At 65.2% G+C, this 56,724-nt stretch carries 53 protein-coding genes, 1 pseudogene and 1 riboswitch (2 of these 55 running past the window's edge); of the genes and pseudogenes, 37 read left to right on the top strand and 17 right to left on the bottom strand.

Annotated features, from left to right (window positions below):
- From ACPUER_RS04820 to ACPUER_RS04795, 6 genes are all read left to right on the top strand, one after another.
- A protein-coding gene (locus ACPUER_RS04820) for a glutathione S-transferase C-terminal domain-containing protein (RefSeq protein WP_425130496.1) crosses the window boundary here: on the top strand, positions 1-437 show its 3' portion. 196 nt of this gene lie to the left of the window's left edge; the window shows 437 of its 633 coding nt (coding positions 197-633); its start codon lies beyond the left edge, outside the window; its stop codon occupies positions 435-437.
- A 123-nt stretch (positions 438-560) separates the two neighbouring features.
- Positions 561-947, top strand: coding sequence for a hypothetical protein (locus tag ACPUER_RS04815; RefSeq protein WP_425130495.1), 387 nt, complete (start codon positions 561-563; stop codon positions 945-947).
- Positions 948-1,038: 91 nt separating this feature from the next.
- Entirely contained in the window at positions 1,039-2,331 is a 1,293-nt protein-coding gene (locus ACPUER_RS04810) for a TolC family protein (protein ID WP_425130494.1), read from the top strand.
- Between the two features lie 11 nt (positions 2,332-2,342).
- The gene (locus ACPUER_RS04805) at positions 2,343-3,863 is read left to right on the top strand and encodes an efflux RND transporter periplasmic adaptor subunit (protein WP_425130493.1); all 1,521 of its coding nucleotides are present in this window, start codon (positions 2,343-2,345) and stop codon (positions 3,861-3,863) included.
- Positions 3,860-7,066, top strand: coding sequence for an efflux RND transporter permease subunit (locus tag ACPUER_RS04800; protein WP_425130492.1), 3,207 nt, complete (start codon positions 3,860-3,862; stop codon positions 7,064-7,066). Before ACPUER_RS04805 ends, ACPUER_RS04800 begins: the two co-directional genes overlap by 4 nt.
- Complete coding sequence (locus ACPUER_RS04795) at positions 7,057-7,425, top strand: copper-binding protein (RefSeq protein WP_425130541.1); 369 nt, start codon at positions 7,057-7,059, stop codon at positions 7,423-7,425. The genes ACPUER_RS04800 and ACPUER_RS04795 overlap by 10 nt, the downstream gene beginning before the upstream one ends.
- Positions 7,426-7,546: 121 nt before the next feature.
- Here the strand turns inward: ACPUER_RS04795 and ACPUER_RS04790 are convergent, their stop codons facing one another.
- Both ACPUER_RS04790 and ACPUER_RS04785 read right to left on the bottom strand, forming a co-directional pair.
- A complete protein-coding gene (locus ACPUER_RS04790) occupies positions 7,547-8,557 on the bottom strand; it encodes a sodium:calcium antiporter (RefSeq protein WP_175960393.1) in 1,011 nt (336 codons plus the stop codon).
- Between the two features lie 73 nt (positions 8,558-8,630).
- Positions 8,631-8,807: riboswitch (yybP-ykoY riboswitch) on the bottom strand.
- Between the two features lie 112 nt (positions 8,808-8,919).
- The gene (locus tag ACPUER_RS04785) at positions 8,920-9,213 is read right to left on the bottom strand and encodes a DUF1330 domain-containing protein (protein WP_175960396.1); all 294 of its coding nucleotides are present in this window, start codon (positions 9,211-9,213) and stop codon (positions 8,920-8,922) included.
- A gap of 63 nt (positions 9,214-9,276) precedes the next feature.
- On the opposite strand from ACPUER_RS04785, the gene ACPUER_RS04780 reads away from it, so the two are divergent.
- Positions 9,277-9,735, top strand: coding sequence for a MarR family winged helix-turn-helix transcriptional regulator (locus ACPUER_RS04780; RefSeq protein ID WP_310130691.1), 459 nt, complete (start codon positions 9,277-9,279; stop codon positions 9,733-9,735).
- Between the two features lie 299 nt (positions 9,736-10,034).
- On the opposite strand, the gene ACPUER_RS04775 is transcribed toward ACPUER_RS04780, so the two are convergent.
- Positions 10,035-10,436 carry a hypothetical protein gene (locus tag ACPUER_RS04775; protein ID WP_244137281.1) on the bottom strand — a complete coding sequence of 134 codons (402 nt, stop codon included), beginning with the start codon at positions 10,434-10,436 and terminating at the stop codon, positions 10,035-10,037.
- Positions 10,437-10,448: 12 nt separating this feature from the next.
- Positions 10,449-10,583: a hypothetical protein gene (locus tag ACPUER_RS04770; protein WP_279610699.1), complete on the bottom strand. Its 135-nt coding sequence runs from the start codon at positions 10,581-10,583 to the stop codon at positions 10,449-10,451.
- Positions 10,584-10,603: 20 nt separating this feature from the next.
- Between ACPUER_RS04770 and ACPUER_RS04765 the strand changes: the two are divergent.
- The 4 genes and pseudogenes from ACPUER_RS04765 to ACPUER_RS04750 form a co-directional block, all read left to right on the top strand.
- A pseudogene (locus ACPUER_RS04765) lies at positions 10,604-10,820 on the top strand (IS5/IS1182 family transposase); the annotation flags it as partial.
- A gap of 145 nt (positions 10,821-10,965) precedes the next feature.
- Entirely contained in the window at positions 10,966-11,895 is a 930-nt protein-coding gene (locus tag ACPUER_RS04760; protein WP_425130491.1) for a hypothetical protein, read from the top strand.
- Positions 11,896-12,634: 739 nt separating this feature from the next.
- Positions 12,635-15,148: an EAL domain-containing protein gene (locus ACPUER_RS04755; protein ID WP_425130490.1), complete on the top strand. Its 2,514-nt coding sequence runs from the start codon at positions 12,635-12,637 to the stop codon at positions 15,146-15,148.
- Between the two features lie 235 nt (positions 15,149-15,383).
- Entirely contained in the window at positions 15,384-16,331 is a 948-nt protein-coding gene (locus ACPUER_RS04750; RefSeq protein ID WP_425130540.1) for a GlxA family transcriptional regulator, read from the top strand.
- Between the two features lie 55 nt (positions 16,332-16,386).
- Here ACPUER_RS04750 and ACPUER_RS04745 read toward each other — a convergent pair whose 3' ends face one another.
- From ACPUER_RS04745 to ACPUER_RS04720, 6 genes are all read right to left on the bottom strand, one after another.
- Positions 16,387-16,869 (bottom strand): YybH family protein, encoded by a 483-nt coding sequence (locus tag ACPUER_RS04745; RefSeq protein WP_175960404.1) that lies wholly within the window; start codon positions 16,867-16,869, stop codon positions 16,387-16,389.
- Positions 16,870-16,993: 124 nt separating this feature from the next.
- Positions 16,994-17,848 carry a DJ-1/PfpI family protein gene (locus tag ACPUER_RS04740; RefSeq protein ID WP_425130489.1) on the bottom strand — a complete coding sequence of 285 codons (855 nt, stop codon included), beginning with the start codon at positions 17,846-17,848 and terminating at the stop codon, positions 16,994-16,996.
- A 150-nt stretch (positions 17,849-17,998) separates the two neighbouring features.
- The gene (locus tag ACPUER_RS04735) at positions 17,999-18,745 is read right to left on the bottom strand and encodes an SDR family oxidoreductase (RefSeq protein ID WP_425130488.1); all 747 of its coding nucleotides are present in this window, start codon (positions 18,743-18,745) and stop codon (positions 17,999-18,001) included.
- Positions 18,746-18,879: 134 nt separating this feature from the next.
- On the bottom strand, positions 18,880-19,122 hold the full coding sequence (locus tag ACPUER_RS04730; RefSeq protein WP_425130487.1) for a hypothetical protein: 243 nt from the start codon (positions 19,120-19,122) through the stop codon (positions 18,880-18,882).
- 19 nt (positions 19,123-19,141) lie between these two features.
- Positions 19,142-19,513, bottom strand: a complete 372-nt coding sequence (locus ACPUER_RS04725) for a DoxX family protein (RefSeq protein WP_072438321.1) — start codon at positions 19,511-19,513, stop codon at positions 19,142-19,144.
- 80 nt (positions 19,514-19,593) lie between these two features.
- Positions 19,594-20,466: an NmrA family NAD(P)-binding protein gene (locus ACPUER_RS04720; RefSeq protein ID WP_425130486.1), complete on the bottom strand. Its 873-nt coding sequence runs from the start codon at positions 20,464-20,466 to the stop codon at positions 19,594-19,596.
- Positions 20,467-20,684: 218 nt separating this feature from the next.
- On the opposite strand from ACPUER_RS04720, the gene ACPUER_RS04715 reads away from it, so the two are divergent.
- Together ACPUER_RS04715 and ACPUER_RS04710 are read left to right on the top strand one after the other, a co-directional pair.
- The gene (locus ACPUER_RS04715; protein ID WP_310130721.1) at positions 20,685-21,104 is read left to right on the top strand and encodes a helix-turn-helix domain-containing protein; all 420 of its coding nucleotides are present in this window, start codon (positions 20,685-20,687) and stop codon (positions 21,102-21,104) included.
- 180 nt (positions 21,105-21,284) lie between these two features.
- Positions 21,285-22,493, top strand: coding sequence for an MFS transporter (locus ACPUER_RS04710; RefSeq protein ID WP_425130485.1), 1,209 nt, complete (start codon positions 21,285-21,287; stop codon positions 22,491-22,493).
- 26 nt (positions 22,494-22,519) lie between these two features.
- Here the strand turns inward: ACPUER_RS04710 and ACPUER_RS04705 are convergent, their stop codons facing one another.
- Positions 22,520-23,938, bottom strand: coding sequence for a heavy metal sensor histidine kinase (locus ACPUER_RS04705; RefSeq protein ID WP_425130484.1), 1,419 nt, complete (start codon positions 23,936-23,938; stop codon positions 22,520-22,522).
- Entirely contained in the window at positions 23,935-24,606 is a 672-nt protein-coding gene (locus tag ACPUER_RS04700) for a heavy metal response regulator transcription factor (RefSeq protein WP_175960414.1), read from the bottom strand. Before ACPUER_RS04700 ends, ACPUER_RS04705 begins: the two co-directional genes overlap by 4 nt.
- 267 nt (positions 24,607-24,873) lie before the next feature.
- Here ACPUER_RS04700 and ACPUER_RS04695 point away from each other — a divergent pair, with 267 nt between their 5' ends.
- The 10 genes from ACPUER_RS04695 to ACPUER_RS04650 all read left to right on the top strand — a co-directional run bounded on the left by ACPUER_RS04695 (position 24,874) and on the right by ACPUER_RS04650 (position 35,217).
- A complete protein-coding gene (locus tag ACPUER_RS04695) occupies positions 24,874-25,230 on the top strand; it encodes a hypothetical protein (protein ID WP_425130483.1) in 357 nt (118 codons plus the stop codon).
- Between the two features lie 88 nt (positions 25,231-25,318).
- A complete protein-coding gene (locus tag ACPUER_RS04690; protein ID WP_425130482.1) occupies positions 25,319-25,615 on the top strand; it encodes a hypothetical protein in 297 nt (98 codons plus the stop codon).
- On the top strand, positions 25,612-27,096 hold the full coding sequence (locus ACPUER_RS04685; RefSeq protein ID WP_425130481.1) for a TolC family protein: 1,485 nt from the start codon (positions 25,612-25,614) through the stop codon (positions 27,094-27,096). Before ACPUER_RS04690 ends, ACPUER_RS04685 begins: the two co-directional genes overlap by 4 nt.
- Position 27,097: 1 nt before the next feature.
- Positions 27,098-28,393, top strand: coding sequence for a multicopper oxidase family protein (locus tag ACPUER_RS04680; RefSeq protein ID WP_425130480.1), 1,296 nt, complete (start codon positions 27,098-27,100; stop codon positions 28,391-28,393).
- A gap of 74 nt (positions 28,394-28,467) precedes the next feature.
- Positions 28,468-28,815 carry a copper-binding protein gene (locus ACPUER_RS04675; RefSeq protein ID WP_425130539.1) on the top strand — a complete coding sequence of 116 codons (348 nt, stop codon included), beginning with the start codon at positions 28,468-28,470 and terminating at the stop codon, positions 28,813-28,815.
- Between the two features lie 14 nt (positions 28,816-28,829).
- Positions 28,830-29,210, top strand: coding sequence for a copper homeostasis periplasmic binding protein CopC (gene copC / locus ACPUER_RS04670; protein ID WP_175960423.1), 381 nt, complete (start codon positions 28,830-28,832; stop codon positions 29,208-29,210).
- The gene (locus ACPUER_RS04665) at positions 29,207-30,148 is read left to right on the top strand and encodes a copper resistance D family protein (RefSeq protein ID WP_425130479.1); all 942 of its coding nucleotides are present in this window, start codon (positions 29,207-29,209) and stop codon (positions 30,146-30,148) included. Before copC ends, ACPUER_RS04665 begins: the two co-directional genes overlap by 4 nt.
- Positions 30,149-30,359: 211 nt before the next feature.
- A complete protein-coding gene (locus ACPUER_RS04660; protein ID WP_425130478.1) occupies positions 30,360-32,171 on the top strand; it encodes an ExeM/NucH family extracellular endonuclease in 1,812 nt (603 codons plus the stop codon).
- A gap of 702 nt (positions 32,172-32,873) precedes the next feature.
- Positions 32,874-34,742 carry a S10 family serine carboxypeptidase-like protein gene (locus ACPUER_RS04655; RefSeq protein WP_425130477.1) on the top strand — a complete coding sequence of 623 codons (1,869 nt, stop codon included), beginning with the start codon at positions 32,874-32,876 and terminating at the stop codon, positions 34,740-34,742.
- 43 nt (positions 34,743-34,785) lie between these two features.
- Positions 34,786-35,217 carry a 2-oxoglutarate dehydrogenase gene (locus ACPUER_RS04650; RefSeq protein WP_425130476.1) on the top strand — a complete coding sequence of 144 codons (432 nt, stop codon included), beginning with the start codon at positions 34,786-34,788 and terminating at the stop codon, positions 35,215-35,217.
- A 62-nt stretch (positions 35,218-35,279) separates the two neighbouring features.
- Here ACPUER_RS04650 and ACPUER_RS04645 read toward each other — a convergent pair whose 3' ends face one another.
- On the bottom strand, positions 35,280-36,242 hold the full coding sequence (locus ACPUER_RS04645; RefSeq protein ID WP_425130475.1) for a helix-turn-helix domain-containing protein: 963 nt from the start codon (positions 36,240-36,242) through the stop codon (positions 35,280-35,282).
- Between the two features lie 284 nt (positions 36,243-36,526).
- On the opposite strand from ACPUER_RS04645, the gene ACPUER_RS04640 reads away from it, so the two are divergent.
- Positions 36,527-37,774: a D-arabinono-1,4-lactone oxidase gene (locus tag ACPUER_RS04640; protein ID WP_425130474.1), complete on the top strand. Its 1,248-nt coding sequence runs from the start codon at positions 36,527-36,529 to the stop codon at positions 37,772-37,774.
- A 33-nt stretch (positions 37,775-37,807) separates the two neighbouring features.
- Positions 37,808-38,587 (top strand): SDR family NAD(P)-dependent oxidoreductase, encoded by a 780-nt coding sequence (locus ACPUER_RS04635; RefSeq protein WP_175960430.1) that lies wholly within the window; start codon positions 37,808-37,810, stop codon positions 38,585-38,587.
- A 382-nt stretch (positions 38,588-38,969) separates the two neighbouring features.
- Here ACPUER_RS04635 and ACPUER_RS04630 read toward each other — a convergent pair whose 3' ends face one another.
- The gene (locus tag ACPUER_RS04630) at positions 38,970-40,502 is read right to left on the bottom strand and encodes an amino acid permease (protein ID WP_425130473.1); all 1,533 of its coding nucleotides are present in this window, start codon (positions 40,500-40,502) and stop codon (positions 38,970-38,972) included.
- A gap of 365 nt (positions 40,503-40,867) precedes the next feature.
- Positions 40,868-41,878, bottom strand: coding sequence for a GlxA family transcriptional regulator (locus tag ACPUER_RS04625; protein WP_425130472.1), 1,011 nt, complete (start codon positions 41,876-41,878; stop codon positions 40,868-40,870).
- 88 nt (positions 41,879-41,966) lie between these two features.
- Here ACPUER_RS04625 and ACPUER_RS04620 point away from each other — a divergent pair, with 88 nt between their 5' ends.
- The gene (locus ACPUER_RS04620; protein WP_425130471.1) at positions 41,967-43,082 is read left to right on the top strand and encodes a DJ-1/PfpI family protein; all 1,116 of its coding nucleotides are present in this window, start codon (positions 41,967-41,969) and stop codon (positions 43,080-43,082) included.
- Between the two features lie 218 nt (positions 43,083-43,300).
- Here ACPUER_RS04620 and ACPUER_RS04615 read toward each other — a convergent pair whose 3' ends face one another.
- Entirely contained in the window at positions 43,301-44,380 is a 1,080-nt protein-coding gene (locus ACPUER_RS04615; protein ID WP_425130470.1) for an alcohol dehydrogenase catalytic domain-containing protein, read from the bottom strand.
- Positions 44,381-44,490: 110 nt separating this feature from the next.
- Between ACPUER_RS04615 and ACPUER_RS04610 the strand changes: the two genes are divergently transcribed.
- On the top strand, positions 44,491-45,288 hold the full coding sequence (locus ACPUER_RS04610) for a helix-turn-helix transcriptional regulator (protein WP_425130469.1): 798 nt from the start codon (positions 44,491-44,493) through the stop codon (positions 45,286-45,288).
- A gap of 167 nt (positions 45,289-45,455) precedes the next feature.
- On the opposite strand, the gene ACPUER_RS04605 is transcribed toward ACPUER_RS04610, so the two are convergent.
- Positions 45,456-46,934, bottom strand: coding sequence for an aminotransferase class V-fold PLP-dependent enzyme (locus ACPUER_RS04605; RefSeq protein ID WP_425130468.1), 1,479 nt, complete (start codon positions 46,932-46,934; stop codon positions 45,456-45,458).
- A 507-nt stretch (positions 46,935-47,441) separates the two neighbouring features.
- Between ACPUER_RS04605 and ACPUER_RS04600 the strand changes: the two genes are divergently transcribed.
- From ACPUER_RS04600 to ACPUER_RS04555, 10 genes are all read left to right on the top strand, one after another.
- Positions 47,442-48,695, top strand: a complete 1,254-nt coding sequence (locus tag ACPUER_RS04600) for an MFS transporter (RefSeq protein WP_425130467.1) — start codon at positions 47,442-47,444, stop codon at positions 48,693-48,695.
- A gap of 124 nt (positions 48,696-48,819) precedes the next feature.
- Positions 48,820-49,749, top strand: coding sequence for a LysR family transcriptional regulator (locus ACPUER_RS04595; protein ID WP_072438373.1), 930 nt, complete (start codon positions 48,820-48,822; stop codon positions 49,747-49,749).
- A gap of 114 nt (positions 49,750-49,863) precedes the next feature.
- The gene (locus tag ACPUER_RS04590) at positions 49,864-50,358 is read left to right on the top strand and encodes a hydroxyquinol 1,2-dioxygenase (RefSeq protein WP_425130466.1); all 495 of its coding nucleotides are present in this window, start codon (positions 49,864-49,866) and stop codon (positions 50,356-50,358) included.
- 42 nt (positions 50,359-50,400) lie between these two features.
- Positions 50,401-51,420 carry a hydroxyquinol 1,2-dioxygenase gene (locus ACPUER_RS04585; protein ID WP_310130790.1) on the top strand — a complete coding sequence of 340 codons (1,020 nt, stop codon included), beginning with the start codon at positions 50,401-50,403 and terminating at the stop codon, positions 51,418-51,420.
- A gap of 44 nt (positions 51,421-51,464) precedes the next feature.
- Entirely contained in the window at positions 51,465-52,931 is a 1,467-nt protein-coding gene (locus ACPUER_RS04580; RefSeq protein WP_425130465.1) for an aldehyde dehydrogenase family protein, read from the top strand.
- A 7-nt stretch (positions 52,932-52,938) separates the two neighbouring features.
- Positions 52,939-54,006: a maleylacetate reductase gene (locus ACPUER_RS04575; protein ID WP_425130464.1), complete on the top strand. Its 1,068-nt coding sequence runs from the start codon at positions 52,939-52,941 to the stop codon at positions 54,004-54,006.
- Between the two features lie 28 nt (positions 54,007-54,034).
- Positions 54,035-54,907: an intradiol ring-cleavage dioxygenase gene (locus ACPUER_RS04570; protein ID WP_425130463.1), complete on the top strand. Its 873-nt coding sequence runs from the start codon at positions 54,035-54,037 to the stop codon at positions 54,905-54,907.
- Positions 54,908-54,911: 4 nt separating this feature from the next.
- Positions 54,912-55,223, top strand: coding sequence for a YciI family protein (locus tag ACPUER_RS04565; protein WP_072438385.1), 312 nt, complete (start codon positions 54,912-54,914; stop codon positions 55,221-55,223).
- A 3-nt stretch (positions 55,224-55,226) separates the two neighbouring features.
- Positions 55,227-55,562: a Rieske (2Fe-2S) protein gene (locus ACPUER_RS04560; RefSeq protein ID WP_425130462.1), complete on the top strand. Its 336-nt coding sequence runs from the start codon at positions 55,227-55,229 to the stop codon at positions 55,560-55,562.
- A 199-nt stretch (positions 55,563-55,761) separates the two neighbouring features.
- Positions 55,762-56,724, top strand: the 5' portion of a protein-coding gene (locus ACPUER_RS04555; RefSeq protein WP_425130461.1) for a porin. It continues 126 nt past the right edge of the window; only the first 963 of its 1,089 coding nucleotides appear in the window; it begins with the start codon at positions 55,762-55,764; its stop codon lies beyond the right edge, outside the window.

The raw sequence follows: 56,724 nt of genomic DNA, 5'->3' as shown, positions 1-56,724 counted from the left end.
GGCCGGTGATCGCGCAGTATCTCGCGGATCTGCGCCCGGAAGCCGCGCTCGCGCCCGCGTACGGCACGCTCGCGCGCTACCGGCTGATGGAATGGCTCAACTTCCTCGGCACCGAGATCCACAAGGGTTTCATCCCGCTGCTATATGCGGTGCAGGCGGGGAAGTACGTAGAGCCGGCGCGGCAGAAGCTCGACAGCCGCTTTGCATGGATCGACCGTCAGCTCGACGGCAACGCGTTCGTCACGGGCGACACGTTCACAGTCGCGGATGCGTACCTGTTCGCGCTGACCGGCTGGGGCAAGGCCGACTGGATGCGCTCGGTGTACAACGCGGATATCGACCTGAGCCGGTATGCGCATCTGCGGGCGTGGTACGAGCGCGTGCGGGAACGGCCGGCGGTGCAGGCCGTGCTGGCGGCGGACGGCCTGTCGCGGTAGCGCGCGGCGACGGCGACGACGGCGGCACGGTCACGGATACGGCGCGTCATCCCGTTGCACCGCGACCGTTTCGCGCTATCGAGGCGCCGCCACGCAGCAAAATGCCGCGCTATAATCGCCGCCATGAAACTGCTTCGGACCTTCATCCTGCTGCTGCTTTGCGCGGTGCTGCCCATCAGCGGGCTGGCAGCCAGCGGCCTGACCGGTGAATGTCCGATGCAGCATACGATGTCGATGGAAGCGGATACAGGCATGAAGACGTCCGCCGACATGAGCTATTGCGATTCGATGAAGTCGCCCGCCACCGACAGCGCGAAAGCGAAGGCCAAAGCCAAGGGCATGGCCTGCAAGGTGACGGCCCAATGCCAGTTCGGCAGTCTCTATCACCCTGCCGCCCGCGCCGACGTGACCCGTCCCGCTGCATTCGCCAGCACGATCGTCTTCCACTACACGCAGTCCGTCCCGGTCCGCGACCCGAGCGGGTTGTGGCGCCCTCCACGCATTAGCTGATCCCATCCGACCGGTTCACCGCCCAGGCGGTGAGGTTCGTCCTGTGCTCAGGACGTGGAATCCCTTTGGGTTCCGACGTTGGGGTTAGACCATGTCATTCGATTTCGGCACGCCGCGCATGCGGCGTGCGTGTCGGCGCGCGCCCGTGCTGTGGGCCGCGCTGCTGGCGGCGGGCGCCGTTCACGCGCAGCAGTCGCCGTTCACGCTGGACGCCGCGCTGCAGTCCGCGACCGATCGTTCCGCGTCGATGCAGGCCGCGCAGGCTTCGGTGCGCGCGAGTTCGGAAGCAGCCGTCAAGGCCGGCCAGTTGCCGGACCCGATGCTCAAGGCCGGCATCGACAACCTGCCGGTCAACGGCGGGCAACGCTTCACCGTCGGCCAGGACTTCATGACGATGCGTCGCATCGGCATCGAGCAGGAATGGGTGTCCGGCGACAAGCGGCGGCTGCGCTCGGCGCTGGCCGACGAGCAGGTAGGCCGCGAACGTGCGGGGTATCTCGTGCAGCTCGCCGCCGTGCGACGGCAGACCGCGACGGCCTGGCTCGATGCCGTCTATGCAAAGCAGGCGCTCGCGCTTCAGCAGGCGCTGCTCGCGCACATGAACCATGAACTCGACGCGACGCAGGCGTCGTATCGCGGCGCGAAGGCGAGCGCGGGCGATGTCGTGCAGGCCCGCGCGATGCTCGCGCAAACGCAGGATCAGGTGCTCAAGGCGCAGCAGGCGTATCGCTCCGCACTCATCGCGCTTGCCCGCTGGACGGCCGCGCCGGTTGCGGACGTGACGGGCACGCCACCCGCGCCCGAATCCTTCGTGTCGTCGCTGCCGCCGGACGAACTGCGTCTGTCGCAACCGGCGCTCGTCGCCGCCGCAGGCGACATCGCGGTCGCCGAAGCCGACACCGCGGTCGCGAACAGCGAGCGCAGCCCGAACTGGACGTGGGAAATCGCGTACCAGCAGCGCGGCGGTGCGTATTCGAACATGGTGTCGGTCGGCGTCTCGATCCCGTTGCCGCTCAACCGCAAGAACCGCCAGAACCGCGACGTCGCCGAGAAGGCCGCGCTCGCGACGAAGGCGCGGCTGATGTACGAGGACACGCTGCGTCAGGTGCAGGCCGATATTCGCACGCAGTCCGAAACGCTGGCGAACGGCCGCGAACGCATCGCGAACCTGAGCGCGGCGCTGCTGCCCGTCGCCGATCAGCGCGTGCTGCTCGCCAATGCCGCCTACCGGGCCGGCACGGGTTCGCTTGCCGACACGTTCGCCGCGCGGCGTGCGCAACTGGAAGCGCAGTTGCAGGTGCTCGATCTCAGGCGCGACGTGTCGCAGACCTGGGCGCAGCTCGAATATCAGGTCGTGCCGGCGACGCTGGCCGCCGCGCAGTGAAGGAGAACCTCATGACGAAGCAATCACTGGCGCGCGCGGTGCTGATGACGTTCGCCGGCGCGGCGCTGCTCGGCGCCGGCTATTTCGCGGGCGTCCGCCATGCGGCGGGCGGCGCGGGGGCGGTCGCAGCGTCCGCTGTCGCACCAGCCGGCGAGACCGATCCAAAGGCGGGACGCAAGGTGCTGTACTGGCACGACCCGATGGTGCCGAACCAGCACTTCGACAAGCCGGGCAAATCGCCGTTCATGGACATGCAGTTGCAGCCCGTCTATGCGGATGAAGGCGGTGGTTCGTCAGGTATCCGGATCGATCCGGGCCTGCAGCAGAACCTCGGCATTCGCTACGCGACCGTACGCCGGCAGCAGACCGCGGCCGGATTCGATGCGGTGGGCACCACGCAGTTCGACGAATCGCGCGCTGATGTCGTTCAGTCGCGCGTCACCGGTTACATCGACCGTCTCTATGCGCGCGCGCCGATGCAGCGCATCGCGAAGGGCGCGCCGGTCGCGTCGCTGTTCGTGCCGGACTGGCTCGCGCCGCAGGAGGAATATCTCGCGCTCAAGCGCGGCGGGATGGACGGCAGCCTGCTCGATGCGTCGCGTGCGCGCATGCGGGCGCTGTCGATTCCCGACGGCATGATCGCGAATCTCGATCGCACCGGCCGCGCGCAGACGCACGTCGTGCTGACCGCGCCGGAAACCGGTGTCGTCAGCGAGTTGAACGTGCGCGACGGCGCGATGGTCGCGCCCGGGCAGACGCTCGCGAAGATCGCCGGGCTGTCGACGCTGTGGCTCGTCGTCGAGGTGCCGGAAGCGCTCGCGCTGAACGTGCAGCCGGGGATGTCGGTCGACGCGACGTTCGCGGGCGATCCGGCGCGGCACTTCACCGGGCGCATCCGCGAAGTGCTGCCCGGCATCAGCACGGGCAGCCGCACGCTGCAGGCGCGCGTGGAGATCGACAACGCAGCGCTGAAGCTCACGCCAGGCATGCTGATGCGCGTGCGCGTCGCCGCGAAGGAGTCGGTGTCGCGCCTGCTCGTGCCGGCCGAAGCGGTGATCGCGACCGGCAAGCGCACGATCGTCATCGTGAAGAACGGCGACGGCAGGCTTCAGCCGGTGTCGGTGACGGTCGGCAACGACGCGGGCGGCGACACGGAAGTGCTCGACGGGTTGAACGAAGGCGATACGGTCGTCGCATCGGGGCAGTTCCTGATCGATTCGGAAGCCAGCTTGAAAAGCGTGCTGCCGAAGCTGGAGCAGGCCGCGGGAGCAAGCACGCCGGCATCGTCCGCCGCCGCCGCGCCGATCTACGAAACCACCGGCAAGGTCGAGAAGATCACTGCCGACGACATCACGTTTTCGCATCAACCTGTTCCGGCGCTCGGCTGGGGCGCGATGACGATGGCGTTCGGCAAGCCGTCGGCACAGGCGTTCCCGGACGTGAAGCCGGGCCAGACGGTGCGTTTCGCGTTCACGCAGACCGACGACGGCTACCGGCTGACGAAGGTCGAGCCGCAAGGAGGTGGGCAATGATCGCGCGCATCATTCGCTGGTCCGTCCGCAACCGTTTTCTCGTGCTGCTGGCCACCGTGTTGATCGCCGCATGGGGCGTTCATTCGCTGCGGCAGACGCCGCTCGATGCGTTGCCCGACCTGTCGGACACGCAGGTGATCGTGAAGGCGTCGTATCCGGGCAAGGCGCCACGGGTCGTCGAGGATCAGGTGACCTATCCGCTGACGACGACGCTGCTCGGCGTGCCCGGCGCGAAAACCGTCCGCGCGTACTCGTCGTTCGGCGACGCGTTCGTCTATGTGCTGTTCGACGACCGCACCGATCCGTACTGGGCGCGTTCGCGCGTGCTCGAATACCTGAGCCAGGTACAGAGCCGGCTGCCGGCCGGCGCTGCCGTGTCGCTCGGGCCGGATGCGACCGGCGTCGGCTGGGTGTACGAGTACGCGCTCGTCGACCGCACCGGCCGTCACGATCTCGGGCAACTGCGCGCGCTCAACGACTGGTTCCTGAAGTTCGAGCTGAAGGCGGTGCTGGACGTATCCGAAGTCGCGAGCATCGGCGGCATGGTGCGCCAGTACCAGGTCGTGCTCGATCCCGACAAGCTGCGCGCGTACGGGATCACGCAGGCGGCGGTGGCGGACGCGCTTCGCCAGGCCAATCAGGAGTCCGGCGGATCGGTCGTCGAGCTGGCCGAGTCGGAGTACATGGTGCGTTCGTCCGGCTACCTGCGCACGCTCGACGATTTCCGGCGCGTCGTGCTGCGCACCGACGACGCGGGCACGCCGGTGCTGCTCGGCGACGTCGCGCGCATCCAGGTCGGTCCGGCGATGCGGCGCGGGATCGCGGAGCTGAACGGGCAGGGCGAGGTGACGGGCGGCGTCATCGTAATGCGCTCGGGCAAGAACGCGCTGACGACGATCGACGCGGTGAAGGCGAAGCTCGCCGACCTGAAGCGTTCGCTGCCGCCCGGCGTCGAGATCGTCACGACCTACGATCGTTCGCAACTGATCGAGCGCGCGGTGGGCAACCTGAAGGACAAGCTGATCGAGGAATTCGTGATCGTCGGCATCGTCTGCGCGGTGTTCCTGTTCCATCTGCGCAGCGCGTTCGTCGCGATCCTGTCGCTGCCGCTCGGCGTGCTGGCCGCGTTCATCGTGATGCGCTACCAGGGCGTGAACGCGAACCTGATGTCGCTCGGCGGGATCGCGATCGCGATCGGCGCGATGATCGATGCGGCGATCGTGATGATCGAGAACGCACACAAGCATCTGGAAGCATACGACCACGCGCATCCCGGCGAGTCGATCACGGCCGCGCGCCGCTGGGAACTCGTCGCGGCGTCGGCTGCGGAAGTCGGGCCGGCGCTGTTCTTCTCGCTGCTGATCATCACGCTGTCGTTCGTTCCGGTGTTTTCGCTGGAAGGGCAGGAGGGCAAGCTGTTCGCGCCGCTGGCGTTCACGAAGACCTACACGATCGCCGCGGCCGCCGGCTTGTCGGTCACGCTGGTGCCCGTGCTGATGGGCTATCTCGTGCGCGGCCGCATTCCGCACGAGCACGTGAACCCGATCAACCGCGTGCTGATCCGGCTCTACCGGCCGCTGCTCGAAGCGACGCTGCGGCGCCCGTGGTTAGCGATCGGCGTCGCCATCGTCGCGCTCGTGCTGACGGCCGTGCCGTTGTCGCGGCTCGGCGGCGAATTCATGCCGCCGCTCGACGAAGGCGACCTGCTGTACATGCCGACTGCGCTGCCCGGCATCTCGGCCGACAAGGCGAGCGAGCTGCTGCAGCAGACCGACCGGCTGATCAAGACCGTGCCCGAGGTCGACACCGTGTTCGGCAAATCGGGACGCGCGGATACCGCGACCGACCCGGCGCCGCTCGAGATGTTCGAGACGACGATCCGCTTCAAGCCGCGCAGCGCATGGCGGCCCGGCATGACGCCGGAGAAGCTCGTCGACGAACTCGATCGCACGGTGAAGGTGCCGGGCCTGTCGAACGTGTGGGTGCCGCCGATCCGCAACCGGCTCGACATGCTGTCCACCGGCATCAAGACGCCGGTCGGCGTGAAGATCTCCGGGCCGGACCTGAAGGAGATCGACGCGATCGCGACGCAGGTCGAGGCAGCTGTGAAGCACGTGCCGGGCGTCACGTCCGCGCTCGCGGAGCGGCTGAACGGCGGCCGCTACATCGACGTCGATATCGACCGGCTCGCCGCCGCGCGCTACGGGCTGTCGGTCGCCGATATCCAGTCGGTCGTGTCGTCGGCGGTCGGCGGCGACGATGTCGGCGAAGTGATCGCGGGGCGCGAGCGCTTTCCGATCAACATCCGCTATCCGCGCGAGATCCGCGATTCGCTCGAGAACTTGCGGCAACTGCCGGTCGTCACGGCACGCGGCGCGCAGATCCGCCTCGGCGATGTCGCGCGCATCGCGATCGCCGATGGTCCGCCGATGATCCGCAGCGAAAACGCGCGGCTGTCCGGCTACGTGTATGTCGACCTTCGCGGCACGGATCTGAGCACGGCGGTTCGCGCGATGCAGCAGGCCGTCGCGCAACAGGTCGCATTGCCGCCCGGCTATTCGATCGCGTGGTCGGGGCAGTTCGAGTATCTCGAACGCGCGGCGGCGACGCTGCGCACCGTCGTGCCGGTGACGCTCGTCGTGATCTTTCTGCTGCTGTTCCTCACGTTCGGCTCGGCGGCCGACGCGCTGCTGCTGATGTCGACGGTGCCGTTCGCACTGGTCGGCGGCTTCTGGCTCGTGTGGGCGCTCGGCCATGCGGTGTCCGTCGCGACGTCGGTGGGCTTTATCGCGCTGGCAGGCGTGGCCGCCGAGTTCGGCGTCGTGATGCTGCTTTACCTGAAGGGCGCGCTGGCGCGCCGGCTCGACGCCGGCGAACCGCTGACCGATGCGTTGCTGCTCGACTCGATTCGCGAAGGCGCGGTGCTGCGCGTGCGGCCGAAGGCGATGACGGTTGCCGTCGTGCTCGCCGGCCTCGTGCCGATCATGGTCGGGCACGGCGCAGGTTCCGAAGTCATGCAGCGCATCGCCGCGCCGATGGTCGGCGGCATGGTCACCGCGCCGCTGCTGTCGATGTTCGTCATTCCCGCCGCGTGGCTTCTGCTTCAGCGCCGTCGTGTGCGAAGCGCGAGCGATGCGCGGCATTCCGATGCAGTTCCTCACGGCATGAACGTGCCATCCACCCAAACCGGAGAATCACGATGAAGAAACTGATTGCTACCACCGCTGCCGTTCTCGCGATCGGCGCTCTTGCAACGCCGGCCTTTGCCGCCGGCGACATGTCGGGCATGGACATGTCCGGCATGAAGATGTCGTCCGTTGGCTCGGCCGAGTCGAATGCCGCGCTGACCGATGCCGAAGTGAAGAAGGTCGATGCCGCGACCGGCAAGGTCACGCTGAAGCACGGCGCGCTCGACAACGTCGGGATGCCGCCGATGACGATGGCGTTCAAGGCGAAGGACGCGGCCATGCTCGCGCAGGTGCATGTGGGCGACAAGGTCAAGGTCCGGATCGAGAACGTCAACGGCACGATGACGATCGTCAAGCTGGTGAAGGCATCCTGATCGTCCGGGTGCGGGTGTTGCTTTCGCCCGCGTCAATGCAGTGAAGCGCATCGCGCGGACGCGGCGGACGTTGCCGCGTCCGCGCGCGTGTGCGTATCGGGCAATGCGCCCGATTCCGGCGTCAGCGCGCCAGCGTCAGGAACAGATACACCACATAACCCGCGCCGTTCGCCAGCAACGCCCAGATCGCGAGCCCGCGCGGGCGGGCATTGACGCGCAGCCACGCCGCCGCCGCGAGCGTAATGATCACGCCGGTCAGCACTTCGAGGCGCGGTTCCCACGGCGTCAGCATGATGCCGATCGCCGGCAGCAACGTGCCCTGGAACACCATCGCGCCGGTGATGTTGCCGAACGCGAGCGTATCCTTCTTGCGGCGGATCCACAGCACGCTGTTGACCTTCTCCGGCAATTCCGTGGCAATCGGCACGATGATCAGCGACAGCAGCAGCGCCGATATGCCGAGCACGTGCGACACGCCCTCCACGCCATGAATGAAGCCCTTCGCACCGCCGACCAGCAGCGCGACGCCAAGCAGCAACTGCAGCGCGATGGTCGCCAGGTTGGTCGGCAGGCCCGTGCGCGCCAGGAACATCGTATGCGGCGCCTCGGTGCCGTGCCCGGCATCGACGAGCTGGTTCGACGCGCGGAACGTCATCACGACGTACATCACGTAGATGCCGACCAGCATCGCGGAAAGCAGCGCGCGCACGGCCCAGTCGTGATGCGGGACGAACATCGCCGCGGTCGCCAGCGAGAACGCGGCCAGGAAGTAGTTCATGTCGCGCACGAAACCCGTGCGTTCGGGCGCGATCGTGCCGCGCAGGCCGCGCGAGCGGATCACGGCGAGCGTCATCAGGAAGGTGGTGAGCGTCGCGAGCATCAGCGGCGCGCCGAGAATCGCGCCGACGCCGATTTCCTCGTTCACCGCCTGGTTCGCCGTGCCGCCGGCCAGCGCGAGCAGCGGCACCATCGTTTCGGGCAGCGCGGTGCCGACGGCCGCGAACAGCGAACCGGTCACGCCTTCGGAAATCTTCAGACGTTCGCCGAGATGTTCGAGCGCATTGGTGAAGAGTTCGGCGGCCACGAGGATCACGATCAGCATGAACGCCAGTTCGACGAACATGAAAGTCATGCGGCACCTCCGCAGGCTGGTGCGTAGCGGGCGATGGGGCGCGGGGGAACGGCTGGGAGGAACATGGGGACTCCGTGGTCGGACGCTGACGAACCATGGCACATCCGCCGACGTCCGACCAGGAACGACGCGATGCGCCCATGGTCTCGCCAGACCGAATCGGCCGAACGCGCCACGGCCGAAAGCCGAGTGTGTTGACGCGTTCGCTTTCCGCGGGGCGGAAAGCAGGCTACTCCCCAAAGACGAAGAGCAGTCTAGCGGAGCGGATTTCTTTCGACAAGCCTTCGTTTCGAAAGAATGGTTTTTCGCGGATGTCGCGGTTCGACCCAATCTGGACCGTCACGCCTTCCGAAAGCGGTCACTCACGAGTGCGTTTCGACTATGAACATCCGCGCTTGCTGGGCTTCCCGACGTTCGGCCTTGATCGGCGCATACCTCTCGGAATTGTAGAAGGCCAGCGCCTGGGCGAGAGTCGGAAACTCAAACACGCCGGCCATCGGCAGCGGCGCCTCATCCCCCTCTAGAATCTGCGCAACAGGACCGAAATGCAGGATCTTCCCGCCCGCCTCTGTTAGCGCCGCCTGAAAACGTGGAGCGAGCGCGGCCTGCTTGGCGGAGTCGATGACGCGTAGGTTGACGTGTACGTATGCTGGCATTGTGCCCTCACTAATAATGCATATACATTATTATGCAAGGATAGTGCTGTCAACGAGGTAGACGTGAACGGTTTTGATCCAGAATCTTTGAAAGACGTCGCAGCGGAGTGTCCGGGCTTCCAGGCTCGTGCAACGGCGCGTGCACTAACGCGCTACTACAATGCCTGCTTCAAGCCGCTCGGGCTGACGGCCGAGCAATTCAGCCTCTTGGTTGGGATCGGTGCGGCCGAAGGGGCGACGCTCGTCGAGCTTGCCGATAGTGCCGGGGTCGATCCGACTACCCTCAGCCGGAATGTTCAGAATCTGGAGAGCAGAGATTTGGTCAGCGCGACAGGCGGACGTGGTCGCGCTGGAAAGCGGCTGGTTCTGACGACATCGGGGCGTCAACTCATGGTCGACGCGTTCCCGGTGTGGAATTGGGCCAAGGCAGAACTCGCCCGTCGGATGGGCGATGAACAACTTCGTTCGGCAAGGAAGGCAATGGCGAAGCTGGCCAAGGCCGCAGAATCCTCGTCGACATAACATGACCCTCGAGCGACGAGGCTCGAGACAATATCGGAAAGGCTGATCAACGTGCGACGATCCCGGATTGTGCACTGCGTGGGGCACTGTTTTTGTCCGAAATAGACGCCACCCACGACCGCTATGGAGAACATTTTGCGCTTTACGGCTATGACCGCTCGTGGCCGCACCCTGACGCTGGGGCATGTAACGGCCGCGAACTCCCGTTGTCCATACGCAGTCGCCCAATCATGAAGCGTATCCACACCGGGGAGCCTCTTTCCGCTCGGCCAGGAGGGTTCAGAAAGTCACCGGATAAGCTATCCGAAAACTCGGGCCCATACCGCCCGAAGGCGTCGCGCGCGGTCTTCGAAAAGATATGAGGCCACCAGCGTCAAGAGACCTGAAATTGCACCCGTCAAGATGTGCTCGACATAGGGGATACGGTAGTGACTCGTATGCGAGTAGGCGTCGCCTAGCGTTGTCAGGAAGCCAACGACCAGCGCATTGCCGTATCGATGCTCGTAGAGTTTCGCCGCAGGCGTGAAAGTCAAAAGTACAGCCAGGAGCCCGGTAAGCAGACCTGTATGAAATGCAATCGTCCAGTGGGCAACGCTCGTAATACTGCCCCAGCTCCCCGGCATGCAGGTCATGCATGCACTGGTCGGCTGCCAGAAACGCTGGATAAATAGCCTGGCACGGTGCTTCCAATCAGCTGACATGATGCATTCCCATCAATCAATGCCGTTGTCACGGCCGACGCCACCACACGTATCGTTGAAGCGGTTTCCAAACCCTTTAACGAGCTTGCCGCCCTCGTCACGGATGGTTGGCGGTGCGCCGCAGAGGCCGAGCAATGACTTGGACATGGGGGAATACTACTCCACGATTGCGCGGCCACCCGCTGCACGGAACCGCGTTTGGCCTACGCCGATCGCGGCTAAGACTTCGAGCGACATCGACGAGCGTTGCTCAATCGCGGTATCGAGCCGGTGATCGCGAGGTACCGTACCGGCATTCACGGCGCGTTCCTCGAACTCGGCTGCGGCCTGATCTGCTGGAATACCGTTCACCGGGCCGGCCGATCTTTACGGGACCGTCTCTAAGGACACAAATACCTATCGTGCCCAACTGTCGTAAATGACAGTTACCCACTTTAGTGATTGGGAATAACGTCCGTTCATCCATTAAATGCTGGCGTATGGATACGACGAACATAAAGAGCCAGTGCTTAGTAGGTGGAGGAGATAGATGAGAAAGATGCTGTATCGGTTTGCCTTCGTCGCGACATTTATCTGGTCCGCTTCGGTCAACGCCGCCGAGGTGCTAAGCGCCGCAACCGCCCACACGGCGCGCGACATGTGGCATCAATACATGGATACGCACGGAGACTGCGGCAGCAATACCGCTCCCGTATTTTTATGCACCGGTATCATCATTCGCGAAACCGTACCGGGGCCAGGCTATTATTCGTGGCAACCTTCTCCTGAAGACGTGGCAACCGGTCGCGTCTCGTTTTCCTATCTTCGCAAAGACGCAAAATTCGGCGGATTCAAGAACGGCGGCTCGAACGGCTTCACGCTGTTTCCGGTTCTCGGCCCGTACAAGGGGCCGGCGGATAAAACGAAGCTCGAGGTACTGTGCGCTTTTCCCATGGACGGCTGGACCGACCGCCGATCGACGGACCATGGGTGCGGACCGACGCAGACGTTTCCTGCGCAGAGCGTCCTTTGTCAGCAGCAAGGAATCGTTACCGCTGAAGCATGGTTGAACGATTGGAACGCGGCGCCTGCAGGAAGTAATAGAAACCTTTATCAATGCGGTTTCGATGTGCGGCACGGTTCACCCTTTGGTGATACAACTGGCGCATTTAACCAGTTGATCAGGGCAATGCAACTACTGGGCGAGACCGAGTTCCGCGACCACAATGAGCTCGTGATCGCCGCGTGGCCGGCAAACCTCAATCCCGCAGAGCTACCGATTCAATCGTTCTTCTATGTGGCGAACGGTTCGGAGCCCGGTGGCCAAGCGCTCGCGAATGCGCAAAAGGATCAGAAAGACTATTACAACGTCACCAACGGCGGCTTCGTCCCGATCGTCCGTATCACCCCGCCGCAGTCGATGAGTGACGACTACGATTTTCATTTCAAACCGGAAGATCAAGCCGTTCCGATTCCGTAAGTCGGCTCACGGGCAGGCGAGGTAACCATGCGTGGGGCCCGCCCGCCGCAGCGCGATTCGAAACAGGCATGCGGCGTGGGTTCTTCTCGCGCTGCGGCCTGGTGACGGTAGTAACGACTCGATCAGTGTCGGCAATTCATCGTCGATGACGAGCTTGCCCATCTCCACGATCCCGGTTGCTCCAATGCCTGGGGCGAACCGCTCGCCGCGAAAGTTGACAGCTTCACTGGGCCTTTTTGAAACCGTCTCTGAACTGGCCGGCAAGCGCTCTCCCGCCCGATCTATATTCTCGCCTCGATCGCCCAGACTTCCCGGCAGTCGCCGACGGCGTCGATCCCGCCGCGAGCGGGATCGGCGGAGCATGCGATGTCGATCCGAACACGATGGCACGTGTCACCCTGCCCGCAGCCGCTCGACTTGCCGCCGCGCAACCCGGATGTCGTCCTGGCACTCAACTCTTGTCCGAATCTGCCGTTAACTCAGGGCGGCTGCCCCTGAGAGGGCGGTGCGCCGGCGTGTGGATTCGCCGGACAAGGGGGCGTCGGCCGTGGTCTCGGGGTCAAAGTGCCGCGCGCGTCGCCACGACGCCTCAAGCGATGGGTCGATTCCCCGTTTGCGAGTTCGATGAGTACGCAACCATTCGGGGCAAGTGAGATCGTATCTTGCCTGCCGCCGCGGGCGAGCCCGAAGGTTGCCGGATCGACGTGCGCCGGCGAGGATTTTTCGTCTTGGTTAGAGAATGTATCCGAACAGCTACGATGTTCCGATTGCGCGCCTCGTTGCGCGTCAGATTCTGTCCTGCGCGCCCGCCACGCCGGTGCGGGAGGTCGCGCGACGCATGTTCGCCGAACGTTGCAGCTCGATCGTCGTGATGCAGGATGAAGAGGTCGTCGGGATCTGGACCGAGCATGATGCACTGTCGGCCGGCGACGATCCGCGCGAACTCGATAGGCCGGTCAGCGAGGTGATGAGTCATCCGGTGCTGACGCTCGAGGCCGATACGCCGCTGGGCGAAGCCGCGATGAAGTTCAAGCAGTCGGGCGTGCGGCACTTCGTGGTGGTCCGGGATGGCGCCGCGATCGGCGTGCTGACGCAGACCGACGTCGTCGTGAACCAGGGGTCGGAATTTTTCCTGCACCTGAAGCCGATCGAATCGATCTGCGTCCATCCGCCCGTTGTGGTGCCCGAGCAGGTCGCACTGCACGAAGTCATCGCGCGGATGCGCGCGCAACGGCTCGATGCGATCCTCGTCAGCTACGACGACGGCGAGCATGGCATCCTGACCGAACGGGACATCGTCCGGCTCTTGGCGGACGGCGGGGCCCAAGGCGTGGTCGGGGCCTATGCGAGCAAGCCGCTGCAGATGCTGACCGCCAAGCAGAGCCTGTATGCGGCGCAGCGCTTCATGACCGAGCACAATATGCGGCATGTTGGCATCCAGGACGAGGATGGCAGGCTGACCGGGCTGCTCTGTTTCGCGGATGTGCTGCAGAGCATCGAGCACGAATACGCGAACGAGCTGCGCAGCGCCTTGCGCGAGCGCGACGAAGCGCTGGGTCTCGCGCGCTTCAACCTGCGCATGGCGGACCGGGTGTTCGAATCGGCACTCGAAGGCATCATGGTGACCGACCGGCACGCGAAGATCGAGCGCGTCAACCAGGCCTTCACGCGCCTGACCGGGTACACCGAGGACGAAGTGATCGGGCGCAACCCGGGCCTGCTGAGTTCCGGGCGCCAGACGCCCGATTTCTACAAGCAGCTGTGGCATTCGCTAACGACCGATGGCCACTGGCAAGGCGAAATCTGGAATCGCCGCAAGACCGGCGAGCTGTTTCTCGAATACCTGACGATCACCAGCATTCGCGACAGCGAAGGCGAGATCTCCCACTACGCGGCGATCTTTTCCGACATCACGCAGCGGCGCCAGGCGGAGGAGCGGCTGGGCTATCTCGCCACGCACGACGTGCTCACCAATCTCGCGAACCGGATGCTGTTCGAGGAGCGGCTCGCGCACGCGATCGTCCACGCGAAGCGGCTCGGTCGCAAGGTCGCGGTGATGTACCTCGATCTCGACCGCTTCAAGCTGGTCAACGATACGCTCGGCCACAACGCCGGCGACGAGGTGCTGAAGATGGTCGCGGAGCGCATCGTCGCGAAAGTGCGCGCGAACGACACGGTGGCGCGCATGGGCGGTGACGAATTCGCGCTCGTGCTCGAGGAGGTCGACGATGTCCGCGACGTCGGGCGAGTTGCGCGCAAGCTGCTGGACGAAGTGGGGCGGGCGATCGATATCGGTGATCGCGAGATCTTCGTGACGCCGAGCATCGGCATCAGCATCTATCCGGACGACGGCACCGAGGCGGAGGACTTGATCCTGCTCGCGGACCAGGCGATGTACGGCGCGAAGAGCCGCGGCAGGAACGTGTTCCAGTTCTTCGAGAGCAAGATGACGTCGTCGGCGATCGAGCAGCTGGAGACGCTCGGCGAGTTGCACCGCGCGCTCGAGCAGAATGAATTCCGCCTGTTCTACCAGCCGCAATACGATCTGGCCAGCGGCCGGATCGTCGGCGTGGAGGCGCTGCTGCGCTGGTTGCATCCACGCAGGGGCCTGGTGCCGCCGGGCGATTTCATCGGGCTGGCGGAGCGGTCCGCGCTGATCGTCCCGATCGGCAGGTGGGTGCTGCACGAAGCCTGCCGGCAGGCGCGTCGCTGGCTCGACGAGGGCTTCGAGTTCGGGCGTGTGTCGGTGAACGTGTCGGCACGGCAGTGCTTTACCGACCACTTCCTCAGCGACCTGACGACCATTCTCAGCGAAACCGCATTGCCGGCCGAATGCCTGCAGCTCGAGTTGCTCGAAAGCATGGCGATGAACACCCGCGAGGAAATGGGCATCCTGCTGCGCGAACTGGCGACGCGGGGGATCAGCCTGGCGATCGACGATTTCGGTACGGGCTATTCGTCGCTGGTGTATCTGAAGGATCTGCCCGTCGATACGCTGAAGATCGATCAGTCGTTCCTCGCGGACTGCGGTTCGGGCAGCACGGACGACGCGATCGTGCGAGCGATCGTCGCGATGGGGCGCGCGCTGGGGCTCGATGTCGTGATGGAGGGCGTCGAGACGGCAAAGCAGCTGGCCTTCCTGCAGGAGATCGGTTGCCACCAGGGACAGGGCTTCCTGTTCGCGCGGCCGCAGCCCGCCGACCAGCTGGCCGGCATCTCGTCGCGCCGCGGCGCTGAATTGCTGGCAGAGTGAGCCGGTCGCGGGGCGCGCCGCGGCGCGTTCACGCGCCGGCGGGTTGACTGACGCATGCGGTGCGGACCGGCTGCCGCACGGCGCGTAATCGGTCGAAGTCGTTACCGTTCCAATGACACTTCAACTGGTGGGTGAGGGGCATATGACGTTTTTCTGTCATTTCCGCCTGCATGGCACGATTTGAGGGATGTCCGTAAAATACGCCTTCTCAGGGTATTCGGCCAACGACTCCGTCATGCATCGAATCGGGTTTTTTGTTTGCAGTGGCTACGACGCTCTCGATCTTGGGGGGCCACTGTCGGCCTTTAATCAGGTGGCCACAGCCGCCGGCCATACTCCGTACGATCTTCATGTCATCTCGCAGTCTGGAGGCCCGGTACGTGGCAATACCGGCCTTTCGATCGAAACCAAGCCGGTCGGAAGGCGCATGTTTGACACCGTCGTTTTCGTGGGCGGTGATATCAGCCCGATGCAGACACCGGGGAACATCGCCGCTGCCAGGAAATTGTGCGCCAGGGCGTCGCGGGTGGCGAGCGTGTGTACCGGAGCGTTTCTGCTTGCGGAAACCGGCTTGCTGGACGGCTTGAGAGCAACCACGCACTGGCGGTACGCTGCGCTGTTGCAGTCCCGCTTCCCTCGCGCCCGGGTCGAGGGCGATAGCATCTATATCGTAGACGGCCGCATCTGGACGTCGGCGGGCATTGCCTCCGGAATTGACCTGGCGCTCGGCTTGATCGAAAGAGATATGGGTGCGGAAGTCGCGCGCGCTGTTTCCAGGCTTCTGGTTGTTCCGTACCGTCGACCGGGCGGGCAGTCCCAATTCTCCGCCATGTCGCAAATGGAGCCTGAATCGGATCGTATCCGCATCGCCCTGAACTTCGCGAGAGAACATCTGGCCGAAGCGCTACCCGTGGAACGACTCGCCGATGCGGCAAGATTGAGTCCGAGGCAGTTCGGACGAGCGTTTCGTCGGGAAACCGGGGAAACACCTGCCAAGGCGGTCGAACGTTTGCGCGTCGAAGCTGCGAGGCTGCGCCTGCAGGACGGTAGTGAACCCATCGAACAAATTGCTCTGGCCGTGGGATTCACTGATCCGGAACGCATGCGGAGGGCCTTTATCAAGCTGTATGGCCACCCTCCGCAGGCGATCCGGCGCGAGAGCAGATTGAACAGTGCGCGCTGATCGAGCGCCGGGCTATTGGCGCTCGCGGTACGTGACTACCTGGATCGCGGGGCGCTCAATGGCCGTCGGACTTCTGGGCAGCGTAATCATTCCAGATGTCGCGATGCAATTTCCACGCGCCGCCCTCCTTCAGAAAGAGGAGGATCTGCTTACCGCGGTATTTGAGGTTTCCAACATGGTCACGGATTTCCGCATCTGAAACCTCCGTCACGGTCCGGTCGTTACCGTAGAACTCGTAATTGCTGAACGATACGGTGTCGGGTTTTGCCCCGGCATACCCGTTGGCGAAGTGCGCGGCAATCGCGCTGCCCCCCGTCACCCTGTCGCCGCCGGGCGGCAGGAGTGCGCCGTCTTTCGTATACAGACGGCCTATCGCGTCGTAGTCCCCTCGCGCAAAGGCATCCGCCCATCGCGCGTTCTCGGCTTTGATGGCCGCTTCGGTTTGAGGCTGCGGGCCGCCGGCAATGGCTGGCACCGCAAACGCGAAAAAGGTAGAGCAGGCTGCAAGGGCTGCAGTAAAACGACGAATCTGTTGCATTTGAGGATTTCCGATCAGGGTTTGAATCGAAGGGCTGCGCCAGCTTGGGGAGGTGAGGCAAGCGATGTCGGCCGCGGCTTCATCGAAACGCGTGCAAGTCCCACCGACATTGGCCGCGGGCATCTCAGCGAACGCCAGGGATGCGTGCGAGCCCCCTGGATGCACCAGGCAGTTCCTTGTCGACCATCGCGATGATTTCCGGCCGTGCGTCTCTGGGATGACCGGAATGGAACGGCGGAGCGGGATCGTATTCGATCACGAGTTGCGTGAATTCGGCGGCCTGCCGACCGCGCAGCTTCTCTGCGACGCGAAGTGCGAAATCGATGCCCGCCGTCACGCCGCCGCCGCTCATGAAGCGGCCGTTGTCGTCTTCCACGAACCGATCCGGCACGGGGATCGCGCCATATTCGGACAGCTTGTTGACGAAGGCCCAATGGCAGGCGCTTCGCTTGCCCTTGAGAATGCCCGTCGCAGCGAGCACCAGCGATCCGTTGCAAACCGACGTTACATGTTTGGCGCTTTCCGCCAAACGCCGGATCTGCGCTTGATACTCGGGCCGCATCGGCGCCGTCAAATCGGACCCGCCGGGCACCAGAATCAGGTCCGTCTTTTCGATATCGGCCAGTCGTTCGGTCTTGCCATACACGACCCCGAATTCGAGGGTCACGTTGCCCCCATTGAGGCTCGCATAGCGAACGTTCGTATTCGGCAACCGGTGGAAAATTTCGCTGGGGCCGGCGAAGTCGAGAAGCGTCCCTCCGTCGTAATTGACAATCAAAATGTTGAGCGGGTCATCCGGAGCAAGTTCTCCGTTGCTGGCGGCCCGCGCGAGAGCAGGCGTGGTGTGGCCAAGCAGGGGTCCGCCACCCAGCACGGCGCCCAGCGTGGCGATGCTGCCGAGCTTGAGAATATCGCGGCGCGAGCGGCCTGCTCTGGTAAGTGCCTTTCCGTAGGCATTCTTTTCGCTGCTGTCGGTCAAGATCATTTCTCCTTGCGCTTCGGCCCCTCCGTGCGCAACAGGGTTGGGGCCGGATTGAAAACCACCACGACAAGCATGCGGGTGGACGTGTGATCAAGGTGTGGATGAGCCGGAAGAACGTGCAGGGCTCCTGAATCGGAACGCGCAGGCTTAAAGCTGCGAGGCGCCGCCATCGACAACCAGCTCGCTGCCGACAACGTAGGAGGATTCGTCGCTTGCGAGATAGAGCGCCGCGTAGGCAATGTCCTCTGCCTTTCCCAGATGGCCTACCGGGATGGTCTTCGCGAACTCGCTTTTGAAGTTGCGGACATCCTCGTCCGACATCCCCCACTTGCTGAGCAGGGGCGTGTCCGTGCCGCCAGGCGCGATCGCGTTGAACCGGATCTTGCGATCGAGAAACTCGTGGGACCAGCTACGGGCAAGCGATCGCACGGCGGCCTTCGCCGCCGCGGTCAACGAGATGCCATGCTTGCCGGTCTGGGCGACGAACGATGTGTTGAGGATGACTGAGGAACCCTCTCGCAAGTCCGGCAGCACCGCTTGAAGCGTGAACACCACGCCCTTGACGTTGATGTCCATGATCTCGTTGTAGAGGTGGTCGTCGATGTCGTTGACCGCGGACGGGAAAGCCCAGCCAGCGTTGGCGAACACGACATCCAGTCCGCCGAACTGCTCTTTTACCTCTGCGGCAATCGCTCGCATGTCCTCGATCGAACGTACATCGCCCTTGAGAACCAACGCATTCTCGCCAAGCTCGGCCTTCACGCGCTCGAACACTGCATCGTCGCGACCGGTAACCGCAACTCGGGCGCCTTCTGCAATGAAAAGCCTGGCGGTCGCGAGACCGATGCCGCTGGTACCGCCCGTAATCAAAGCTGACTTGTTCTTGAGCCTCATCGTCTGTTCCTTTCCTTGCTCGAGATTGATCACACCGGACGCACAAGGCGCAATCGCGTTCGTGCACGTGTTCCGGCTCGATTCCTGCGCAAATTATGGAACCTGGATTGAATGGCTCAAAGGTCGTATAACCCTCAAAATGCGTCATTAAATTTAACCTGATGACGACACGCGTTGGGGTCTATTGGCGGCTGCGCGCAACAATGCCGGGCAGCGCGTTCGATGTCGCCGCTGCGAAAAGTGGCGCGTTCAATGAAGCGCCTGAGGAAACCGGGCGCCTTGGCGGCGATGGCGTTGGACTTTGGCGCGACAATCATGTCGGCGCGTCGCCCGATACCCGCCACGATGTCGCGCACGACCTGCTCGCGCGGAATCATCTAGAAGGCCGCGCAAGGTTCAGGACCACGCCTTGGAACCGGCAGCGAGCCGCTGACGCCAGGCAATCCAGCCGACAGCAATCGATAGTGTCGCCACGACAAGTGGCGCCACTCCATGTCCGTATTCGCCGTTGACCGTGACGGTTGCCAGCGCAGCCAGCATCACGGTGCAGCCGAGCGCCGCGCCCCACAGCCGCGTCGGTGCTCGCGCCAGCAGAACGGCGGTCATGAGTTCCAGCGAACCAGTCACGAAATGGAACCAGTGCGGATATCCCCACTTCAAGTATTCCTCAACGATAGATCGCGGGGCGATGATGTTGCTGAGCGATCCCACGACGAAAAAGGCGGCAAGAACCCAAGGTAATACCTGGCGCCAGGAAATCTTGGACATTCGTTCTACCTTCCCTGATGAGGGCGCTGCCGAGGGCCAGTGTGGCCGCGTGGCCGGACGAGCCGGCCGATCTCCGCTGTTCATGCCGTAGCGGCGTTGCGGGCCGCCGCAAAGACATCGCGAGGGGACGTCGTGCCCACGACGTGCTCCGTACCCGCGACGCCGAGGTCCATCCAGCCTGCGTTGACGGCATCGAACATCGCTTCGGCCGATCCGGTCTGGCCCTTCGGGATGCCAAACTGTTCGAATGCCGCCGGCCACCCGGCCCGCGGGATGGCAAAGGCCTTGACGTCGCGCCGCAAGACTTCGCCCAGCTGGGCCGCGACTTCATCCGCGCTGACCATCGAGCCAAGCTCTACGACGCGATGCCCGGACCACGCGGGCCCGGTCAGCAGCGTCGCTACCTCGGCGCCGACATCGTCGGTCGCGACCATGGTCGACTTCCGACTCGTCGGGTTGTAGTAGACGGGTAGCGTGCCGCCCTGGGCGACGTGCAGGCCGTAAAGGAAGTTTTCGAAAAACCCGCCGGCTCGTACATGGGCGATCGGCAACGTCAGGTGGCGCAGTCCTTGTTCCAGAAGCGACAGGGCCGTGATCATTCCCAGCCCGCTGGTTCGGTTCGCCCCCATCGACGACAACACGACCACCCGCGGCGGTGCCACCCTGGTCAGCGCCTCGACATAGTTCGCGATCACGCTCTTTGCTTCGCTGAAATCAGGCGAGGGTGCCCAAACAGCCGGCAGCATGACGAATGCACCTTCGACCCCTTCGAGCGCCCTCTCTACGGCGGCCGCATCATTCCAGTCGCCGTCGATCAGTTCCACACCTTGATCCGCCCAATTCGTCGCCTTCTCGCGATTGCGGACCAGTGCCCGCACTTTCCTGCCTTGCGCCAGCAGATGTCGGGCTGTTGCGCCACCTACGCGTCCTGTAATTCCCATTACTAAGAACATGTGTTTCTCCTGAAATTGATATTGCCCTTGAACGCCAACATTTCTGCGGCTGGGGCTGCGGCTGGGGTGACTGGTACGGAAGGCCGGCGGGAACAGGGTTTGACATTGGAACTCCCTGATGGGCGGTCCTTGTGTGAGGGCAGGTCTATCATAGAGACCTATGCCTCGCGCCGGAAGGAGGCACTTTTTTGTTACCAGAAGAGTTAAAGGGAACCCGAATGAGCGCCGCCCGGAATGCGATCGAGAGATTCAGCCGATATCAACGTCAAGTGGGCGACGCCCAGCCCGCACACTGCGCGGTTCGCGACGTGCTCGACCGCATCGGCGACAAATGGAGCATGCTCATGATCATGGAACTCGCGACGCGATCGCAGCGCTTCAGTGAGCTTCACCGAGCCATCCCGGACATTTCCAAGCGCATGCTTACCCAGACACTCCGCGATCTGGAGCGCGACGGACTCATCACCCGCCATGTTTTTCCCACCAGCCCGCCAAGCGTCGAATATCGTCTGGCCCCGCTAGGCCAATCCCTGTTGGACCCGATGGCGGCCCTCATCGATTGGGCCGATCGTCGTTATCCCGACATCCATGCCGCGCGCGTCCGCTTTGACGGCGCATCCGGTGATGTCCCGCGCTAGATGCCCAGCCCGATGTGATGGTGGTATCGAAAGCCCGAAGCGGCCAGCTTATGTCCTGCTTTGCAGATGGCGCGGAAGGACGTATCACGCGCGCGAGATAGCCCGTGCCTGCCGCGTGTCACCGGCCCGCAGTAGTATCGGTGGCGTCCCGTATCAGGATTCCCGAATCGAGAGCGACCCATGCAGACCGAATCGTCGACCGGCATTCTTCGCCAGATCCCGCGCAGCGTCTGGGTGTTGGGCTGCGTCAGCCTGTTGATGGACGTATCGTCGGAGATCATCCACAGCCTGTTGCCGATGTTCCTGATGGCGGGGCTCGGCGCGAGCGCGACCACGATCGGTGTCATCGAGGGGATCGCCGAGGCGACGGCGCCGGTCGTCAAGGTGTTCTCCGGCACGTTGAGCGACTATCTGCGCAATCGCAAGTGGCTGGCGGTCGCCGGATACGGGCTCGGCGCGCTCAGCAAGCCGCTGTTCGCCATCGCACCGACGATCGGCGTCGTGGTGACGGCGCGGATCGTCGACCGGATCGGCAAGGGAATCCGGGGCGCTCCGCGCGACGCGCTGGTGGCCGACGTCACGCCGGTCCACCTGCGCGGCGCCGCGTACGGACTGCGGCAGTCGCTCGACACGGTGGGTGCGTTTCTCGGGCCGCTGCTGGCCGTCGCCATCATGCTGATGTGGCGCGACGACTTCCGCCTCGCATTCTGGCTGGCCGTGATCCCGGGCATGCTGGCCGTGGCGCTGCTCGCGTTCGGTATCGAAGAGCCGGCGCGCGCACCGGGCGACAAGCGCGTCAACCCGATCCGCCGCGACGTCGTGAAGCAACTCGGCGCGCGCTACTGGTGGGTCGTCGCCGTCGGTGCCGTGTTCACGCTGGCGCGCTTCAGCGAGGCTTTCCTGGTGCTGCGCGCGATGGGTAGCGGTGTACCCGTTGCGCTCGTTCCGCTCGTGATGGTGGCGATGAACGTCGTGTACGCGTTGTCGGCCTATCCGTTCGGCAAGCTCGCCGACACGACGAGCCACACGAAGCTGATGGTGGCCGGACTCGTCATGCTGATCGCAGCCGACCTCGTGCTCGCGCACGGCACGCACTGGGGAACCGTACTCGTCGGCGTGGCGCTGTGGGGGCTCCATATGGGGATGACGCAAGGGTTGCTCGCCACGATGGTCGCGCGTGCCGCGCCGTCCGAATTGAGAGGCACGGCGTTCGGCGTTTTCAATCTGCTCAGTGGCGTCGCGACGCTCGTATCGAGCGTCGTCGCCGGCATCCTGTGGGACAGGGCGGGCGCCGCGGCGACGTTCTACGCAGGGGCGGTGTTCAGCGCGGCGACCATTGCGCTGCTCGTCCGCTTGCGCGGATCGTTCGATGCCGCGCAAGCGCGGTGATCGCAAGCCGGCAGCGAACTGCCAAACTAACTATCGGTGCCGCGCGGAAAGTAAAGCGCGAACGTCGTGCGTCCGTCGCTGCTTGCGACCTCGACCTTGCCGCGATGCAGTTCCATGATCGACTTGACGATCGCGAGCCCGAGCCCCGCGTTCCGCGCCGCACCGTGCCGCGACGAATCGATGCGGTAGAAGCGCTCGAAGATCCGGTCGACCTGTTCGGGCGGAATCGCGGCGCCGCGATTCGTGACCTCGACGACCGCGTAACCGGCCTGCACGGAAACGGCCAGTTCGATCGTCGACGCGGCTTGCGCATGTTCGAGCGCGTTCGATGCGAGGTTGCTGACTGCACGCCGGAATAGCGTTGCGTCCGCAACGACCGGCGCATTGCCGCGCACGTCGATGCGCACGCCGGCCTCGTCGGCCAGTGCCTGGAAATACGACGCGAGCCTGCGCAGTTCGCTGCCCGCGTCGAGTTCGACGGTTTTCAGGTGCTGCCGCGCATTGTCGGTGCGCGCGAGAAACAGCATGTTCTCGATCATCCGCTGCAGCCGTTCGCATTCCTCGATATTCGAATCGATCAGCGCTTCGTATTCTTCGGTCGTGCGTGCGCGCGACAACGTGATCTGCGACGAGCTGATCATGTTGGCGAGCGGCGTGCGCATGTCGTGCGCGAGATCGGACGAGAACTGCGACAGCCGCACGAACGCGCGTTCGAGACGGTCGAGCATCCGGTTGACCGAGGTCGCGAGCTCGCGCAGCTCGACCGGGCCGCCGCGCGCATCGAGGCGCGCGTTCAGGTTGTGCGCCTCGATGAGCGACGTCTGCCGGCCGAGGCTCTCGACCGGGCGCAGGCCGCGCGACGCGACCGCATAACCGAGCGCGCCGACCAGCAGCGCGCCGACGGCGGCCGCGAGCCAGATGTCGACGCGATAGCTTTCGAGCAGTGACTGGCGATCCGTCGCCGTGCGTGCGAGCGCGACCTGGATCGCCTCGCCGGACGGCAGCGTGGCGCGTGCATAGACGCAGCGCGACGCGCCGATGCCGGGCGGCGAGCAGGTGAACGGGTCGCCGGGTTTACCGGTTCCGCTGGCCGCATGCGGCGCGGCGATCACCGTGGCGAGCGTATTGCCGGCTTCGTCGGTGTGCTCGACGAGTGGGCGGTTCTGCCCGTCGTAGATGCCGAGATAGACGCCCGGATGCGATAGCAGCACCTCGTGGAACACGGCCGGATCGGCGCGCAGCGCGGCTGTCGATCCGCTCGCGTGCGCGAGCTGCAGGAACTGGTTGAGCTTGCCGGAGATCTCGATGTCGTCGCGCCGCGTCAGTTCGGCGGACAGCGAACGATAGAGGTACGCGCCGGTCAGCGCGAACACGAGCGCGGCGACGACGGCGAACGCGAGCGTCAGGCGCCGCAGCAGCGAATACGAAGCCGGGCTGGCGGTCACGAACGATCCTCGAGCACGTAACCCATGCCGCGGATCGTGTGGATCAGCTTCCTGTCGTAAGCATTGTCGATCTTCGCGCGCAGCCGCTTGATCGCCGCATCGACGACGTTCGTGTCGCTGTCGAAATTCATGTCCCAGATCTGCGACGTGATGAAGGTGCGCGTCAGCACTTCGCCCTCGCGTTCCGCGAGCAGTTGCAGCAGCGCGAATTCCTGCGCGGTCAGGTCGATGCGGTGGTCGGCGCGCCGCACGCGGCGCTTGATCAGGTCGACTTCGAGATCGGCCACATTCAGGATGTCGCGCACGTTGCGCGGCGCGCGCCGCAGCAGCGAGCGGATGCGCGCGAGGAACTCGGCATACGCGAACGGCTTGAGCAGGTAGTCGTCGGCGCCCAGTTCGAGGCCGGCGACCTTGTCCTCGATCGCCTCGCGGGCCGTGAGCAGCAGCACGGGCGTCTGCTTCTGCGCGCGCAGCCGCCGGAGCACCTCGAAGCCGTCCATCTCCGGCAGCATCACGTCGAGTACGACGAGATCGAAATCCTCGTGCAGCGCGAGGAACAGCCCGTCCTTGCCGTTCTCCGCGATGTCGACCGTGTAGCTCGCCTCCATCAGCCCCTTCCGGAGGTACGACGCCATCTTGGGTTCGTCTTCGACTATCAGTATCCGCATGGTGAGGCAGGCTGTCCGTGGTTCCAGCCGGTCAGTGTAACGCCTGAGCTTACGGCGCCGAGCGTGCGCGAAAGATGACCGCCGGATGACGGAAATTTCATGAAGTGCTTACTCGCCGCTTCGCCCGCGTTTCATGAAAATCCTGTCATGTTTCGACCATGTCGTCGTCACGGCGGCGGCGATAAGCTGCAGCCGTGTTGTCCCCGGAGCGCGCCGTCGCGGCGCTGCGCCGGCCGATCCGATCGTTGCCTGCCTGATTCCGTTTCCATGTCGTACTGGCGCAAATTCATCCTCGTCGTGCTGCTGGCGTTGAGCCTGCCGATCCAGTCGTTCGCGACCGTTTCGATGCAGTGCGCGGGCGCTGCGGTGCCGCATGCGGAAGAGGCGCCGCACACGATGTCGACCGAGCAGGGCGCGCGGGGGAACCACGGGGATCACGAAAGCCACGCGGCGTCGTGTGCCGCCTGTGTGTCCTGCTGCTTCGGCACGAGCATGTCCGGTGTGCCAGCGGTACCGGCTGCGTCGGACGCCAGCATCGCGATCGCGTCGTATTCGCCTTCGGCAGTCGTCGTGTCGTTCCTGACCGGCGGCATCGAGCGGCCGCCTCGCCGGATTCCCGTCTAGTCCCTGCCCGCGGCCGACCGGCCGCGACCCGCAATCCGCTCCGCCGGCTGCACGCCAGTCGCCGGACGACTCACGACGAGACTTTTTCATGCGATTGATCACTGCGGCGCTGTTGAGCGCGGCGGCCATCGTGCCGTCGCTCGCGCCTGCGCAACCCCCGCTTCCCGATCCGGCGGACGCCGCCGCGACGGTGCCGGACGTCACCGTGACGTCCGCGTTCGACGGCTACCGGCCGTATCGCGACGACGAAGGCCCGGGCTGGAAGCAGTTGAACCGGGACGTGATGGAGCGGCCCGCGAAGGGGCGCACGACCGGCGCCGCGAAGCCCGGCAACCCGGCGGGCAACGGCGGCGCCCATTCGACGCACGGAGGGGCCGCGCGATGAAGAACTTGTCGATATCGCCGCGAATCGTCGCGGCTGCGGTCGCGTTGGCATTCCTCGCGGGCTGCACGACGTTTTCGAAGGACGGCGGCTTCGGCGCCGTGTCGTCCACCGCGTCGGAACGGATCGGGAAAGACGCCGTCGTCGTCCGCACCGATGCCGACCGCGAAGCCGTCGACAAGCGGACCCGGGAATTGCTCGCGAAGCCGCTGTCGATGGACGATGCAGTTCAGGTCGCGCTGCTGAACAACCGCGGCCTGCAGGCGTCGTACGCGGAGCTCGGGCTGTCGGAGGCCGACCTCGTGCAGGCAGGCCGACTGCCGAACCCGCGCTTCTCGTTCAGCCGCACGCGCGCCGGCGACGGCGAGCTGAGCCTCGGCCGCACGTTCTCGGCGAACGTGTTCGCGCTGCTGACGATGCCGCTCGCGACGAACATCGAGCGCCGCCGTTTCGAACAGACCAAGCTCGAAACGGCCGACGCGATGCTGAAGGTGGCGGCCGACGCGCGCCGCGCGTATGTCGAGGCCGTCGCTGCCGAGCAGGCCGCGAACTATGCGCAGCAGGTGCGCGATGCCTCGAGCGCGGCTGCCGAACTCGCACAGCGCATGCGGCAGGCCGGCAACTTCAGCCGGCTCGATTACGCGCGCGAACAGGCGTTCCATGCCGACGCGGTCGCGCAGCACGCGAAGGCGCGCCAGCAGGCCGTGGCCGCGCGCGAGAAGCTCACGCGCGCGATGGGGCTGTGGGGCGAGCGCACGCAGTACGCGCTGCCCGACCGTTTGCCCGACCTGCCGAAAGCGCGCCCGGACCTGCCCGATCTCGAACGCTTCGCGATGAGCAACCGCCTCGATATCCAGGCCGCGAAGCTGCAGACACAGGGCGTCGCGTCGTCGCTCGGGCTCAGCAAGGCCACGCGCTTCGTCAACGCGGTCGATCTCGGCTACGTGAACAACTACGAGACCGGCAAGGGCCACGAGCACGGCTACGAGATCAGCGTCGAGATTCCGCTGTTCGACTGGGGCGGCGCGAAAGTCGCGCGGGCCGAGGCCGTCTACATGCAGTCGGCGAACCGGCTCGCGAAGACGGCCATCGACGCGCGCTCCGAAGTGCGCGAGTCGTACGCGGCATACGTGACGAGCTACGACGTCGCGAAGCACTATCGCGACGAAGTCGTGCCACTGCGCAAGACGATCTCGGACGAAATGCTGCTGCGCTACAACGGGATGCTCGCGAGCGTGTTCGAGCTGCTGGCCGATGCGCGCGAGCAGGTCGGCGCGGTGAACGGCTACATCGATTCGCTGAAGGACTACTGGCTCGCCGAAACCGATCTGCAGATGGCCGTCGGCGGCCGGCTGCCGACTTCGGGCCCCACGCCGCGCGCGGCGGTTTCCGCCGAACCCGAACCCGGAACCGACGCTGCGCCGCAGCCGGCTTCCTCACCCGCGGCGCAACCCGCGCCCGCAACGCATCCTGAAGGTCATTGACATGGTGTCCCGTCGACAATTTCTCAGCGGCTCGGGCGCCGCGCTGCTGGGCGCGGCGATGGTCAGCAAGGCCGGCGCCGCGTCGCTGCCCGAAGCGCCCACGATGGCGAAAACCGCCACGCAGCCGCCGCTCGTGCCGCCGAACGGCCGCCCGTACACGCCCGTCGCGACGCTGAACGGCTGGACGCTGCCGTGGCGGATGAAGAACGGCTGGAAGGAATTCCACCTGACGGCCGAGCCCATCGTGCGCGAGATGGCGCCCGGCATGAACGCGAACCTGTGGGGCTACAACGGCCAGTCGCCGGGCCCGACGATCGAGGCCGTCGAAGGCGACAAGGTCCGCATCTTCGTGACCAACCGCCTGCCCGAGCACACGACGATCCACTGGCACGGGCTGCGGCTGCCGAACGGGATGGACGGCGTCGGCGGCCTCACGCAGCCGCATATCCCGCCCGGCAAGACCTTCGTCTACGAGTTCCAGCTCGAATCGCACGGCACGTTCATGTATCACCCGCACGCCGACGAGATGGTGCAGATGGCGATGGGGATGATGGGCATGTTCATCGTGCACCCGAAGGATCGCGGCACGATGCCGGTCGATCGCGACTTCGTGTTCCTGCTCGCCGCGTACGACATCGATCCCGGCAGCTACACGCCGCGCGTGAACGAGATGACGGATTTCAACATGTGGACCTTCAACTCGCGCGTGTTCCCGGGCATCGACCCGCTGCCGGTGCGCGCGGGCGACCGCGTGCGGATTCGTTTCGGCAACCTGACGATGACGAACCATCCGATCCACCTGCACGGCTACAGCTTCGAAGTCGCGGGCACCGACGGCGGCTGGATTCCGCCGGCGGCACGCTGGCCGGAAGTGACGGCCGATGTCGCGGTGGGCCAGATGCGCGCGATCGAGTTCACCGCCGATCGCCCGGGCGACTGGGCGTTCCATTGCCACAAGTCGCATCACACGATGAATGCGATGGGCCACCAGGTGCCGAACCTGATCGGCGTGCCGCAGAAGGATCTCGCGAAAAAGATCGGCAAGCTCGTGCCCGACTACATGGCGATGGGCAGCACGGGCGGCGCGATGGGCAACATGGAGATGCCGCTGCCCGACAACACGCTGCCGATGATGACGGGCACGGGCCCGTTCGGGCCGCTGGAGATGGGCGGCATGTTCACGGTGCTCAAGGTGCGGCAGGGGCTCGGCCGCAACGACTATCGTGATCCGGGCTGGTTCCGGCATCCGAAGGGCACCGTCGCATACGAATACACCAGCGATTTGCCGGACGGCTGAGCAGCAGTAGCAGCACGCGGCGGCCGTGCCGATGCGGCTGTCGGTTTCGATTCACTCACTCGGGAGTAAGCATGATGAAGAAGGGACTGGTTTCGATTGCAATGGGTTGCGCGCTGGCGTTCTCCGCCGCGTCGTACGCGGCCGGCGACATGGCCGGCATGGACGTGAGCGGCGGCGCGAAGCAGGGCGCCGACGCGAAGCGCGGGATGTCGCACGGCGAGATCCGCAAGGTCGACACGGCCGCAGGCAGGCTCACGATCAAGCACGGCCCGCTGGACAACCTCGGGATGGACGCGATGACGATGGTGTTCAAGGTGAAGGACCCTGCGATGCTGTCGCAGGTGAAGGCGGGCGACAAGATCGACTTCGTCGCCGAGGACGTGGGCGGTGCGTTGACCGTCGTCGAGCTGAAGAAGCCGTGACGCCGGGCATGAACATGAAGATCACGACTCTCACGCGGCTGGCCGCCTTCGCCGCGGCCGGCGCGATTCTCGCGGCCGCGCCGGTTGCGGCATCGGCGCACGGCAAGCTCGAAAGCGCCGCGCCCGCGACAGGCAGCACGGTCGATACGGCGCCCGACGCGTTGCGGCTTACGTTCAACGAAGACCTCGAACCGACATTCAGTTCGGTGAAGGTGTCGGACGCGAACGGCAACGCCGTCACGCAGGAAAAGGCGAAGGTCGATGCGTCGAATCCGCGCGTGATGACCATCGCGATGCCGAAGCTCGCGCCGGGCGCGTACACGGTGCAGTGGGCGGTGATGACGGCCGACGCGCATCGCACCAAGGGCACCTATACGTTCAAGGTGAAAGGGTGAACGAGGGTTTCGTCGGCCTGCTGCGGCTCGTATCGGTGGCGATCCAGAACGCCGGGTTCGCGGTGATCGTCGGCGCGCTGCTCGGCAGCCACTGGCTCGCGCGCGGCGCGTCGGCGTGGCAGCACGGCATCGCGCGGCGTCTCGTCGCGACGCTGCGCATGGCGTCCGTCGCGTCGCTGCTCGCGGGCACCACCGCGTTCTGGGCGCACTGCGCGCTGATGAGCGAAGTGTCGATGCTCGACGCCGGGCCGGCCGTCCGCGCGATGCTCGTGGGCACCGGCTTCGGCCATGCGTGGCTGGCCGGCGCCGCGTTCATGGCTGTCGTCGTGCTGCTGTCGTTCATCAGGCATGCGAACGACACGCGCTTTCCGTTCGCGATGTGGGCAGCGCTCGCATGCGTCGCGCTCGCGCGCAGCAACGGCGGGCATCCGGTCGACGCAGGGCTGTTCAGCGTGCCGGTGTGGGTCGACTGGCTGCATCTGCTGGCGATCAGCGCGTGGGTCGGGCTCGTGCTCGTGACGGCGTTCGGCGTGATGCCGCGGCTCGTTGGCATGCCCGCGGGCGAACGCGAGACCGGCGCGTCGTTCGTGCAGTCGCTTTCCGATGCGTCGACCTATGCGTTGATCGTGCTGTTCGCGACCGGCGCGTACAACGGATGGCGCGGCGTCGATACGCCCGCCAACCTGCTTGCATCGACATACGGGCAGATCCTGTTGTTGAAGCTCGCGCTCGTGCTGATCGCAGCGGCGCTCGGCGGACACAACCGGTTCTTCGGGATGCCGAAGCTGCTGGCCGCGTTGAAGGACCCGGCCGCCGCGATGCCGGCCGGCCCGTTGCGCCGGTTCGGCGCGGTGTTGCGGATCGAGGCGGTCGTGCTGGCCGGCGTGCTGATGGTGGCGGCCGTGCTCGTGTCGAGCGCGCTGCCGGGGACGGTCTAGCGCGACGGTGCGTTGACAAAGTCACTCAGGGGAATCGTCGCGAGCATGGCGAATTTTTGTCGGACGATTCCCCGCTTTTTATGCGCGATCGTGTGGCCGGTGGCGAACGCGGCGCGATAACGGAAATTACATCGGCCTGTCTGTCGATTACCAAAAACTGTCATTGAGCGCCGCTAAGCTTTCGCCACCCTCACAACCGGGATTCCCCGCCATGCGCTCGACAATCCGCCTGTTTGCCCCGCTATTGCTTCTGCCCACGCTCGCCGCCCCGGCGATCGCCGCCACCGCCGCGCCCGTCAGCCCGAACTGCGGCGGCAGCGCGACGCCGATCGCCGATATCCAGGGGCCGGGCGCGCCGTCGCCGCTCGCCGGCCAGAACGTGTCGATCGAAGCCGTCGTCACCGCCGATTTCGGCGGGACGGACGGTTTCGGCGGCTTCTTCGTCCAGCAGGCCGATGCGCAGCGCCGCAACCAGCCGGGCGTGTCCGAAGGCCTGTTCGTCTATGCGCCGAAAGTGCGCGCGAAGGCCGGCGATCTCGTGCACGTGACAGGCAAGGTCGAGGAGAAATACGGGCAGACGCAGCTCACGCAGTCGGGTGCGATCGCGGTGTGCGCGAACGGCCAGACCGTCACGCCCGCGACGCTCGCGCTGCCGGTCGACAGCCCGAACGCGTTCGCCGCCTATGAAGGGATGCTCGTGCGCCTGCCGCAGACGCTGAACGTCACCGACAACTACGAGCTCGGCCGTTACGGCAGCGTGTTGCTCAGCAACGGCCGCCTGCGCACGCCGACGAGCGTCGTGCCGCCCGCCCAGGCGCAGACGCAGATCGATGCGAACGCACGCAACCGCCTGGTCCTCGACGACGGCTCGAACAAGCAGAACCCCGCGACCGTGCCGTATCCGGCGCCGGGCCTGTCGGCCGCGAACACACTGCGCGCCGGCTACACGGTGCGCGACGTCGAAGGCGTGCTCGAAGTGCGTTACGGCGCGTGGCGCGTGCAGCCGCTGCCCGGCGCGGCCGTGCCGGCATTCGACGCGCGCACGAACCCGCGCACCAACGCGCCCGCGCGCGATCCGAAATCGAACCTGCGCGTCGCGTCGTTCAACGTCCTCAACTACTTCAACGGCAACGGTCTCGGCGGCGGCTTCGACGATCCGAACAACCGCGGCGCGAAGAACTACCAGGAATTCCAGCGCCAGGAAGCGAAGATCGTCAGCGCGCTGAAGGCGCTCGACGCCGACGTGATCGGCCTGATGGAAATCCAGAACAACGGCTACGGCGAACTGAGCGCGGTGCGCCAGCTCGCGGCGAAGCTCGGCAACAACTGGCGCGTCGTCGATCCGGGCACGTCGCGCCTCGGCGGCGATGCGATCGCGGTCGCGATGATCTACGACAGCCGCAAGATCGAACCGGTCGGCCGCGCGGCCACGCTCGCGATCGACGACAAGAACCGCCAGCCGCTCGCGCAGTCGTTCCGCCGCATCGGCGGCAAGCAGGCACTGACGATCGCGGTGAACCACCTGAAGTCGAAGAATTGCCCGGACGCCGCGAACGACGATCTCGACCAGGGCGACGGCCAGGGCTGCTGGAACCCGACGCGCACGCGTGCGGCGGCGAAGGTCGCCGACTGGCTCGCCGGCACGCCGACGGGTGTCGCGGGCCAGGGCGTGCTGCTGATCGGCGACTTCAACAGCTACACGCATGAAGACCCGATCCGCGCGCTCGAATCGCGCGGCTACCGCAACCTCGTCGCGCGCTGGATCGGCGCGAATGCGTACAGCTACGTGTACAACGGCGAAGCCGGCTATCTCGATCATGCGCTCGCGACGCTGCCGCTCGCGTCGCATGTGAAGGCCGTGCACGAATGGCACATCAACGCGGACGAGCCGCTCGCGCTGCAATACACGATGGCGTACAAGTCGGCCGAGCAGCAGAAGACGTACTACGCACCGGATGCATATCGTTCGTCGGATCACGATCCGGTGCTGATCGATATCGCGCTGCCGGGCGGCGGGCATTGATGGCGGGTTGATTGTTGGTGACGGGCGGCGGCGAGTGTATCGCGCGCCGCCGCCCGCGCTGCGGAAAATCCGGTCGGATATCGGGTAAATAATTCCACCGCGACCGGATCGAATCGGCGGAATCGGTATTTTATGGGTGGCGAGGTGCACATAAGCACCCGGATTGGCAAATGGATGAAGTGAATCAAATCATCGAATCGCATATGCATGCGGCTACGCCGCTTTAATCGATTGAGAATAATAAAAATGAAAGAAAAATACTGTCGATCTGAGGGATTTTGAGGCACTGCATCAATACAGCAAAGGCTTTTGCGCTGTGTACGAAAAGTAAAAATATTCGGCGAAGCGTTGCAGAGAAAGCGCACCTTTCACGAATAATCCAGATCTCTTTCAAAAGCCAGACACTGATCGGCCTTCGCATCATTGCATGATTTTTAATATCGGAATGATCTTTGACAACGCGGCGCAGCACCGCCTATTTTGTCGATGTCGTAAATTTCGGTAATCAGAAAAGAAGTCCAAACTGCAGGGGGCGGTTCAAGCACGATTCTCGCCGGCAGTTTGCTGTGTCTGTATCACGTTCAGTCTCTTGAAGCAGTCCGATCCCAACCGCCTTTTGCGCGAGTGGCGGGTGTTGCTGCGTGTCTCGCCGGCGAAGGCGGCCTTTGTGAAGCGGTATCCGAACCAAATCAAAGGGCAGAGATGAAACCAGACAGGAGCTGTACCGGCAGCCGCCATGGCCGCCATGGCCGCCGTGGCCGTCACGGCCGGTTGGCCGGACTAGGTGCATTGACCGTCATGACACTGGCGCTCGCGGCGTGCGGCGGCGACGATTCGTCGTCCGTCGGCGCGTCGAGCCTCGCGCAGGCGACCGCCAGCCAGCAGGCCAGCGCGCAACAATCGGCCGGCAGCCAGACGCCGGCGGCCAACCAGCCTTACGTCGATCAGGTCGCGTATTCGATGAATGCGACCGACGGCCTCGCCGCCGCGCAGGTGTCCGAGAACGCGGCGGTCATGCATTACCAGTGGAAGTCCGGCGGCACGACCATCAACTACACGACGACCACCGGCCACCTGACCGCGCAGGACGCGAACGGCAATGCGGAAGCGTCGATGTCGTATGTCGCGTACACCGCGCCGAGCACGAACGGCAAGCCGCGTCCCGTCACGTTCGTGTACAACGGCGGCCCCGGCTCGTCGTCGATCTGGCTGCGCCTCGGCTCGTTCGCGCCGACCCGCGTCGCCACGCCCGATCCGCTGTTCGGCAGCAACTGGCCGAACTATCCGCTCGTCGACAACGCGGAAAGCCTGATCGACACCACCGATCTCGTGTTCATCGACCCGCCGGGAACCGGGCTGTCGGAAGCCGTGTTGCCGAACACCAACCAGAAGTACTGGGGTTCCGATGCGGACGTGAACATCATGCGCGACTTCATCCAGCGCTACCTGAACGTCAACAGCCGCGGCAGCTCGCCGATCTACCTGTACGGCGAATCGTACGGCACGCCGCGTACCGACATGCTGGCGCTCGCGCTCGAATCGGCCGGTGTGCACCTGACGGGCATCGTGCTGCAGTCGGCGATCCTGAACTACTTCGCGGATGCGGTGGAAGCGGTGGCGATCACGCAGTCGACGGAAGGGCTGCTGCTCGAAACCGATACGGTGGCCGGCTATCTACCCGGTTATGCGGCGGTCGCGGCGTACTTCAACCAGGTATCGCCGGCGCCGGTGAACCAGGCTTTGTACGCACTGCAGACGGAACTGTTCACGACGCTGATCTACAACCAGCTGCAGAAGTATTCGCAGTCGTGGGTGTTGAGCCAGCTCGGCATTCCGGATGCGCTCGGCACGCCGGTGTTCCCGAGCGATGCGACGCTCCAGCTGTGGTCGATCCCGTCGAGCCTGACGCAACAGGCGCTGCGCGGCTACTTCAACGCGAATCCGTTCGGCACGAGCCTGCTGCCCGGAACGACGGTCGGCCGCTATGACGGACGCGTATCGTTGCCGAACTCCGATCCGCGTCTGCAAACCGACGGCGATCCGTCCGACATCCTGATCTCGCAGCCGTTCACGAACGCGCTCGCGACGCAGATGCCGGACTACCTCGGCTACACCGCGCCGAATGCGACCTACCTGCCGCTGAACGACAACATCATCGGCGTATGGGACTTCTCGCACGACGGCCAGCCGATGCCCGACACGATCCCCGATCTGCTCGGTGCGCTGCAGCTCAACCCGAAGCTTCGCGTGCTCGCGGAGAATGGCTTCCACGATCTCGCGACGCCGTTCTTCAACACCGAGAAGCAACTCGCGCGGCTGCAGACGGTGAAGGGGCTGAACCCGAAGCTGCAGGTGAACTTCTTCCAGGGCGGTCACATGACTTACCTGGACGATGTCGCGCGTCCGCAGATGAAGCGGGACCTGACGACGTTCTATCGCGGCAAGCGGATTCCGACGGCGCTGACGCTGCATACGCTGCCGCCGCCCTGGCCGGACGAGAACCCGCCCAGCGTGCCGACCGGCAGCGTCCCGGGCGCGACGGCCGCGACGACGCTGGCGGCGGCCCCTTGAGCGACGGACTCCTTGCCAAAGGAACCCTCTATTCATCCATTGAATGCGAGTGATCATGTCCCCAATCAAATTGATTCGGCGTACGTCTGCGTTGATCGTCCTCGGTGCCGCGATGAGCAGCGCCTACGCATTGCCGCCGCAGGCGGTGGCGCCGGTGAAGCTGCCGCATGGCGGGCGCGGTGTCGACGGTCCGTTCTTTCCTGCCACGCGTGTGGCGCCGGTGTTGCCGTCGACCGGCGCGACGCTGCGGCAGCAGGCGCAACGGCGCGTCGACGCGAGGCTCGGCGCCAATACGGTGCTGAGCAACGGCGCGGCCGTGACGAAGGCGCAGGCGCAGAGCAGCGGGCTCGGTTTCGTGTCGAAGCACTTCGACGAGATCGATGCGAAGCACACGGGCCGCGTGACGATGAGCGATGTACGGCAGTTCATCCAGCAGCGGCAAGTGCAGGCGCAGCAGGAACAGCAGGACGAGTGACGTAGCGGGCAGGGCGGCGGCCGGTGCGAGGTCGGCACCGGCCGCCGAACCGCGCCACGCGTTCAGGTTGCGTGGCGCGCGTAGCGCCTGGCCGTGGCCGATGGCAACTCGCCGAACATCGCGCGATAGTCTTGCGCGAAACTGCTCAGGTGCCAGAAGCCCCATTTGGTTGCGGCAGACGTCACGGATTCGCCGAGCCGAAGTTCGCGGCGTGCGTGATTCAGTCGAACGGCCCGCAGATACGCAATGGGATTCAGGTTGAGTGCGTCGTGGAACGCATACTGCGCGGTGCGCCGGCTGATGCCGAGTTGCACGCACAGTTCGGCGATCGACAGCGGGCAGGTCGACGCGTCCTGAAGCCGCTCCTGGACGGCGTTGACCAGCGACCAGTACTTCGTCGGGCGCGCGGCCTGCGCGCCGGCCTCCGGCGCGGCCGCCGTCAATACTTCCGAGATCGCGTACAGGACGGTGCGCTCCAGCAGTTCGATCCGGTCCTGCGTCGTCACGTCTTCGACGGAGGTGCTTTTCGCAGCGGCGGCCAGCGTCCTGCGCAGCAGGTCGCGAAGATTGTCCGCGACGTAGGCGGGCATCGGGATCAGCGGTGCGAGCGTGCGCGCGCGAAGGGACGCGGCGACCGTGCGCATCGCCTGCGTCGATAGCTTGCCGGGCTCGATTTCGACATTCACGAGCACGTGCCGGTCGGGCGAGTAGAACTCGAATTCCGGCAGGCTCGAGAACACGTGCAGGCTGTCGCGCCCGCTCTTCTCGCCGCACATGCGCGCATGCCCTTCCAGTTCCAGCGGCACGGCCACAGCGATCCGGTCCGACGGCACCGCGCCCCGCTGCAGGATGACCTTGTCGAGATCCTCGACCAACAGCTTGATGCCGCCCAGCGACACGATCGACGACGAGCCGTGAAACGGGCCGCCCGAGATCTGCGTGTAATTCAGGTTCCAGCCTTCGAACGACCGCGCCTGTTCCTCCACGTCGGTGAACGCGCAGAACGCGACCGTTCGCGCGAACAACGGGGCGCCAGAGAAATCGCTCGGGTGGGCAGACGGCGTCATCGGGGCGGGAAGGGGCGGGCCGGGTCGAATCATTGTAGCCGCTCGGCGAGCCGGTCAAAAAGCGCCGCCTCGTGGAAACCCTCGCTTGCCGAAATCCGATAGTGGAAAGCGTTTCGGTACCCTACCTTTGGCACGAATGCGACGCAGTTCACCGAGCGGTTCGGCGGGGCGTCCAACCGCCAACCGCCGCCCCGCCGACCCATGCCGACAACGCACCGCGGTGCCTATCTGGAGAGACGTTGATGGAACTTCCCCGTGGCGGATTCTGGAGAAACTGGGTCGGCAATCAGTCGTGCGTGGCCGCGCACCTGGCGTCGCCGACCAGCGAGGCCGAGATCGCGGAACTGGTGCGCACCGCGACGCGCCAGGGCAAGCACGTCCGCTGCTCGGGGTCGGGGCACTCGTTCACGCCGGTCGTGGCGACGAGCGGCCTGCTGCTGTCGCTGCAAGACTACCAGGGCATCGTCGATGTCGATGAAGCGCGCAAGCGCGTGACGGTGAAGGCCGGCACCAGGCTCAATGCGGTGACGCGTCACCTGAAGGACATCGGTCTGTCGCTCGTCAACCAGGGCGACATCGATTCGCAGGCGATTGCCGGCGCGTTCGCCACCGGCACGCACGGCACGGGGACGACGCTGAGCAACCTGTCGTCGCAGGTCGTCGGGATGCGCATCGTGCGTCCGGACGGCTCGATCATGGAAGTGAGCGACCGGAAGGACCTCGACCTGCTCCATGCGACGCAGGTGAATATCGGCATGTTCGGCGTGGTCTCGGAGATGACGCTGCAGGTGACCGATGCGTTCTGGCTGCACGACCGCGTCTGGCGCGAGGACTTCGAAGCGCTGATGGAGCAATACGACGACCTAGCGGCGAAGCATCGGCATTTCGGCTTCTTCTGGTGTCCGACGTCCGAAAGCCGACACCTGTATTGCCTGCCCGACACCGCCAAGGTGTCGAATTCGAAGAAAGACTACGACGTGTGCGAGATCAAGGTGATGGATATCACCGCCGAGCGCACGTTCCATGAAGGCGAACACGAGAAGATCGCATACAGCTCCGAGGTGTATGCGATCCATTACGTGCCGAACTTCCACGAACTCGAGTACGCGGTGCCCGCGCAACACGGAAAGGAAGCGCTGCGCCGCGTACGCGAGCTCATTCTCACGAAACACCGCGACTGCATTTTCCCGGTCGAGTATCGCTTCACGAAGGGCGATCCGGCGTGGATCAGCCCGTTCAACCATCAGGACAGCGTCACCATTTCATGCTCGGGCGGCCCGAACGGTGTCGACTACTGGCCGTTCCTGAAGGACGTCGACGACATCCTGCGCGACTACGACTCGCGTCCGCACTGGGGCAAGCTGCACTTCACGAACCGCGAGGACGTGGACCGCTGGTTCCCCAAGGCGGAAGCATTCCGCGCACTGCGCCGCAGCGTGGACCCCGAGGGCTACTTCCTCAACGATCATCTTCGGACGCTGTTCAGTTGAGCGTGCCGATCGAACCAGACAGGAGAACGAAGAATGAATGTCAAGATTGACGGCCGCCTGGCCGGCAAGGTCGCCATCGTGAGCGGCGGCGCCGGCGGGTGCGGCGGGGCTGCGTCCGAACTGTTCGCCGCACAGGGCGCGAAGGTTGCAATCGTCGACCGGGACGGCGACGCCGCCGAAGCGCTCGCGTCCAGGCTGCGCGATGCCGGCTTGCAGGCGATCGGCCTCGGCGCCGACGTGTCGAAACAGGCGGAGGTCCGGCAGGCCGTCGATGCGGCGCGGGAGCAGTACGGCAATGCGGACATCCTGTTCAATCACGCCGGGACGCTGATCGTCAAACCGTTCCTCGACATCGAGGAGTCGGAATGGGACTGGCTGATGGGCGTGAACGTCAAGAGCATGTTCCTGATGACGAAGGCGGTACTGCCGCAGATGCTCGAGAAGGGGCGGGGCAGCATCGTGTGTACGTCGTCGATTTCCGCGGTTTGCGCGACGCCGGGCGAAGTGCTCTACGACGCGACCAAGGGTGCGTGCCACATGTTCGCGCGGGCTATTGCCGTCGAGTATCGCGACCGCGGAATTCGGTGCAATGCGCTGGCGCCGGGGTTCATCCGCACGCCGCACGGGATGCGCGAACTCAGGGACCTGCAGGCGATGGGCGTCGACGCGACCGAAGCGGCGATCGCGATCCAGCAGGGCCGATTGTGCGAGCCGTCGGAAGTCGCGGCGGCCGCGCTGTTCCTGGCGTCCGACGAGTCGAGTTTCGTCAACGGCACCCATCTGTTCGTCGACAACTGTTTTTCCGCCGTCTGATGCCGATGCTCGCAAGAAGCTGAAGGGCAGGCGCCGCGTCTGCATGGTCGGCGAACCGGGTCGAAGGTTCCGCAGCAATGCGAACCTTCGATTTTTTTTGCGTCCGTGTCGCGCGGTGTGTTCTGGCGGATTGTCGCAATCCTTCTGGCCGCCGATGTCCTCGACAGCCCGGACGATGCTGAAACCCTCGAGCGCGTACGAGCTCAAGTGGCCGAGCCGACGCGACGTTTCCCCGTCTACGGCTGACGTTCGCGAGGTTCGACCGCCGCATTGCGGTTGACCTCGTCGTTCCACATCGATGTCGGAACAAGAAAACCGACTCGCGGCGTGACACCTGCGAGTCGGCGGCTTCAGTCTGTTTCAGAGGCGCTTCAAAGGCGCTTCAGACCGACGGATCGACGTTCGCCTCGAGTTCGCGGATGCGGTCGAGGTTTCGCGTGTCCTTCAGCACCGGCGGCCCCGCGAAGGTGTTGCGCATCCCGAAGCCGTACCAGATCACCATGAGCACCGCGACGAAGCCGACGAGCACGTAGAGCACCTTTTCATTCGGCGGCTGGATGCCGACATACGCAAGCACACAGGCGCCGACCAGCGCGAGCAACGCACACGGCTTCGACCAGATGCCGAGTTGGAACGGACCTTTTTCGGTCCACGTGCGGCCTTCGGCCAGCATCCCCGAGCCGATCGGCATCGCATACGAGATGAACAGGAACACGGCGCTTCCGGCACTCAGCACCGAGAACGCATCGCCATACAACGTGACGACGATCGCGAGCACCGCACACGTCCAGATCGCGGGCCCGGGCGTCCGGTGCGCGTGATTCACGCTGCGCAGCAGCTTCGACGCCGGCAGCCCGCCGTCGCGCGCGAACGCATACACCATCCGCGACGTCGACATGATCGCGGCGAGCCCGCACACGTAGTTGATGAAGAACATCGCGAGTTCGAGACAGACGCGCAAGGTCTTCGGAATCGGCGCGAGTATCGCTTCGAAAAAGCCGGTGCCCTGTTTCATGCTGGCGGTCAGGTCGGGCATCACCAGCACGAACGCGCATACCATCACGTAGCCGAAGATCGCGGACCAGAACACCGACCCGATGATGCCGCGCGGCACATTCTTTGCCGCATCGTGCGTCTCTTCCGACGTGTGCGCGGAAGCGTCGAACCCGGTGATGGTGTAGGTCACCAGCAGCAGGCCGGACAGGAACGCGAGCGGCGTGGCCTGCTTCGGCCACGCGCCGCCGTCGACTCCAGTGAAATTGGTGAAGGTGACCAGCCGGTGCGCATCGAACGCGACGGGCGAGTAGTAGAGCAGCGAAACGACCAGCGCAATCGTCACCACGAAAATCAGATAGCCCGACAGGTCGGTGATCCTGCTCGCGATCCGGATGCCGCGTGCGTTCAGGATCGCCTGCGAGAGCGTGATGAACGCGATGAACGCCGTTTGATGCCACCAGGTCAGGCTGTCCGGACTGACGCCGAACATCGGCGCGATCAACGTCTTGAAGAACGGATCGTAGGTGCCGAAGTTGATCGCGGCGATCACGAAGATGAGGCCGAGCAGGTTGAGCCACGCCGTCATCCACCCCCACTTCTTCCCGCCGAGGATCGCGCCCCAGTGATAGAGGCCGCCCGCCGTCGGGAACGCGGACGCGATCTGCGACATCGACACGGCGACGATCAGCGCGAAGAGCGAACCCAACGGCCAGCCCAGGCCGATCGATGCGCCGCCGGTGGCGGAAAACGCGAGCTGAAACGCGGTAATGCCGCCCGACAGGATGCAGATCACCGAAAACGACACGGCGAAGTTCGAGAAACCGCTCATACGTCTCGACAGTTCCTGCGCGTAGCCCATCTTGTGCAGGAGGCTTACGTCACTGTCGGTGCCTGAATCAGGCAAGAGTTTTGCGTCCATGTTCGCTCCGTCACGAATGTCCCGCGTGGCAGGACTGTCATCGCCGCCCGGGCCTCGTGCGACGGCCCGCTCCTGGAACTCGTCGGCGGCACGCGATGCCGCGGTTGAACGGCAATCGCGTTCCGGTCCGATGCGTGAACGGTATGAAACCAAATTTCCGGACAATATCGGATTTCGGCAACGTAGTGAAAATCCGGATGCGTGCACCGTTTGAGGGCGTGCCTGCCCGTTCTTTTCTCGTCCTGAATGTCGGACGAAGCACGGATGCCCCGCCTGTGTCGAAATGCGGTAGCGGCGGAACAAGCGGCCTCCCGGCGTGGCGTGATCGCGGCTCGATCGCTACGGACGCCGAAACCGTTGGCGGCCTATCCTGTCTGCCGCTTGTCGCGTCGCTGCCCGAAGCGCGCACGATAGTCGCGCGGCGACGTGCCGACCCGTTTCGCGAATGCACGCTGCAACGCGTCCACGCTGCCGAATCCCGAACGCTCCGCTATCCGTTCGAGTGGCCAGTCGGCGCGCTCCAGTAGCACCTTGGCGCGCTCGACCCGCGCCGCCAGCACGTATTGCGCGGGCGAGAGCCCGGTTTCCTTGAAGAAATTGCGCGCAAACGTCCGTTCGCTCATGTGCATGCGGGTGGCCAGCGCGGTTACGCCAAGATCGCCGGTCGGATCGTCGGCGATGTCGGCGAGCAGCGAGCGCATGCGCGGCGTCGCGCTTGCCTGGATGTCGAGCCCGACGCTGAACTGCGCTTGTCCGCCGGGACGGTGCATGAACAGCACGAGCTCGCGTGCGACCGCGAGCGCGGTCGGCGCACCGCAGTCCGCCTCGACGAGTGCTAGACACAAGTCGATGCCGGCCGTCACACCGGCCGAGGTATGGAACGGCGGGTCGCTCACGTAGATCGCGTCCGGCTCGACCCGTGCTTCAGGACAAAGCGCCTGTAGCGCCGAACATTGGTTCCAGTGCGTGGTCGCACGTTTGCCGTCCAGCCATCCGCCCGCGGCGAGCACGAACGCGCCCGTGCAGATGCTCGCGATTCGCCGCGTGTCCGCGATCCGCGTGCGCAGCCACGGCAGCACGCCGGCATCCGATGCAGCGCGTCGCAGCGCCGCTTCGTTGCCGCCGGCGACGATGATCGTGTCGATACGCCCGGGCAGCGCCGCAAGTGCGGTCGCACCGGCCAGGCGCAGGCCCGCGTGCGTGACGATGTCGTCCCCGTCTTGCGATGCGAGCGTGAGCCGGTACGGCACGGCATGGCCGGGAAGGTGACGGTTCGCGACCGCGAACACTTCCATCGGGCCCGTGATGTCGAGCGACTGGACGCCTTCGAAGCCGACGACAACGATGTCGCGTGCCGAACAGGTTGACTGGGACATGGCAGAAAGTGCGGTGGAGTTGTCCTTGTGACCGCGAGCATGATCCTTGTAATTTCCCGGACGTGCAATCGATTGACGCGGGTGGACGATGCGGGAACGGAAGACAAGCTGGGCGGCGCGCCCGACGGCGATGCTGCTCGTGTGCGGGATGCTTGGTGCGTGGGCGTTGGGGCGGCCGATGAAGACGATGGCGGAAGACACGCTGCCGGTCGTACAAACACTGACGATGAGCGTACCGAAGGAGGGCCGCAGGCGGCCTCTCGTTGCGGTCGTCGCGGACAACGCCGGAACGGAGACGACCGATTTCATCGTGCCTTACGCGATTCTGAAGACGTCCGGTGCGGCCGATGTCGTTGCCGTATCGGCCGACGAAGGCGCCGTCGAACTGATGCCCGCGCTGCGCGTGCTGGCCGATACCACGTTCGACCGGTTCGACGCCACCGTCCCGTCGGGGGCGGATGTCGTGATCGTGCCCGCGATGCATCGTGCCGACCGGCCGGCGGTGCTGGCGTGGCTGCGCAGGCAGGCCGCCGCCGGCGCGACGATGGTGGCGATCTGCGACGGCGCAGAGGTTCTCGCGAACGCCGGCCTGCTGCGGCATCGCATCGCGACGTCTCACTGGTATTCGCGTGACCGCCTGCGTCGCCGTTTCGCCGATACGATGTGGGTCGACGATCGTCGTTATGTGATGGACGGCAACGTAATGACGACGACCGGCGTGTCGGCGTCGATTCCCGCTTCGCTTGCATTGGTGGGTGAGCTGGGCGGACCGGCAGCGGCGCGCGAGACTGCGCGGAGCGTCGGCGCGCAAGCATGGAGCGATGTTCACGACGGTAGCCGGTTCGTGTTGACCGCGCGTGCAGTGGCGGCCGCGCTGATGGACCGCATTGCGTTCTGGCGGCATGAGACGTTCGATCTTCCGGTCGGGAACGGGTTTGACGAACTTTCGGTTGCGTTGACCGCCGACGCCTGGGCGCGGACATGGCGCAGCGATGTTGTCGCGACGGCGGATGCGCGCGTGATCGAGTCGAAGCACGGGCTGCGGTTGCTGACGCAGCCGGCGAATGTCCGGCACGAGCGCGTGACGATTCCGGACGGTCGGCGTGGCGAAGCGGTGCTTCCCGGCGTCCTCGCGGACATCGCGGCACGCTACGGTGACGCGACGTCAGGCTGGGTCGCGCTGCAACTGGAGTATCCGAGGTAGCTGCTGCAGCGTGCGGTGCCGGGCGCGCGCTGAGCGGGCGGAATTCGTGCATCGCCCGCCGCAAACAACGCCTTCCGGCCGAGGAAGGCCCCGCGCGGAATGATCTCCCGGTCGATGAGCCCGGCCTTCGCGGGCGGAAACTCGCGCAGAGCGTGCCGCGCGCCTTCCGTCGAATCGCGCGCCGCAACGATCGCTCGCCCGAGCACCACGCGCCGAGCTCAAGGCGCGATCACGGTCATCCTGAACGGCCCGCCGTTTGCCGCCGCATGCGCGACCGCGTCGTTCGCATTGTCGAGCGCGAAGACCGTCGCATCGAAATGCCCGAGATCGAGCAGCCCGCCGCGGATAAGTCCCGTCATCAACGTCACGGCTTCCGTCGGGCACATCCACTTGCCGCGCAGCGTGATGTCGTTACGCATGAGCCACGGATACGGCAGCTCGAGCCCCGCACCGCCGAGCATGCCGACGCCACCCATCAGCACTACGCGCCCATACGGGCGCACCGCCATTACCGCGGCACGCACCGTCGTCGCAGGCACCGACGGCGGCATCAGGTCGATCACGCAGTCGATCGGCCCCGGCGCCGCCTGCTGCATGCGGGCGCGATCCGTGGCTTCGTCGCCGGTCAGCGCGACGGTGCGCACGCGTTCGCCGAAGCGGCGTTCGAGATCCGCAAGCACGCGCGCATTGCGGCCGGGCGCGACGACGCACCGCGCGCCCATCGCCAGCGCGACCGCGATGCCTGCGCTGCCGAAGTTGCCGGTCGCGCCGCTGACGAGCAGGATCTCGCCTGCCCGCAGATCGGAAGCGAGCAGCCCGCCATACGGCACGAGCAACGTAACGAGTGCGCACCAGCGCGCGGCGTCGGCCCGCGGGATGTCGCCGATGCGTACCGCGTTCTCGGTCGGCACCCGCAGACGTTCGGCGAACGGGCCGTCGTGGAAATGGTGCTGCAGCCGCTTGCCGCCTTCACCGCGCGCGCTCCAGCCCTGCAGCACGATGTCGGGCATCAGCGCATCGTCGCGCGAGCGCACGGTCGGATCGCAGAACACCCAGTCGCCCGGCTGCAACTTCGTCGCGTCGGGGCCGGTTTGCCGGACACGGCCGATTGCGCCGCAGCCGGGCACGATCGGCAGTTCGATCGGATACCGGCGCTCGCCGCTGAACACTTCCTGCGCATAGGACAGCACCGGCGTCGCGACGACATCCACGATGACCTCGCCGGTGCCGAGCACGGGGTCCGGCATCGTTTCGATTGCGAGCGGCATGCCGAGCGACTTCAGAATCGCAGCTTTCATGACTGTTCCAGAGGGTGGGGGACGCGCCGATTCTGGCAGGCTTAGAATTCGCAACAAGGCCTGGCACGAGCCCAGGATTGCCCGATACCACCCTGCACGGAGCGAACCCGATGACCGCCACCACGCGAACCCCGTTCGGCGATTTTCTGCGCTCGCGGCGCAAGAAGCTGCGGCCGGATGCCGTCGGCCTGCACGACGGCCCGCGCCGGCGCACGCCCGGCCTGCGGCGCGAGGAAGTCGCGGAACTGGCGGGCATCGGCGTCGACTGGTATGTGCGGCTCGAGCAGGGTCGCGACGTCAGCCCGTCGGATGCGACGCTCGACGCTCTGGCACGCGCGCTGCGGCTGGACAAGGCCGAGGCAGCCCATCTGCGCGCGCTCGCGCGGCGCGACACGTCGCGTGCGTTCGTGCCGGAGAGCGTGCCGCCCGTCATCGCGCGGCTCGTCGCGAATCTTCACCTGCCTGCGTACGTGACCGGGCGGCGCTGGGACATCCTCGCGTGGAATGCCGCAGCGGCCGACCTGCTCGGCGTCGATCGGCTCGCGGAAGCCGATCGCAACATCCTGGTCTACATGTTCGTCGAGCCGCACGCGCGCCGGCTCTTCGCCGAGCGTTGGGCCGACGAAGCGCACCGGATGATCGCGCTGTTTCGCACGAACCATGATCTCCATGCGAACGATCCGGCGTTCATTGCGCCGGTGGAGCGCCTGCGCGCGAGCAGCGACGAGTTTGCGCAATGGTGGGGCGCGCATGATGTGCGCAGCGGGGCGTCGGGCCAGAAGGTGCTCGTGCATGCGCAACGCGGCAAGCAGCGTTATGAATACGCGACGTTCCAGGCGAACGACGATCCCGCGTTGAAGCTGGCGATTTATACGCCGGTGAGTGGCGATGGGGACGTCGGCGAATAGGGGCGCGCGAGCGACAGGATTGCCGGCGGGTCATGCAACGGCGGTCGTCTGCCGGGAGGCCGAGGCTTGATGGGTTGCGCAGCGTCACCACCCGGCGATGTATCAACGCATCGGCATCCTTTGCGTGCGAAGGCGGGTGGTGCGGCGTGCTCGGGCAGTGTTCCGCGTCAGGCCGTACGCCGGCTCGACAAACGGTTCCACAGCATGCCGGAGCGGCTCCCGCTTCGACAATACGCGAGCACCGGCTTTTGCAGCGAATCGACCAACGCACCGAACGCATCGACTTCCGCGTCGCCGATGCGATCGCGCTCGACGGGCAGGTAGCGCGCTTCGAGGCCCAGTTCGCGGGCTGCGGCTGCGATCTCGTCGAACGCAGGCTGATCGTCGCCTTCGCCGTCCGGACGGTTGCAGATGACCGAGCGGAAACCTGCATTCCGGATCGCTTTCAGGTCGGCCGGCGTGATCTGCCGCGAAGCGGAAAATCCGTTCGACGCCGTCGCGCGGCATTGCTCGATCGCTTTCCGGAAACAAGCGATCGCGAAATCGACGTCCTGCTCCGTCGTAAAGCGACCGAAGCTCACGCGCACGGTGCGGCCGGCAGTCTGCGCATCGAGGCCGATTGCAGTCAGCACGTGGGACGGTGCACCGCTGGTCGAGTTGCATGCGGACGTCGACGACACGGCGAGCGCTTCGCCGAGCATGAACGGGAAAAAGCCCGGCGCATTCACCGTCAGGCTCAGCGTGTGCGGGATGCGGCGCGCGGCAGCGGCGTTCTGCGTGACGTCGCCGAGCGCGAGCAGCGCATCCGTCAGGCGTGCGCCGAGCGCCGCGATCCGCGTGGCTTCGCCGCCGAGTTTTTCAGCGGCCAGTTCGCATGCGACGCCCATGCCGACGATCTGATGCGTCGCAAGCGTGCCCGAGCGCAACCCGCGCTCGTGTCCGCCGCCATGAATTTGCGGAGCGATCCGGTCCGCGATGTCGCGGCGCACGAACAGCGCGCCGATGCCCTTGGGGCCGTACACCTTGTGGGCCGACATCGACATCATGTCGATGCCGAGCGCACGCACGTCGATCGGGGTCTTGCCGAGCGCTTGCGCGGCGTCGACGTGCAGCAGCGCGCCCGCGGCGCGCACGATGCGCGCGATCGCGGCGATGTCGGTCAGCGTGCCGATCTCGTTGTTCACGAGCATCAGCGACACGAGGCCGGTATCGGGGCCGATCGCCGCGGCGACCGCGTCGGCGGTGATTTCGCCGTCGCGCGTGGGCGTCAGGAAGGTGACCGACATCCCGCGCTTCGACAGGTTCGCCATCGTGTCGAGAATGGCCTTGTGCTCGAGGCGGCTCGTGATCAGATGGTGCTTGTCGGTCGCGGTTTCCGCATAGCCCTTCAACGCGAGGTTGTTCGATTCGGTGGCGCCCGACGTCCAGACGATCTCGTCGGCATCCGCGCCGATCAGCGCAGCGACTTGCGCGCGTGCGCGCTCGACCTGCTCCCGCGCCAGCCGGCCGGCGGCATGCGAACTCGATGCGGGATTGCCGAAGATGCCGTCGAAGCCGAGGCAGGCCGTCATCGCTTCGATCACGCGCGGATCCGCGGGCGTCGTTGCCGCGTAGTCGAGGTAGTGCAGCGTGGTGGTATCGCTCATGTTCTTCTCTTGGTCTTTCTCTTTCGGAATGGGAGAAATGATACGGGGGACAGGAGGGAAAATGGATCCAAAATTGCTTGGAAAACCCGCTTGATATGAAATAACGTTTTCTTATGGGGCGGAATGGGGAAAATGAATTCTAGTCGGGCCGGGCCAGGCCGCTCGCGGCTGCCTCGATGTCTATGAGGGATTCCCCCGTGTCGCACGCGTCAGCGCCATTCCAGCGTTGCGGCGATTCGCCCGATGCTTTCCCGCAGACACTTCCCGCCCCCTTGCGTCCGATTATTTGCATTTCGCGAATGGCGCGTTCGCCGGTTGTTCCATACCCGATCCGCGGCCGTGCACCTATCGTGGTGGCGTCGGCTGGCTGGATTCGATGCGTCGAACCGGAAAGGCAGCCGGCACTTCGTCGCGATTCACGTCGCACACCACACAAAAAACATCGGACCTGGCTCATGCGCAGGCGCTGCGGCGCGCGCAGGCGAACCAACGTCCTCGGAGACGGAAATGAAAGCAAACGAGTGGGATACCTCCTATGAGTGGAAGGCGGTGACGCTGCTGGCGCTCGGCTTCGGGCTGGTCGGCCTCGACCGCTGGCTCATCGCGCCGCTGTTCCCTTCGATCATGAAGGACCTCAACCTGACCGCGCAGGACGTCGGCAACTGCATCGGCGTGCTCGGCCTGTCGTGGGGCGTCTTCGCGGCGCTGATGGGCGGCATCTCGGACAAGATCGGCCGCAGGAAGGTGCTCATTCCGGCCATCATCGCGTTTTCGCTGCTGTCGGGCTTTTCGGGGCTCGCGGGCGGCCTGCTCGGGCTGATGGCGATTCGCGGGCTGATGGGCGTCGCGGAGGGCTCGTTCTGCCCGACGAGTTTCGCGGCGACGGCCGACGCGTCGCATCCACGGCGGCGCGGCCTGAACCTCGGCCTGCAGCAAAGCGGCTTCGCGTTGTTCGGCCTGGCGCTGTCGCCGATCATCGCCACGCAGCTACTCGGCTTCGTGTCGTGGCGCTGGGTGTTTGCGCTGGTGGCGATTCCCGGCCTGATCCTCGGCGCGATCATGTTCTTCGTCATCCGCGAGCCGAAGGTCGTGAAGGCGGTCGCGTCGGAACACGCACCGGCGTCGCTCGGCCACGTGCTCAAGAGCCGCAACATCCTCGTCGCGATGGCCGCACTGTGCTGCGCGATGACCGGCGTCTTCGTGCTCGGCGCGCTGCTGCCGCTGTACCTGACGGATTACCTGTCGCTCGGCACGCAGAAGATGGGCCTCGTGGTGTCGGCGATCGGCTTCGGCGGTTTTCTCGGGCAGTTCGGTTTGCCCGGCCTCTCCGACCTGGTCGGGCGCCGCCTCGCGAGTATCGTCGGCTTCGCGGGAACGGCCGTGATGCTCTATATCTTCCGCGGCCTCGGCCCGCAGCCGCTCGCGTTGTTCGGCGTCCTGTTCGTCGCGTCGTTCTTCACGCTCGGGCTGGTGTCGCTGCTGTCCGGCCCGGTCGCGACCGAGGCTGCGCCTGTCGGTCTCGTGTCGACGTCGATCGGCGTGGTGGTCGGCGTCGGCGAGATTTTCGGTGGCGGCATCGCGCCGGCGATGGGCGGCTACGTCGCCGCACACTTCGGCATCCAGAACATTCTGTGGATGCCGATGTGCGCGGTCATGCTGGGCATCGTGGTCAGCATGCTGTTGAAGGAAACCGCGCCCGCCGTGCTGCAGCGTCGCGTGGTCGTTCAACCGGAGCTGGCAGCCGGAAAGCAGCCGAGGTAATGCCTGAGCCGGCGCGCTCCGCGATTGACATCGATTCGGCGACACAGTGACGCTTTTCGCATGACACAGCCCGTTGCCCGGTGCGGGTAGACTGCCGGTTTCGCTGTCGAAAAAAGGGCGCGGTATGGACCGGTTCCTGAGCATCGAGGCATTCGTAAGGGTCGCGGAGGCGAGCAGCTTCGCCGAGGCCGCGCGGCAGCTTGGTGTGACGAGTTCGGTCGTGACGAACCGCATCCAGCAACTGGAGAAGTTCGTCAATGCGCCGCTGTTCCATCGCAGCACGCGCCACGTGCGCCTGTCCGAAGTGGGCGAGGCGTTCTATCGCGAGTGCGCGGAGGTGGTGGGGCGCGTCAACGAGTTGACGGACCAGATGCGCGAGCTTCGCGCCACGCCGACCGGGCGGCTGCGCATCCAGATGCTGCCCGGGTTCGCGCTCGATCACTTCGGCGCGCCGCTGGTCGAATTCAATCGACGCTACCCGGGCATCCAGCTCGACGTTATCGTCAATGATCGCGTCGTCGACCCCGTCGAAGAAGGGTTCGACATCGCGTTCCAGATCTTTCCGCCGATTTCCGAATCGCTGATCGAGCGGCGGCTGTTCACGGTCAGGCGTCTTTTTTGCGCGTCGCCCGCTTACCTCGAAGCGCATGGTGCGCCACAACATCCGCGCGATTTGCTGCAGCACACCACCGCGCTGTATTCGGGTTATCCGTCGCGCAATCGCTGGACGATGACGCGCGACGACGAGGTCGTCGAAATGGAGCTGCCGGGCATGATTCGCTCGAACTCCGTTCACCTGCTGCGCGAGTGCGCGCTGACAGGCGGCGGCGTCGTCTGCCTGCCGACGCTGGTGGCAAGCGACGCGCTCGTCGCGGGCCGGCTGGTGCCGATCCTGACCGACTACCAGCTCGCGCCGCTGAGCTTTGCCGCCGTCTATCCCGCAACGCAGCGACAGGCGTTGAAGGTGAAGGCGCTGGTCGAATTCCTCGCCGAATACATCGGCGACGAGCCCCCATGGGATCTTCCGCTTCTGGAGCGTGGCTGGGTGCGGTGACCCGCGCGATTATTCGCGAAACGCAAATGCCGTAATCGCCATCCGTTGCCTTGTTGCCGCTGTCTCTTGCCCCTAGAGTTGAATCCAACAAGCAGTTCAACTCAGGAGACAGCAATGACCGACGCGGCATTCCACACCGTCTTTGGCTCGCTCGACAGCTACAGGAAGGGCGAGATCGAAATCACCAGCGGCAGCGCGCAACACTACGCCTTCTCGAACGTCTTCGAGGTGGCATCGAAGTCGGCCCCTTACGAAAAGGTCGTCGCCGGCAAGAATCTCGAATACGTGATCGAAGTGTTGAGGACCGAGGGCCAGTCGCCCTGGTTCGCGTGCGCCCATGACGAGTTCACGATCCAGATGGACGGCGAAGTCCGGATCGAATTCATCAAGCTCGACATGCCGCCGACCTCGGGCCGCGGCACCGTCAGCGCCGGCGCACAACCGGCCGGCCGCAAGATGGGGTACGTCGTCCTGCGCAAGGGGCATCAAGCGCTGCTGCCGGCCGGCTGTGCGTATCGCTTCGTCGCCGGCAAGCCGGGCGTCGCGCTCGTACAGACCGTGCTCGGCGAGCTGTCCGTCGAGAAGTGGGCCGATATCTGCCTGCACTGACCGTTCCGACCGCACACATTCGACTATTCCAGGAGACACGTTATGGCCACCCTCGAGACCCTCGACCCTTCCGCCGGCTTTGCCGCCGATCTGGTGCGAGCCACGGAAGCCGATGCCGTTACCGGCTACCGCCGCTTCCAGCTCGGCGAGTTCGCGTTTCAGCGCGATGAGTATTTCGTGAAGATCAGCTGGCCCGCGAAAGGTCAGACGCGCACGCATGCGATGCCGGCCGACGCGTTCCTGCGCGCGATGATGCGCGACGTGGCGTGGGGCTTCTTCTACGGCTGGGTGAATTTCGATCACGTGTTCGGCACGCGCAATCACTACGGCAAGGTGGACATGTATGCGGGTACCTTCAACGGCATCCTGAAAGACGCCGGGGTCGACTACACCGAGACCTTCGAAACGCCGACGATCATGGCGACCTTCAAGGCGATGCTGCACGACTGGACGAACGAAGGATTCGACCCGTTCGCGGCGCCCGAGGAAACGGGCACGGCATTCGGGCGCAAGCACGGCGACAACGGCTCGGCAATCGAGCGCACGCGCATCGCGACGCGCCGCATGCCGGGCCTCGAAGGCGATTCGCCGCTGCGCGACGAACTGCCGGTCAACCGCGCGTTTCTCGACGTCGCGCAGGACGAGCCGGAAGTGCATGTCGAGCCGGGCTTCGAAGGCGAGCTGCACGCGTTCAACCTGTTCAAGTACCTGTCGCGCTCGGACGTGACGTGGAATCCGTCGGTCACGTCGGTGTGCGGGCGCAGCCTGTTCTGCCCGACCACCGAGGAATTCATCCTGCCGGTCTTCCACGGCAACGACCGCATCGAATGGTTCCTGCAACTGTCCGACGAAATCGTGTGGGACATCGGCGACAAGAACACCGGCGCACCGCGGGCACGCGTCACGATGCGCGCAGGCGACATTTGCGCGATGCCCGCCGACATCCGGCACCAGGGCTACTCGACGAAACGTTCGATGCTGCTGGTCTGGGAAAACGCGACGCCGGACCTGCCGCAACGCTACGAGAGCGGCGAGCTCGCGCCGTATCCGATCGCGTTCTGAGCAGCGCTTCAGCTTTCGCTTAAGCAATACACCGAGGACGATTCATGCAAACCCAACTCTTCATCGACGGGCGCTTCGTTGACGCCGTCGACCGCGGCACGATCGACGTGCTGAATCCTCACGACGGCTCCGTCATCACGAAGATCGCCGCGGCCACCGCGGCGGACGTGGACCTGGCCGTCGAAGCGGCGACCCGCGCGTTCCCGAAATGGTCGGCCATGCCGGCAGCCGAACGCGGCCGGCTGCTGCTGCGCCTCGCCGATGCGATCGAGGCCCATGCGGAGGAGCTGGCGCAGCTCGAATCGCTGGACACCGGCCACCCGATTCGCGATTCGCGCGCGCTCGACGTGCCGCGCACGGCGGCGTGCTTCCGCTACTTCGGCGGCATGGCCGACAAGCTGCAGGGCTCGGTGATTCCCGTCGAAACCGGCTTCCTGAACTATGTGCAGCGCGCGCCGATCGGCGTCGTGGGCCAGATCGTGCCGTGGAATTTCCCGCTGATGTTCACGAGCTGGAAGATGGGCCCGGCGCTGGCCGCCGGCAACACGGTGGTGCTCAAGCCGTCCGAAATCACGCCGCTGTCGACGTTGCGCATCGCCGAGCTGATGGCCGAGGTCGGGTTCCCCGCGGGCGTCGTCAATATCGTTCCCGGTTACGGGCATACGGCCGGCCAGCGGCTCGCCGAACACCCGGGCGTCGGCAAGATCGCGTTCACGGGTTCGACGGCAACCGGCCGCCGGATCGTCGACGCGTCGCAGGGCAACCTGAAGCGCGTTCAACTGGAGCTGGGCGGCAAGGGCGCCAACATCGTCTTCGACGATGCCGACCTCGACGCGGCCATCAACGGCGCGGCCTGGGCGATCTTTCACAACCAGGGGCAGGCGTGCATCGCGGGGTCGCGCCTCGTGCTGCACGAGCGTATCGCGGACGCGTTCCTTGAGCGATTCGTTGCGCTCGCATCGTCGATCCGGATCGGCAACCCGCTCGACGCCGATACCGAGATGGGCCCGCTGACGTCGAAGCAGCACCTCGAGCGCGTGCTGTCGTTCGTCGACGTCGCGCGCGAGCAGGGCGGCCGCGTGCTCGCCGGCGGCAGCGCGCCGCAAGATCCGGCGCTGGCCGGCGGCTACTATGTGCGCCCGACGGTCATCGAAGCGAAGCGTGCGACCGACCGCATCGCGCAGGAGGAAGTGTTCGGCCCGTTCGTCACCGTGCTGCGCTTCGGCAGCGACGACGAAGCGCTTGCCATCGCCAACGCGACGGAATACGGGCTGGGCAGCGGCCTCTGGACCCAAAACCTCTCGCGTGCACACAAGATGGCGTCGCAGATCAACGCGGGCATGTGCTGGATCAACTGCTACAAGCGCGTCAACCCGGGCAGCCCGTTCGGCGGCGTGGGCAAGTCGGGTTATGGCCGCGAGATGGGCTTCGAAGCCATGCACGACTACACTGAAGCTCGGTCAGTTTGGGTCAATGTCGACGGCAACGTGCCGCCGCACTTCAAGCGCTGAGGCTTTCATGGAACGTTTCGTCTATCAAGGCACACCTTCCCGCGTGGTGTTCGAATGGGGCGCGCTCGCCAGGCTGCCGGATGAGCTGTCGGCGCTCGGCGCGCAGCGTGCGCTCATCCTGTCCACGCCCGAACAGCGGCCGCTCGCCGACCGTGTGAAGGCGGTACTGGGCGAGCGTGCGGCCGGCGTGTGCGCACAGGCGGTGATGCACGTTCCAGTCGAAGTCGCGCGTGCCGCGCGCGAGATGGCCGCCGAACTGGGCGCGGACTGTTGCATCGCGATCGGCGGCGGCTCGACGATCGGGCTGGGCAAGGCCATTGCGCTCGAATCGTCGCTGCCGATCCTGGCCGTGCCGACGACTTACGCCGGCTCGGAGATGACGCCGATCTACGGGCTCACCGAAGGCCGGCTGAAGCGCACCGGGCGCGACGCACGCGTGCTGCCGCGTACCGTGCTCTACGACCCGTCGTTGACGTTGTCGCTGCCGCCGGGCATTTCGGCGGCGTCCGGTATCAATGCGATGGCGCACGCCGTCGAGGCGCTCTATGCGGAAGACGCGAACCCGGTGATCAGCCTGATGGCCGAGGAATCGATTCGCGCGCTCGGCGAAGCGTTGCCCGTCGTGGTGCGTGATCCGGAAGACCAGGAGATGCGCAGCCGCGCGTTGTATGGCGCGTGGCTCGCGGGAACCTGCCTGGGCGCGGTCGGCATGGCGTTGCACCACAAGCTTTGTCATACGCTCGGCGGCACCTTCAACCTGCCGCACGCGCAGACGCACGCGGCCATGTTGCCGCATACCGCGCATTACAACCACGCCGCCGCGCCCGACGCGCTGCGCCGCGTCGCGCGAGCGCTGGGCGGGAACGATGCGGCCGAAGCCGGCCCGCTGCTGTTCGGGCTGAACGAGCAGCTCGGCATCACGCCGGCGCTCGCCGACATCGGGATGCCGCAGGAAGGCCTCGACGAAGCGGCCGACCTCGCATGCCGGAATCCATATGCGAATCCGCGGCCGATCGAACGCGCGGCGATTCGTGCGCTGCTTCAGGACGTGTGGGAAGGGCGCGCGCCGCATTGAACGGCTGGAAGCAAAAAGGGAGGCAGACATGACGAATGACCACCATGACAGCGACACGAGGCTGACCGAGCAGGTCGTCGCCAGCTTCGACGGCACGCCGAGCCCGCGCTTGCGCGTGCTGATGCAGAGCCTCGTGCGGCATCTTCATGCGTTCGTGCGCGAGACGGAACTGACGGAAGCCGAGTGGATGGCGGCGATTCGCTTCCTGACCGAGACGGGGCAGATGTGCGACGACGTGGTGCGCCAGGAGTTCATCCTGTTGTCGGACACGCTCGGCGTCTCGATGCTCGTCGATGCGATCAACCATCGCTTCGCAACCGGCGCAACGGAGACGACGGTATTCGGCCCGTTCTACATCAAGGGGATGCCCGAGCGTGCGTATGGCGAGAACATGGCGCTCACCCCGGGCGCACCGGTCGTCGTGCATGGGCGCGTGCTGACCACCGACGGTGTTCCGGTGAAGGACGCCGTGCTCGACGTGTGGCAGACCGCGGAAAACGGCATGTATTCCGGGCAGGACACGGCGCAGCCGCACGGCAACCTGCGCGGCCGCTACCGGACCGATGCCGAAGGCCGTTACGCGATCACGACGATTCTGCCGGTCAGCTATCCCATTCCGACCGACGGCCCGGTCGGGAAGATGCTCGACGCCACCGGCCGCCATCCGTGGCGACCCGCGCATCTGCACTTCATGATCGACGCGCCGGGCTTCCGTACGCTCGTCACGCATCTTTTCGACGAGGACGACCCGTACCTGAAGTCGGATGCCGTCTTCGGCGTGAAGCCGTCGCTGATGGTCGCGTATCGCCCGCGCGCCGCGGATGACGAGCTCGCCCGTCAGTTCGGACTGAACGGCCCGTACCGCGAAGCGACGTACGACTTCGTCCTTGACCGGAGCTGATCGAATGGCTCGATTTTTCGCGGTGTTTGCGACGGACCAGCCCGGTATGCGCGACGTGCGCGACCGCGTGCGGCCCAGTCATCGGAGCTACCTGCGCGCGGCTTCGCAGCACGGCGTGTATGTGCGGCTCGGCGGCCCGACGCTGGACCCGCAGGGGGACGCGATGAACGGAACGCTGCTCGTCGTGGAGGCCGACGACATCCATGCGGTGATGCAATTCGTCGGAAACGATCCGTATGTGAAGGAGGGGTTGTTCTCGCGCGTGGAAGTGCGTCCGTGGGACTGGAGCCTCGGAAACCCCGAGCAGAGAGTGTGAAGCGTGGACGCAACGCAACTCTGCCGCTTTTCCGAAGTGCCGGACGGCGGCGCGCGGGTCATCGACGAAGCTTGCATCGGACGGCCTGTGATCGTGGTGCGGCGAGGCGAGCAGGTGTGGGCGTATGTGAATCGTTGCCCGCATTTCTCGGTGCCGCTCGATTTTGTGCCGGGCAATGTTTCCTGCTACCGGTCGCAGGTGTTGATGTGTGCCCATCACAGCGCGCTGTTCCGGTTCGATGACGGTGTTTGTATCGACGGACCTTGCTCGGGCTCGGCGTTGGAAGCCGTGGCTGTCGAGGTGGATTCTGCCGCGTGGGTTATCTGGCGAGGCGCTTGATTCGAGTTTTCTGATCGGTTTGGGTGGGGCAATCCATTTTCCATGCGGCGATCTTCGAATTTATAAATCAGTAAAACTAATCATATTCCAGGCGTCGTTATATCTGCCGGGGTGAAGGCGTTGTTTTACGAAGCATTGAGCGAGTACCCGCCACGTAGCGGGTAGCAGGCTCGCATTTCCACAAAAAGACGGAGACAGAATGAAACTCAGGTTTGGAGCAGTGGCGATTCTTGCCGTAGCGCAGGGCGCATGGGCGCAGAGCAGCGTGACGATGTTCGGTCTGATCGACAGCGGCATCACGTACGTCAGCAACGAGGGCGGCGGAAAGAACGTCAAATTCGACGACGGTATATACGCGCCCAACCTCTTCGGCCTCCGTGGCACCGAAGACCTCGGTGGCGGGTATCGCGCCACGTTCGCGCTCGTGAACCAGTTCTCGATGGCGAACGGCGCGATCATCGGGTCCGGAATTTTCGGGCGTAATGCCTACGTGGGCCTCGAAAGCGACCGGTACGGCAGCATCACGCTGGGCAATCAGTACGACTTCATGGTGGATTCCCTTTTTTCCAAGGGAAATGCGATTGCGAGGGACATCAATGGGCTATACGGTTTCCGGAATGGCCCGTTCCAGCGTCTCGCGCTGCCGAACAATCCGACCGGTGCGTTTGACTGGGACCGCACGGCAGGCAGCAAGCCGATCGCGAATTCCGTCAAGTACAGTTCGCCGACGGTCGCGGGTTTGTCCGGCGGCGTGATGTATGCGTTCGGCGGGGTGGCCGGCTCGATCGGCGCGGACAATGCGGTCAGCGCCGGGTTGAACTATGAGGTGGGAGCGTTTGGTGTGGGCGCGGCTTATACGAACCAGAAGTACGGCCCGGCGCCGGGCGTGCCGTCGACCAGCGTGCGCAACTGGGGCGTCGGAATGCACTACGACTTTGGTGTCGTTACCGCGAGTGCGCTGGTGACTACCGTGCGGAATTCGTTCAACGATGCCGGGGTGTGGATGGCCGAAGGCGGCGGGGTGTGGCACGTCAGGCCGGATGTCGTCCTGGGGGCGAAATACATGTACATGAAGGGGAATGAAGCGGCGAACAACAACCATGCTCATCAGCTCAGCGTGGCGCTTCAATACCTGTTGTCGAAACGGACGATGGTTTATGTT

This window comes from Burkholderia sp. DN3021 (assembly GCF_049805555.1).
Taxonomy (GTDB): domain Bacteria; phylum Pseudomonadota; class Gammaproteobacteria; order Burkholderiales; family Burkholderiaceae; genus Burkholderia; species Burkholderia pyrrocinia_C.
This window is presented reverse-complemented; position numbering and strand designations above follow the sequence as displayed.

Bases quoted from the DNA above. Each gene is read 5' to 3' on its own strand.
- ACPUER_RS04635 (WP_175960430.1), top strand. From the start codon at position 37,808: ATGAATGTCAAGATTGACGGCCGCCTGGCCGGCAAGGTCGCCATCGTG.
- ACPUER_RS04735 (WP_425130488.1), bottom strand. From the start codon at position 18,745: ATGAGGCTCAAGAACAAGTCAGCTTTGATTACGGGCGGTACCAGCGGC.
- ACPUER_RS04715 (WP_310130721.1), top strand. From the start codon at position 20,685: ATGAGCGCCGCCCGGAATGCGATCGAGAGATTCAGCCGATATCAACGT.
- ACPUER_RS04565 (WP_072438385.1), top strand. From the start codon at position 54,912: ATGGCTCGATTTTTCGCGGTGTTTGCGACGGACCAGCCCGGTATGCGC.
- ACPUER_RS04595 (WP_072438373.1), top strand. From the start codon at position 48,820: ATGGACCGGTTCCTGAGCATCGAGGCATTCGTAAGGGTCGCGGAGGCG.
- ACPUER_RS04805 (WP_425130493.1), top strand. From the start codon at position 2,343: ATGACGAAGCAATCACTGGCGCGCGCGGTGCTGATGACGTTCGCCGGC.
- ACPUER_RS04730 (WP_425130487.1), bottom strand. From the start codon at position 19,122: ATGATTCCGCGCGAGCAGGTCGTGCGCGACATCGTGGCGGGTATCGGG.
- ACPUER_RS04810 (WP_425130494.1), top strand. From the start codon at position 1,039: ATGTCATTCGATTTCGGCACGCCGCGCATGCGGCGTGCGTGTCGGCGC.
- ACPUER_RS04630 (WP_425130473.1), bottom strand. From the start codon at position 40,502: ATGGACGCAAAACTCTTGCCTGATTCAGGCACCGACAGTGACGTAAGC.
- ACPUER_RS04575 (WP_425130464.1), top strand. From the start codon at position 52,939: ATGGAACGTTTCGTCTATCAAGGCACACCTTCCCGCGTGGTGTTCGAA.
- ACPUER_RS04640 (WP_425130474.1), top strand. From the start codon at position 36,527: ATGGAACTTCCCCGTGGCGGATTCTGGAGAAACTGGGTCGGCAATCAG.
- ACPUER_RS04605 (WP_425130468.1), bottom strand. From the start codon at position 46,934: ATGAGCGATACCACCACGCTGCACTACCTCGACTACGCGGCAACGACG.
- ACPUER_RS04675 (WP_425130539.1), top strand. From the start codon at position 28,468: ATGAAGAAGGGACTGGTTTCGATTGCAATGGGTTGCGCGCTGGCGTTC.
- ACPUER_RS04710 (WP_425130485.1), top strand. From the start codon at position 21,285: ATGCAGACCGAATCGTCGACCGGCATTCTTCGCCAGATCCCGCGCAGC.
- ACPUER_RS04720 (WP_425130486.1), bottom strand. From the start codon at position 20,466: ATGTTCTTAGTAATGGGAATTACAGGACGCGTAGGTGGCGCAACAGCC.
- ACPUER_RS04770 (WP_279610699.1), bottom strand. From the start codon at position 10,583: ATGTCCAAGTCATTGCTCGGCCTCTGCGGCGCACCGCCAACCATCCGT.
- ACPUER_RS04600 (WP_425130467.1), top strand. From the start codon at position 47,442: ATGAAAGCAAACGAGTGGGATACCTCCTATGAGTGGAAGGCGGTGACG.
- ACPUER_RS04625 (WP_425130472.1), bottom strand. From the start codon at position 41,878: ATGTCCCAGTCAACCTGTTCGGCACGCGACATCGTTGTCGTCGGCTTC.
- ACPUER_RS04815 (WP_425130495.1), top strand. From the start codon at position 561: ATGAAACTGCTTCGGACCTTCATCCTGCTGCTGCTTTGCGCGGTGCTG.
- ACPUER_RS04660 (WP_425130478.1), top strand. From the start codon at position 30,360: ATGCGCTCGACAATCCGCCTGTTTGCCCCGCTATTGCTTCTGCCCACG.
- ACPUER_RS04610 (WP_425130469.1), top strand. From the start codon at position 44,491: ATGACCGCCACCACGCGAACCCCGTTCGGCGATTTTCTGCGCTCGCGG.
- ACPUER_RS04680 (WP_425130480.1), top strand. From the start codon at position 27,098: ATGGTGTCCCGTCGACAATTTCTCAGCGGCTCGGGCGCCGCGCTGCTG.
- ACPUER_RS04590 (WP_425130466.1), top strand. From the start codon at position 49,864: ATGACCGACGCGGCATTCCACACCGTCTTTGGCTCGCTCGACAGCTAC.
- ACPUER_RS04585 (WP_310130790.1), top strand. From the start codon at position 50,401: ATGGCCACCCTCGAGACCCTCGACCCTTCCGCCGGCTTTGCCGCCGAT.
- ACPUER_RS04690 (WP_425130482.1), top strand. From the start codon at position 25,319: ATGCGATTGATCACTGCGGCGCTGTTGAGCGCGGCGGCCATCGTGCCG.
- ACPUER_RS04615 (WP_425130470.1), bottom strand. From the start codon at position 44,380: ATGAAAGCTGCGATTCTGAAGTCGCTCGGCATGCCGCTCGCAATCGAA.
- ACPUER_RS04800 (WP_425130492.1), top strand. From the start codon at position 3,860: ATGATCGCGCGCATCATTCGCTGGTCCGTCCGCAACCGTTTTCTCGTG.
- ACPUER_RS04725 (WP_072438321.1), bottom strand. From the start codon at position 19,513: ATGTCCAAGATTTCCTGGCGCCAGGTATTACCTTGGGTTCTTGCCGCC.
- ACPUER_RS04755 (WP_425130490.1), top strand. From the start codon at position 12,635: ATGTATCCGAACAGCTACGATGTTCCGATTGCGCGCCTCGTTGCGCGT.
- ACPUER_RS04775 (WP_244137281.1), bottom strand. From the start codon at position 10,436: ATGTCAGCTGATTGGAAGCACCGTGCCAGGCTATTTATCCAGCGTTTC.
- ACPUER_RS04655 (WP_425130477.1), top strand. From the start codon at position 32,874: ATGAAACCAGACAGGAGCTGTACCGGCAGCCGCCATGGCCGCCATGGC.
- ACPUER_RS04790 (WP_175960393.1), bottom strand. From the start codon at position 8,557: ATGACTTTCATGTTCGTCGAACTGGCGTTCATGCTGATCGTGATCCTC.
- ACPUER_RS04785 (WP_175960396.1), bottom strand. From the start codon at position 9,213: ATGCCAGCATACGTACACGTCAACCTACGCGTCATCGACTCCGCCAAG.
- ACPUER_RS04750 (WP_425130540.1), top strand. From the start codon at position 15,384: ATGCATCGAATCGGGTTTTTTGTTTGCAGTGGCTACGACGCTCTCGAT.
- ACPUER_RS04700 (WP_175960414.1), bottom strand. From the start codon at position 24,606: ATGCGGATACTGATAGTCGAAGACGAACCCAAGATGGCGTCGTACCTC.
- ACPUER_RS04695 (WP_425130483.1), top strand. From the start codon at position 24,874: ATGTCGTACTGGCGCAAATTCATCCTCGTCGTGCTGCTGGCGTTGAGC.
- ACPUER_RS04745 (WP_175960404.1), bottom strand. From the start codon at position 16,869: ATGCAACAGATTCGTCGTTTTACTGCAGCCCTTGCAGCCTGCTCTACC.
- ACPUER_RS04570 (WP_425130463.1), top strand. From the start codon at position 54,035: ATGACGAATGACCACCATGACAGCGACACGAGGCTGACCGAGCAGGTC.
- ACPUER_RS04620 (WP_425130471.1), top strand. From the start codon at position 41,967: ATGCGGGAACGGAAGACAAGCTGGGCGGCGCGCCCGACGGCGATGCTG.
- copC (WP_175960423.1), top strand. From the start codon at position 28,830: ATGAAGATCACGACTCTCACGCGGCTGGCCGCCTTCGCCGCGGCCGGC.
- ACPUER_RS04650 (WP_425130476.1), top strand. From the start codon at position 34,786: ATGCGAGTGATCATGTCCCCAATCAAATTGATTCGGCGTACGTCTGCG.
- ACPUER_RS04580 (WP_425130465.1), top strand. From the start codon at position 51,465: ATGCAAACCCAACTCTTCATCGACGGGCGCTTCGTTGACGCCGTCGAC.
- ACPUER_RS04760 (WP_425130491.1), top strand. From the start codon at position 10,966: ATGAGAAAGATGCTGTATCGGTTTGCCTTCGTCGCGACATTTATCTGG.
- ACPUER_RS04685 (WP_425130481.1), top strand. From the start codon at position 25,612: ATGAAGAACTTGTCGATATCGCCGCGAATCGTCGCGGCTGCGGTCGCG.